Origin of the sequence: Colwellia sp. BRX9-1 (assembly GCF_014077195.1) — a bacterium.
Classification (GTDB): Bacteria; Pseudomonadota; Gammaproteobacteria; order Enterobacterales; family Alteromonadaceae; genus Colwellia_A.
In genome coordinates this window covers 115,344-173,014 of the sequence record NZ_JACGVM010000004.1, presented here as the reverse complement: position 1 = coordinate 173,014, position 57,671 = coordinate 115,344, and the positions used below count along the sequence as shown (strand labels likewise).

The window sequence follows — 57,671 nt, the reverse complement described above, 5'->3', positions numbered from 1 at the left end:
ATTTTTAAATGGCTTAACGATCGTTAAATAATCATTTATTCTAGAATACCGCTAAGAAGACCAGTCTAATAAGTATGAAAATAAAGATGCAAGACAATTAATTCACTACTATAGAAACAATAAGGTTCAAGTTACTCTGGTGTTGAGGCATTGCGAATTTCAAACTTTTCTAACATTTTTTCACTTAAAATCGGGCTGTAATAGTTAACGTTATTTCTACCTGAATTTTTAGCTGCATACATGGCAATATCGGCATTTTTAAGTAACGTTTTACTGTCATTTCCGTCATGAGGAAATTTGGCGACACCAATACTTGCTGAACTTTTAACCCGTTGATCATCAATATGATACAAAGCACTAATACTTTTGTGCATTCTTTCAACTATATGCGCAAGGCCATCATCATCAGGGGAGATAATAATGATAATGGCAAATTCGTCACCTCCTAAACGAGCTAAAAGGTCGTGAGCTCTTAAGCATGATTGCAATCGTTTACCTATTTGAATAATCAACTGATCACCTGCGTCGTGGCCCAAGGTATCGTTAACTTCTTTAAAATGGTCGATATCTACAAAGACAATGGCAAAATAACTGTCCTTTTTAGCAACTAATTCGTTTAATTTTTGGTTTAAATAATAGCGATTAGCCAATCCTGTTAAGGCGTCGTAGTTTGCTCGTTGATGCAGCTCTATCAACTTTTGTTTTTTAAACATGATATAACGAATTGAAACTGCAAGCGTAATAAGTGATAACACCATAAAGAGGTAGTACCAAATGGGCATGGCAACTTTGATCATCATTGTCGATTGATCTCGACTCCATACGCCATCACTGTTTGTTCCTTGGACAACAAACTGATAACTGCCCGGATCTAAATTAGTGTATTGAACAAAATTAGTATTCTCACTGTAAACCCAATCACTATCAAAACCTTTAAGCTGATATCGGTAATGGTTGTTTTTAGGTGCTGTATAATCAAGCGAAGCAAAATAAATTTGAATATTGGGGTTTTCACCATCGAGAACCAAGCTTTCAGAAAATGTTTTATCACTGACTATTACCGTGCTCTTATTGGCAACTAGGATCTCAGTTATTTGGATCGGGGGGTTAAAGTTATTTTGCGATAACTTATCTGTTTCAACACGAATTAAGCCTTTGTTGGTCCCTAATAGTAAGGTGTTATCAACGATGGCAATAGCCGCTTCAATGAAGTTAAAATTTTTGTCCAAGAGTAAAGACTTATACTGAGTTACTTGCTGAGTATAAATGTTATACATGTAGAGTTCATTGCTGGTAGTAAACCAAAGTCGACTCTCTCCTTGAGCGATAACTGATTTTAATTGACCGTTGAACAGGTCATTTTTTTTGGTCATTGTTTTAATATTAACAGTGCGTTTATCAGGCCCCGAAAAAGATAAACGAACCAGCCCACCGCCTTGTGTGCTTGCCCAAATATCTCCAGATGCTAGACGAATTATGCCACTGACCCTGACATTTGCGCCGTTAATACCAAGATTGTATTGGGTTGATGCGCCAGTGTTAAGGTCGACTTTAAATATACCGTCAGTGGTTCCCATCCACATAGCGCCATTATCGTCGATAAGCGTTTGATAGGTAAAATTCCCTTCATCGTAATATTTATTATTTTCGGTATTGAGAAATTGTTTATTGATGCCCTTTTCTTGATCAAACAATAGTAATCCAACGTTTATATAGCCTGTTATCCATATAGCCATCTCATTGTTTTTATCTTGGGTGAGTGTATAAAATTCGTTACTTGGAAAGCCTTGTGAATTGCCATTAGCATTATCAAAGTGATTTAATGTATTGGCTTGATGATTGAATAAGCTAATACCTTGATCAGATGATAACCACATGAGTTCATTATTTATGAGAGAAATATTCCAAATGCTATCATGAGAAAATTGATATTGAGTCAGGCCATCTAAATTTATATGGCTAATTTCACTGGTCTCTAAGTCGAGGGTATTAAGCCCTTGTCCGGTGGCTAACCATGCTATATTTTTATCGATGACTATGTGGTTAATTAAATTACTTGAAAGACCTTTGTTGTCAGCTTTTCTAGGGTATATATAGCTTGCGCTCGTATATGGACTATAGGTGGCTATACCATTGTCGGTTGAGATCCATGCCATGCCTGAACGATCAAAAAATATGTGGGTGATCATATTAGAAGGAAGGCTTGAAAGAGAAAAGGGTTGATTTTTAATATGTTGATAAGTATTCGTTTGTGGTGTAAATATTGTTATTCCTTTATAGGCATGGCCAATCCACAAATCACCTTGCTCGCTCAAAGACAAAGCATAAATGCTGTTATCGGCAAGGCTATTAATATTATTTGGCGTATGCTTAAAGTTTTTAACCGCTTTCGTCTTAGGGTTGTATGAAATAAGACCGTCTGCTTCACTACCCATCCAAAGTATGCCTTGGTTATCAGTAACGGCAGTCATCGTTACTTTACCAAGAAGTGTTGTGTGCTCGGCATTATCGGTCACTACTGCTTGTAAAATCATTTGCTCTCTATTTAATAAAGCGAGACCGTTAGATGTTATCGTATATATCTGTCCCAGTTTATCTTCTACCATAGCGTAAATAGTAACAAGGTACTTATTACCATTTGAAAAGTAAGGTATAAATTGAAAGTTATCCTTTATTTTATTGTATAGGTTTAGTCCGCTACCTGTGCCAATCCATAACTCGTTTTGATGATTAACATGCAGAGATACAGTCCAGTTTGAATATAAACTATTAGGATTTTTAGCATCTTGTAAGTAAATGACAACACTACCATCAGGACGAATTTTATTTAGCCCATGTTCGCTTGTTAACCAAATATTACCGTCATTGTCTTCTACTATGTTAGTAATAAAATTGTGGCTTATGTGCCGTGGGCTACCTGGAGAGAACTTGTAATGCTCAAATGCTTTACCATCAAAGCGACTAACTCCAGCATCTGTTGCCAGCCAAATAAAGCCATTGCTTTGCTGGAATGTTTGATTGATATTAAGTGAAGGAAGGCCATCTTGAACATTGAGTAACGTAAAACGATATTGTTGAGCGAGAGCAGGCAGTGAAACAAAAAAAATATTAGCCAATAAAATCAATAGAATGATTTTATTAATTAATTGTCCTAAAAATAACTTATAAATAGCAATAATACGTCTCGTTATCTATCATCAGAAATACTGGGTTATATTTACTTAATTACTACAGTAAAAGTGGCTAAGTACGAAATTACGTTGTCCCTGATAATAACAGGATTTTTCGGTCAAGCTTGTTACTATAGTTTTTAATCTGATGACTTATTTGTAGTAATAGGGTTAACAGCTTTTTTAACAAACAATGAGTTGCAGCGCACCTTAAGTTAATTCAATGGCACTACGAATAAACACCAAGAAAACCTTAGCAAATTTTCTATATATTGCAACTATGTACTATAACTTGCTTGATCTAAACAGTAATTTTACCTTTTTAACTGCCATATAGCGTTAGATCGTTATTTAGATAAAGGTATAGTTTCGCTAGTCGTTTCATTAATTGCACGTTACCCATTAGTTAATTTGTGTATAATTTAAAAAATTAATGTAAGTCTGTTTAAAATACGAGTATCAGAACTGTGCTAAAAAAAACGTTAAATAAAATTTCTTCAATAACACTCTTTTTTATTACAATTGCTACAACCGAGGTTGAAGCGTTAGAAACTATATTTAATGCAGATATTACTGTCGACAGTTCTTTTATTGATAATAATACTTTTTCTAAAAATGTAATACGCGGTCTGCTCAATGTTGGCTTTGAAACAAACCTAACTAACCTTATTGGCAAGCAAAGTTATATTTCAGTAGGGTATGCTGTACAACGTGGTGAACAAGGTTCTGATATTGCTATTGATATTCAAGGGTTTAGTAATATTGATGAACAAGACTTTAACCATGCATATGAAGTTATTTTTGCGGTAAAACTCAACAAAAAATTATTTATTAAGCTAGGACAGATGGACGCCAATAGTGATTTTGCCTTCACAGAATATGGTCTGGAATTTATTAACTCTTCTATGGGGGTGAGTCCAACAATTCAAGGTCTTCCCACCTATCCTCAGCCAAGTATAGGTATTTATAGCCAATATAAATTAAATTCAGCGATAACAACTCGACTTGGTTTTTACGAAAGTAGTGCTAAGTATAATCACTTTGATGATTTTTTCTCTATTGCCGAAGTGCAGTGGCACTATCAAGGTCATAGTTCGGTGAAATTGGGTGCTTGGAATCATTCATATCTTGAAAATGGCGATCGAATATCAGCAAGCTCAACAGATATCTATATCGTTGCTGATCATTATTTTAATGAAAAAGTTAGTGCTTTTATGCAATGGGGACAAGCAAAGAAAAAAGTCGTTGCTGTAGATCAGCATTTTAGTCTTGGTGTTAAATACCGAGGACTTTTCAGTGAAGAAGATACCTTGGGCCTAGGGTTCACCCAAGCGGATGTTGTTGGAGCGGATAGTGAGCAAGTTACTGAGTTATTTTATCTATTTCCAATAAATGACAAAATAAATATCAAACCTGATCTTCAATTTATTTCATCACCTTCTGGAGACAAATCAGTAAGTGATTTACTCATCTTTACTTTACGCTTAACCGCCCAATTTTAGGGGAGATAAATAACCACAAGAAATCGTTTATTTATCGACATGCTTTTTCTCTTACCAGTTAAACATCTTCTTAATATTTCAGACTTACCCTAAGGTTACTTTTGAATAATTTTAATCCTAGCGGACTTTGCTATAAATAAACTGTTGTTCTAATATTATATAGCTATTAATACCTTGATAGCGCTCAAATTTAATTATGTTTTAGCTGTCAAATCGACAGTTGACGTCTATTATAAAATAGAAGGAACTTTTGGATTTAGCTAAATATGATATCAAAAAATGTTAACACAATAGCGCCCCAACAATACGTGACTAATGATTCACTGCACCAATTATTTGATGCAGTGAATGTTGTTTCTGTGCAAGGATATGATGAAAATCGGCGGGTCATTTATTGGAATATAGGTAGTGAATTACTTTACGGTTTTACCCAGCAAGAAGCTCGCGGACAAAAATTAGAAGACTTAATTATCCCCGCCGCTATGCGTGATTCAGTTGTTGCGGCACACAATGATTGGATAAACAAAGATATAAAAATTCCTACTGCAGAGATCATCTTGTCTCATAAAAATGGCAATGATATTAATGTCCTTTCAAGTCATGTCATGTTTACTAATCAATATAATAAAAAACAAATGTACTGTATTGATGTCAATTTAGCTGATGTTAAGTATGCACAGTCGCAAGCGCTATTCAAAGACCATATGCTTAAAACCATTATTGATGCTATCCCTGATTTATTCTTCTTAATGGAAGTCGATGGGACCATTATCGATTATCGTGCAAGCGAACAAAAAAAACTTTACGTTTCACCCGCGCACTTTATTGGCCAACGTATGACTGATGTCTTACCTAGTGAGGTCGTTAAAAAATTTGAAACTCATTTGGCTAAAATACAACAGCAAGAAGAGATGATAACTTTCGAATATGAGCTAAATATGCCTTATGGATTAGCATATTTTGAAGCTAGAATGAGCTATTTGGCAAAATATAACCAAATAGTAACTATTATTCGGGATATTAGCGAACAGTACAAGTCTGCTGAAATAATTCGCAACCAAGCTTATTTTGATACCTTAACTTTATTACCTAACCGGTTTTTATCACTCGACCGTTTATCACAAATGCTGATTGAAGCCGAAAGAAATAATGAGCAAATAGCCGTCCTTTTTCTTGATTTAGACGATTTCAAGAAAGTTAATGACTCATTGGGTCATGAGATGGGGGATAAAATACTGATCAAATCGGCAAAGCGCTTAAATAACGTTGTTCGAAAAGAAGATACGGTTGGCCGCTTAGGAGGGGATGAATTTATTGTACTGTTACGCGGAATTACCTGCCATCATGATGCAACAATTATTGCTGAAAATTTACTCCAAGCCTTTAGAGAACCTTTTAATATTGATAGCAGAGAATTAATACTTACCTTAAGTATTGGTGTTGTTGTATACCCTGAAAATGGCTGTTCTAGCTCTGATCTACTGCGTAATGCTGACACGGCAATGTATGAAGCAAAATCTTTAGGTCGCAATACGTATTCATTTTTTACTAAAGAAATGAATATTGTGATGTTGCGCCGTTTTGAAATTGAAGAACAAATGCATGGCGCACTAGAACGTAATGAATTTGAGCTATATTATCAGCCTCAATTAGATGTCAAAAGTGGCCATGTTATTGGTGTTGAAGCACTGTTGCGATGGCATAATTCTGTTTTAGGTAATATCGCGCCAGTTGAATTTATTCCTATTGCCGAACACACCGGTCTTATTGTGCCGATTGGGCGGTTTGTTATTAAACAAGCATTAAGCTTTTTAAATGTATGGCAAAAACAAGATCATAAAACATACACTATGGCTGTGAATATATCGCCTCGGCAATTTAGAGATGTTGAGTTACTCACTTTGATTAAAAACTGTCTTGATGAGGAAGTGATTAATGCGAGCAGTTTGGAAATTGAAATTACTGAAGGGGTGTTAATGAGTGGTCAATCTTATATTCATGACGCCTTGATTGAAGTTGAAAGACTGGGTATAAAACTATCAATGGACGATTTCGGTACTGGGTATTCATCATTAAGTTATTTAAGAGAATATGCCTTTGATGTGCTCAAAATAGATAGAAGCTTTATTCAAGGGATCACAATAAATAAGGCTGATTGTCAGTTAGTTAAAACTATTATTGTTATGGCACATAGCTTAGGTATGACTGTTGTTGCCGAAGGCGTTGAAACTCAGTCACAGCTTGCTTTACTAGCAGAGTTAAATTGTGATTTAGTGCAAGGATATTATTTTAGCCGACCAAAACCAGCCGAGCAATTACTTGATTTTTCAGCTCACTTCAAACCCAAAGCGTAACATGATTGCTAACGTTTACAACTCTGTTATTAGCAGAGTGAACACCACCGTAACAGGCATTCTTTTGTGGGGCTATTTAGCAATACCGTTAACCAGTATCAATTAAGCACTTTAATTTTACGCTACTAATCTGTAATACTTCATTAATAGGCTAATATCTTAATGAAGTGCTCGCCACAAAGAAGCCTCAATTGATTAAAAATACCTACTGACTTGCCAAGAGGCAATTATAGCGATGACTAATCACTTGAGCGCTAGTATTATCATAAAAATTGACCTATAACTAAATATTAAAATGATTATTATCATTACGTTATAAATTGAGTTGGGGCTGTGTATATGCAAAGAATGGGTTCAATTACCAAGTATTTGGCATTTTTAAGTGGGATAATTTTTAGTTTAACGCTGATATTTTATAGCTACTCCTACATTTTAAAAAGTCAGCTTTTAGAGCAAGGAGAATATATACTTAGCGATTTAATGGATACCACAGCTTATGGATATGATGTTATTGAGTCATTAAATAACCAAAACTTTACTTATTGCTCTGATGAAAATTTATTAGCAATGCGAAAATCTCAATTTGAATCAAATGACATTAGGGACATAGGCTTCCTCGAAAATGGCGTATTGACCTGTACCACAGGAATTGGCATCTTAAAAACACCCATCAAGGGACCTAGCTATGACTTTATGCTGGACGGCCATGAATTCTGGTTTAACCATAAGTTGATCACTTTCGATAGAAAGGTACAAGGTATTGTTATTCGTAAGGACAATTATAATTTAGTCGCATCATTTCAAGGTGTTTTGTATGAACACAGAAAATTTAAAAACTATGAACTGCTAGCACTCAAAGGTGAAGAAATTATTCATCTTTTTGGTGAACCTGGAATATATCAAAAAAAATCAACAAGTAGTCAGCCTTATTTTAGCTCAGGATTACTATCGCACTCTTTTGAATTTTGTGGCCCTAAAGGATTAATCTGTGTGGCTATTGTGCAAAAAAACTTTTCAGAATTCCAACTTGCACCTGTTTTATTAATTTTAATGTTTATTTCTTTGATTTCAGGTGTGGCAACTTTACATGCTTATCAATCGATTTATAGTTACATTTATAGTACCAAAAGAAGAATAAAATTAGCCTTATCTTTTAAAAGTATTAAGCCACATTATCAGGCTATTGTTGAGTTACAAACGGGTAAGGTTATTGGCTGTGAATTACTGGCTCGATTTGAAGACCATATTGGTCCGCTTTACCCTGATCAATTTATTTCAGTGGTGGCTGAATTAGATATGTCTTGGTCGATGACGGAAGACCTTATCTTGCAAGCCATTGACGATTTTAAAGATATTAAGATTATCAATGAACCCTTTTATCTTTCCATTAATGTTTATCCTAAAGATATCAATAACGGTAATATCCTCAAAGGAGTCGAACTGTTTAAAAATATAACACCGAATCTTGAAGTTTGCTTTGAGGTAACAGAAGATGAAGAGTTACATTACAGTAAAGTGGGCAATACCTTAGAAGTACTGTCAAAAAGTCGTATTAAAATTTCTATTGATGATTTTGGCACCGGTTACTCTAATCTATCTCAATTAAAGCTGTTAGATATTGATACCTTAAAAGTTGATAAGTCATTTATTGATGAAGTTGAGACAGGCTCAATTAGATCAACCCTAATACCAAATATTGTTTCAATAGCGGATAAGTTAGGCGCGAGTATTATTGCAGAAGGTATTGAAAATAGATTACAAGTAGACGAATTACTGAAAATGGATATTAAATTTGGTCAAGGTTGGTATTACACAAAAGCTTTACCATTAGCAGAATTTAAACATTATTTGATCAATAATAGTGACTACAAATTTGATTAGTAAACCTAGGTGATTCTTGGTTTTATAACCGCTAATTTATAGTCTTATCGATTAAGCATATTGGCTGTTAATTTAACTAAAAACCCCTCAACAATTTTTGTTCAGGGGTTTTATAAGATTAATCTTTTATCAGTTGTTTAATTTTCGCCGCAGAGAAAAAATTATATAAAACAGGTAAGACAAATAAGGTTAAAAAAGTTGCGGTGACTAATCCGCCAACAATAACACTCGCGAGGGGGCGTTGTATTTCTGCACCCACGCCATTAGACATCATCATCGGGATCAACCCCAAAGCGGAAGTCATCGCGGTCATTAACACTGGACGTAGTCGCGATGTCGCACCGTCGAAAACTGCTTGTGACGTTGATAAGCCTTCTCTAATATGCTGGTTTATCCGCTCAACCATAACAACGCCATTGAGCACAGCAACACCAAACAACGTAATAAAACCAATAGAGCTCGGCACAGATAAATATTGTTCGCTAAGATAAAGCGAGAATACACCGCCAATAATCGCTAACGGTACATTAACCAAAATTAACATTGCCTGACCCAACGAGCCAAAAGCAAAATAAAGTAACAAAGCAATTAATGCCAATGAGAGTGGCACCACCAGTAATAGCCTCTGTTGCGCACGTTGTTGATTCTCAAATTGACCACCAATAACCACAGAATAACCTGAGGGTAAGTCTACTGTGCTGGCAATTATTTCACGAATATCAGCAACAACACTGCCCATATCTCTATCTTGTACATTTGCTTGAATAACGACTCGGCGTTGAACATTATCTCTACGTACCTGTGGCGGGCCTGACTCAAAGGTGATGGTGGCGATATCTCCTAAACGGACCCAAGCACCTGTTGGCGATTGTAAACGAAGGTCTGCAATGGCTTCTGGACTGTTACGATATTTTTCTTCTAATCTGACATAAATATCATAGCGCTCATTACCGTTAATTATCTGCCCAGCACTCACCCCGCCAATGCCATCTTTAATGACATCCATAACATCGCCAACCGACAAACCAAAACGAGAAAGTTGCTGTCTTTTTGGCTCTATGACTAATTGGGCTTCTCCTGCTATTTGCTCTAAGGCGACATCGCGCGCGCCTTTCACCTCTTTTATCGCCGCTGCAATTTCTTCGCCTTTACTGGCGAGTACGGACAATTCTGGACCGAATAATTTAATAGCCAGTTGCGCTTTGACCCCAGACAGTAATTCATCAACACGGGTCGCAATTGGCTGTGAAAAATTAAGCAGTAAGCCAGGAAATTGTTCAAGGTCCTCTGCCATTAACGTTTGCAATTCGATGCGACTTTTAGCACTATGCCATTGTGATATTGGCTTTAATCCTAGGTATATTTCAATGTTATTAACGGGCTCAGGATCGCCACCGATTTCAGCCCGGCCAATGCGGCTGAGTGCGTAGGTTACCTCAGGAAACGCCATTAACTTTTCTTCAAGAATAGGCGCTACTGCTAACGCTGTTTCCAAACTCGATGATGGCGCTAAAGTGACCCTTAAGTTAATGGTGCCTTCTTCAAGTTCAGGTACAAACTCTGTGCCTATTTGGGGGACCAATGATATAGCTGCAACCAGTAATGATATGCAAGTAAACACCACAAGCTTAGGGCGTTTCATCGCGGCTTTAAGACTTGTTCGATAGAGCTTATCTAAAGGCGTTAATATAAAACTTTCCCTTTCTTTTACACCTTTGTTAAACATAAACGTTGCTAGTGCCGGCACTACAAAAAGTGCTACTAGGATGGCAGATATTACGGCTAAAATAATGCTAATAGCCATAGGTTGAAAAAGTTTAGCTTCAACCCCTTCAAAACTAAAGAGTGGCGTAAAGACCACCAAAATAATGGCTGCGGCAAAAAATACCGGGCGAGCAACTTCTTTTCCTGCAGCCTTTAGCTGTAGTGGGATATCTTGTTGCTGGCTATTTTTATGGTTGGGATCGCTAGAGTGGTGTAAATGTTTAAAGATATTTTCAACCATCACCACCGAGCCATCAACTAACATACCTATTGCGACCGCAATCCCGCCTAATGACATTAAATTAGCTGATAACCCTAGCCAAGACATTACCATTAGCGCAATAGCGACCGAGATAGGTATCGAAATTAACACCAAAAATGTTGCGGTTAAATTCATTAAAAATAAGGCGAGTATCACCGCAATAAATATAAAAGCTAAGGCAAGTGCTTCAACAACAGTATTAACCGCTTGAGTAATTAAATCGGCTTGGTCATAGAAAGGCTCAAAGCGCACACCTTTGGGTAGGGCTTGATTAATCATGGGTATTCGAGCGTTAATTCCGTCAATGGTGGCCTTGGTATTTGCGCCAATACGCTTTAATACGATACCTGAAACGACTTCTCCCAAGCGTTCAACTTCGCCATTTTTGGTTCTGCGTGTCATGGTCGCCGCGCCTTGACGAATTTCACTCCCCAAAGTTACTTTGGCGAGATCTGCGATAGTGACTACCGTGCCAGACACGGTTTTCACTGGCACCTGCTTAATGTCTGCTAATCCCGCTTCACCACTATTAAACCAACCTGTGCCTCGTATAACTAATTGCTCTTGTCCTCTATTCATATACCAACCACCCACATTGGCATTGTTGTTTTCAAGTGCGGTAACTATGTCATCTTGGCTTAACTGATAAGAAAGTAATTTACTGGGTTCAATGTTGACTTGATATTGGCGAACACTACCACCAAAAGATAAAACATCAGTTACGCCATCTACTGGCATAACCAATAATTTCACTAGCCAATCATTTAAACTTCTTAAGGTCATTGAGTTATAACCCGCCTCTTTGTCAGCAATGAGTAAGTACTGAAAGACCTGACCTAAGCCTGAGGTATTAGGCCCCATTGCAGGTGAACCAACGCCTTGAGGGATTAGTGCTTTTGCCGCTTGTAGCCGCTCAAAAACTAATTGACGAGCAAAATATATATCGGTGCCTTCTTTGAAAACCACAGTAACGCCAGATAGTCCCGTTTTTGATATTGACCGTACTTGTTCAACATCAGGCAAGGCATACATCACCGCTTCAATCGGGTAGGTGATGAGTTGCTCTACTTCTTCAGCGGCTAAGCCAGGTGCTTCGGTATTTATCGCTACTTGAACATTAGTGACATCAGGAAATGCATCTAGATTTAAATTTGGAATGGCAATAATAGCGGCTGCCATAGTGGTGATGAGTGCAATAACCACCAGTAGCCGATTATCTATCGACCAATCAATCATTTTATTTAACATCGTGTTATTCCTCATTAGTGGCCGTGTGGATCAAATCCACTTTTCGCTATTTCTGAAGCCACAAAAAAGGCACCTTGGGTAACCACTCTTGTGTTGGCGGCAATACCGATGATTTGACGGTAATTGCCTAAAGGCTGACCTAATTCAACTTCAACAGCCTCAAATTCACCCGGATGGTCTTCAACAAAGACAGTCCAATCGCCATCAGCCCCACGCATTAACGCTGTTTCGGGCACTGCGATTACGGCAGTTTGCGTGTCAAATTGAAAGTTAACATCTACAAACATCCCTGAGTGTAATGAATCATCTTTATTTTCAACAGACAGCCTAACAATTCTAGTACGGGTTGTTGGGTCGATTGTATGGGCTTCTTGAATAACCAAGGCATGATAAGTTTGGCCAGCAAACTCTATTTCAGCCCTTGTCCCCGCGGGTAAGTTTAGTTTTTTGTTGGGTGAAACACGCGCCTCTACCCATAAGCTTTCTTCGTTAGCCAAAATCATAATTTGTTCACCGGGTGTGACTCGCTGTCCTTGTGAAAAATCATCACTTAATACCGCTCCTGCGCGCTGCGCTACTAAAGTATATTCACCTAAGTTTGATGAATTGTTTTTAACAATATCTTCAATAGCGTTTTTTGTTAGCCCAAATGCGGTCAAACGGCTAAAAGCGGCGATGTAATCAGTTTCACTTTTTAGTAAAAGACTCTCGCTTAACGTACCCTTAGTTAATTTTTTTGCCCGTTGCCATTCACTATACGTTACCCGATAATTAGCTTGTGCTGCAGCAACAGATTCACTAAATAACGTGACTAATGGTTGGTCTTTTTCAACATGTTCACCTAAGGTCGCATGACGACTTATGACCACTGACTCTGTGCGTGGTGAGACGATATAACTGGTGTAACCATTCGCTTTTATTTCTCCTGGGGCATAAACACGTCGTGCAAAAATCTTGGGTGTTAGCATCGATACTTTAATATTTGCTAGTGTTAATTGTGCCGTGGTAAAGCTAACCCCTGCTTTGTGCGTGTCTTCGGTTATTTCGACAGCAAGAGCAGGAATAGCTAAGGTGGTTAAACCATAAAATAAAACACTCAGTAGGTTTAGTGGCTTTGGCTTTTTATTGGTGTTGATCATTGTTATCTCTTAATTTAAAGGTAAACGTTGCAACAACACTAAATTCAATATTTAGTGTTAAGTAAACTTGTTGCGAAAAATTGTTATAAAATTAAATTAAGCGATGGGGGGGCGTATAAGTTGTTCTATAAAGTTGATGTTGATATCGATAAGATAAAAATATTGATTGGGAATTAATAGCTTAGTGACAGTCGAAGTTGATTTTTTTGTTAAAAACCATTGGCTGTGTGAACCTTGACAGTGCCCACAATGATGACAGTCTTTGACGTTATGCTCAGTATCAGAGGTTGCATTGAGTCGCGCTTGATTGTCAACTTCATGAGAATGTTCAGTTTGTAAATGTTGAGCGTCAAGCTGATGATTATTGTCTGAATTAGCCACAGCAACAAACGATTGCAAGGCAATCGATAGTACTATTAAAAAGCCAAGCCAAATGTTTTTCATTTTTACTGCATTCTTCAATTTACAAACAGAGACTGGCGGATGCTAAGCTAAATTATATTCTTAGTCAATAATTAGCGAATGGCTGGGAGGTGTTCAATCAGGTTTTATTATACCAAGGTATCAATATTTAGCGGCAATAGGGCTATTTTAAAATAAAAGCATAAATAGAAATATTATTGCGCAGTATCCTTTGGAGTTACAATTTTTATTGGGTTAGAATGTAAGCAACTTTGTTTGAGGTATTTTTATGTTCCAGTCAGAAAAAATAATAATAGCTGACGACCATCCCCTTTTTCGTCAAGCATTAACGTTGATGATTTCAGCTCATTTTAGCGATATTGATGTACTTGAAGCAGAAGATGTTCATGATTTAGAGCGATCCTTAGCAGAACATCAAGACGTTGGCTTATTATTACTCGATCTTAATATACCTGGAGCCCAAGGCTTTAATACGTTAATTACTATGCGTGAACGTTATCCTCAAATGGCTGTGGTAGTAGTCTCTGGTTATGAAGAAAAAGATATTATTACTAAAGCTATTGATCACGGCGCGGTTGGTTTTATCCCTAAATCAACTGATGTACCACAAATGCTTGCAGCACTGGAAATAATCTTGGCAGGAGGTCTTTGGACGCCAAACCTTGAAGAAAATAAAAATAATTTACCTATTTCAGAAATAGGTAAGAAAATCGCCAGTTTAACCAACCAACAAAACCGTATCTTGAAAATGTTTTCTGATGGTTTACTCAATAAACAAATTGCTGCACAGCTTTCACTTTCAGAAGCTACAGTAAAATCGCATGCCAGTTCAATTTTTTTGAAATTGGGTGTGAAAAGCCGGACTCAAGCAGTCATTATGCTCAATCAGAATAATCATCAGTCATTTTCAGCATCATTAGAATAATTTTGTTGTAATGCCTTGGTTAGAAGCGAACTCATTAAGGCTCTTAAGGCAATAGGTTTTATTAATTTTCTTAAGTAACTCATTCCTGCTGCTTGGCTTTTTTCTAAAACATCACTATCGGTGGTAGCTGTAATTAAAATGGCGGGCAGCGGATAGTTTTTTATTTTTTGTAATTGCTTAAACAAACTAATACCGTCTTCATTATTATCTAATTGGTAATCGACCAAAACAATGTCAATACTGCTTTGATATCTTTTAAAAATAACAGTAGCTTCTCTGGTGTTCTTTGCACAAAAAACATTGCATCTCCAAGCACTCAATAATTTATTCATTCCCTTAAGCACATCTGGATCATTATCAATACATAACACATTGACATCTTCTAATGACACTTGCTTAATAGGCGATTTTTTGGCATTACGCTGTTTTATTGCTGAAGCAATGGGAAATGATAAACTGAAATTACAGCCATGCTCGGGCTGAGAATTTAACTGCACGCGAGACGATAAAAGTTGAGTTAAACTTTGAGCAATATTAAGGCCTAAACCTAAACCTTTTACACCAACATGCTGGTTACTTTCGAGTTGAGTAAATTGTTCAAAAACAGTTTTCTGCTGCTTATAGGGAATACCTGGCCCATTATCAATAACTTGAATAATGATGTTTTTTCCCTTTCGTCTACAGCCCAATAGTACTTTTCCAGGGCTCGCGTAACGAAAAGCATTAGATAATAAATTTTGTAAAACTCTTCGTAATAATTTTGAATCACTATTAATCCACAAGGACGTTTGCACCCAATGAAACTCAATACTTTGTTTTTTAGCCAAGGGTGAAAACTCACTAGCAATACTCGTAAAGACATCATTAAGTGAAAGGTGGTTTATATTAGGAACAATATTGCCACTTTCTATTCGGGTTATTTCGTTAAGATCCTTTAAGAGATTATTGGCTGTTTTTAGTGAGTTATCGATATAGTTCACGCTTTCTTTTTCTTCTTTACTTAAATGAGAACTCATTGCTAAGGTTGATGAAAAAAGTCGTGCCGCAGATAAAGGTTGCATCAAATCATGGCTGCAAGCCTTAAGATACTGGCTTTTTTTTAAATGTGCTTGTTCAGCTTTTTGTCTTGCAATGGCAAGTTCTTTATTTCCTTGTTCCAATTTTTTATAAGCATCTTCTAATTTCTTGGTTCGCTCTAAGACTAAACTTTCTAAATCAAGATTTTCCTCTTTAAGTAACTGCTCTGCTTTTTTATAAACAGTGATGTCAGTAAATATCATCACAAAGCCACCATCAGGTATTGGGTTTCCTTCAATACGAATGATGTTGCCATTGGGTTGTATTCTTTCAACGCTGTGTTTACTGCCTTCTCTAAAAAACTGTAAGCGCTTTTCAACTTGCTGATTTAACGAATGGGCGTATTCAGGGCGACTTTTAAGATTAAAGTAAATTAGATCTTTGATAGGGCTACCGATATAAATAAGCTCTTCAGGGTAATTAAATAGTGCTAGATAAGGTTTATTCCAAGCGACCATATTCAATTTGCTATCAATAACGGAGATACCTTCGTTGGTATTTTCTATCGCACTCGATAACACGCTACGACTAAATTCAATACGGTGGCTTGACGCACCCTCAACAATTTTTGCCACTTCATCCAAAGCCATATCTTTACCGGTAATGGCAAAAGAGATCACTAGGCGCGCTGAAGCTGAGCCCATAACTTTAGCTAGGGTATTTTCAATATGAAAAATTAGTGCTTCGTTATATATTTGTTTATTTGTTTTAAGTGGATCATATTTTTTATTAAATTCAGTAAAACACTGCGCAGACTTTTCACTACCGACAAACCTTGTTAACAACAAAGCCAACTCTTTTTGGTTTATTTTTCCATGGCTAAAATGAAGCCTCTCATTGATGTTTGGTCGTTCAATAAAGTGTTCAATCTGAGATTGCTCTTGGATAGTCGCTCGGCTAATTTTAGAGACCAGTATCAGTACAATTACATTAATGGTTAACCCTAATAACGTGGCTAAGGTGGTACTCGATATTGACGCATCAGCAAAGGGATGAGCATAAAAGCCTAATTGGGGTAATAGGTTGAGGAAAAACCAAATCATAAACCCTGATGTTATTGCGAATAATACTGCCTGCAAACTCACTTTTCGCCAATAAAACGTGGCAAAAAGTGGTGGGCCTATTTGTGCAATTGCACCAAAAGATACTTCGCCTAAGGAGGCTAAAGTACCAGGAGGTGCAGCAACAAACATACCGTAGCAAAGTAAGATAATAAATAAGACCAATGCTTTACGTATCATTAGTAATTTATCTTTGAACTTTTTAAAGTCAGTTTGCTGAATGTTCGAGTGTTTGAATAATAAAGGGAAAACAACTTCATTACTGAGCATAGTGCTTAAGGCTATGGTCGAAATAATAACCATAGAACTGGCTGCTGAAACCGCGCCAAGGAATGAAAATAATGTCAACCATAATTGACCTTGATAAGCAGGTAAAAATAATACGTAAGCTTCTGCATCAAGAGAGTCTCCGTAGAGCAATCTTCCGGATAAGCCAATTGGAATAGCAAAGAGTGCAAAAATAGCTACGTAACTAGGAAATAGCCAGCGGCTGAGTTTAGTATGAGCTTGCTCTTTAAGTTCAACGACCATTACTTGAAATTGTCTTGGAAAACATAAAAAAGCAGACAGACCAATAACGAGTAGACCTAGCATAGAAACAAACTTTGAAAGCGTAAAGTGATGGGCTGGCTCAACGTTTTCTGTGGCTAGTGTCCAAATGGTAATCGGTGAGTCATAGAGGTAAAACGAAACAAAAAGGCCAATTGATAAAAAAGCAACCAGCTTAATAATAGACTCGAAAGCTATTGCCATCATCACCCCAGGGTGACGCTCAGTAACATCAATTGCTCTAATACCAAAAATAATAGTGAAGCCCGCTAAAATTAAGCTAACAATTAAGCCAAGTTGCCATAAAGATAAATATTGATCTTCTTGCAATATGGTATAGGAATGCACAATCGCTTTTAGCTGTAAGGCGATATAAGGTATGGTGCCAATTAAGGTAACAAACGTGACAAGTACGGCTAAACGTTGTGATTTTCCAAATCGAGAAGCGAGTAAATCAGCAATTGACGTGATATTTAATTGTAAGCTGACTTTAATCATCCGTTGAATAAAGGGCCAAGCAAATAAGAATAATAAAATCGGGGCGAGATAAACAGAAAGATAAGAAAACGAATAATTAGCGGTTTGTCCTGCAGTCCCCAAAAAACCCCAAGATGTACAATAAACCCCAAGCGATAGCGCATAAACAATCGTGTGATATTTCGTTGCTATTTTATGCCGATAACGATCCCCTAAAAAGGCAATAATAAAAAGTAAGCCAATATAACCAACACTTGTGATCACTAATTGCCAATTTGGAAACATACATCAATCTCATTAATTCTTCAGAAGTCATCTTATTTTGATGAGCTTGCAGATTTACAAATTATTCACGGTAAATCAATTGATTCCGACTTTTATTTAACTAATTCCACAGTAAATCAATTAAAGCTAAGATACTAATACCAAAGACTTAATACTAAAGTATTACAACTTTAGAGTTAATACTTATTGCCAATTGTGACTCGCTGTTTTTTTAGTGATATTTGTTTCAGACACATAACACTTATAAAAATTACTTGGGGAATTGGTCAATGAAAATTCAGAAGAATAAAAAACTATTACTCGCCACCTTATTGGGTTCATTGGCTGCAGGTTCAGCAAATGCAGCTTATGAATTTAAACTAACAGATACTGATAAAGTTACTCTGGGTGGCTATATTAAAGTTGATGCTCGCTATGTTGATGGTGATGTTGCGTATCGAGACTTTTGGGTTGGAGCTGGAGCGCCGCTTACCGATAGTCAATCTCAATTTAAAATGAATGCTAATGAATCTCGCTTTAATCTTAAATATTCACATGGTGATGTCACGGGCTTTCTTGAAATGGACTTTTTAGGGGGCGGGGGTGATCAACGTTGGTCAAACTCTTCTCATAATCGTCTTCGTCATGCTTTTATCAGTTATAAAAACGTATTAGCGGGTCAAACATGGTCAACGTTCATGAATACGAGTGCTTTGGCCGAAACCGCTGATTTTGCTGGTGCCACCATTGGTATAGTTTTCGTTCGTCAAACCCAAATACGTTATACCCAAGGTAACTTTCAAGTTTCTATAGAAAACCCTGAGTCGTGGGGGGGCGATGCTTCACAAGATGATAAACCTGATGTTGTTGCCCGATATAACCTAAAAGGTGATTGGGGTAACGTCTCTTTTTCAGGTTTGGCACGTAGCTTAACAACCTCTTTAGGTAACTCAGAAAGTGCTTTTGGCGTATCAATTGCCGGTCGTATTAAAACGGTTGGTAAAGATGATTTACGCTTTCAAGTTCACAAAGGTGAACTTGGGCGTTATGTCGGTTTAGCGTTTGCGCCAGATCTAAATAATGACAAGATAGAAGATACGACTTCTTATCTTGTGGCTTACCGTCATTTTTGGGATGAAAGTTTACGTTCAACAGCAATGTATGGGTATGCTGAAGCTGATGTGTCTGGTGCTGAACGTAGCCAATGGAGTGTTAACTTATTCACCAATTTCACTAAGGAATTAGCGGTAGGTGTTGAAGTTGGAAACTTCTCTATGGACGAAATCAATAAAGACTCAGACTACCTGCAGTTATCATTCAAATACACCTTGTAAAAAGTAATAACGTTATAGCTAACTCGTTATGAAGCGGTTAGCTAGTTTTACGCAAGTCTATTGAAAATAGGATCTTTATTTTGCTCAGTGCTAAATACCAGATCACCTTTTATTTTAGTGGTTACTCTTTCATTATTTTTGAAAAAACGGCTAAAGACAAAAATTATCTATCAGGAGTGTGAGTATGTCTGAACCAATACTCAAAATTGATCAAATATCGTTAGCTTTCGGTGGTGTTAAAGCACTTACTGATGTCAGCTTCGAAGTTTCACGAGGCGCTATCTTTTCTATTATCGGCCCAAATGGGGCGGGTAAAACCTCAATGCTAAATTGTATCTCAGGGCGCTACCGTCCAAACAGTGGTTCTATTGCTTTAAATAATCAAGAAGTTACTCACTTACGTCCTAATGACCGTGCTGATTTAGGTATGGGACGTACTTTTCAAAATTTAGCCTTATTTGGGCATATGTCTGTGTTAGACAATATTATGGTGGGTCGCCATCATTTGTTGAAAAATAACTGGATCACGGGCCCTCTTTATTGGGCATCTAAAGCACAAAAAGAAGAACTAGAACATCGACGTTATGTTGAAGAGATTATTGATTTTTTAGAAATATCACATATCAGAAAATCAGTCGCGGGCACTTTATCTTATGGCCTTAGAAAACGGGTAGAACTTGCTCGAGCGATGGCGCTGAACCCGCAACTCATTTTACTTGATGAGCCTATGGCGGGCATGAACTTAGAAGAGAAAGAAGATATGGCGCGCTATATCTTAGATCTTAACGAAGAGTTTGGCATTACAGTTGTGATGATAGAGCACGACATGGGTGTGGTTATGGATATTTCACATGAAGTGATGGTACTCGACTTTGGTAAAAAATTGATGTGCGGTTTACCCGAAGAAGTGATGGCGAACGAACATGTAAAACGTGCTTATTTAGGCGTTGAAGATGATGAACTCGAAGACTTGCAAGGAGTTGGATAATGAGTATAACCAATGATTTTGATATGGGTGCACTCGATACTTTCCCAAAGATACTTCGAGAAAATGCAAAAAATTGGCCCAATGATATCGCCATGCGAGAAAAAGAGTTTGGGATCTGGAATGAATTTAGTTGGGTTGATTACCAAAATCGTGTGAAGTGGTTAGCGATCGCTTTGGGTGAACGTGGTATTAAAGCCGGTGACGCGATTGCTTTGCTGGGTGACAACCGCCCTGAATGGGTTTGGGGTGAAATCGCTGCACACGCAATGAGTTGTTATTCCATTGGTATTTTCCAAGACTCGCTTCATGAAGAAGTAATTTATCTGCTCAATAAAAGTAATGCGACCGTTGTTATCGCTGAAGATGAAGAGCAATGCGATAAGCTTTTAGAGCTTGGTGATGGCATACCTGATGTGAAATGCATTGTTTATTGTGATCCGCGAGGTATGCGTAAATATAATGATCCTCGGTTAGTCAGTATTGAAGACATCTACAAACAAGGTCAGACAATAGACCAAGCATCACCAGATAAATATGAAGCACTCGTTAACGCCACGAAAGCTGAAAACACCGCGATTTATTGCACAACTTCTGGTACTACGTCTAAGCCTAAAATTGCTTTGTTGGCGGGTGGTAATTTTGTCAAACATTGTTCATCGTATTTACGTGCTGACCCTCGTCAGCCTGGTGATAACTATGTTTCAGTACTGCCTTTACCTTGGATCATGGAGCAGGTTTATGCGGTAGGTCAGGCATTAATTGCTCGCCAAATTGTTAATTTTGTTGAGCAGCAAGAAACATTAATGGCAGACCTTCGCGAAATAGGCCCAAGCTTTGTTTTACTGGCGCCTAGAGTTTGGGAAGGTATTTTAGCGGACGTGACTTCAAGAATGATGGACTCTACACCGCTAAAACAAAAAATCTTTAATTACGCGATGAAGTTAGCCGAAAGCGCGCAAGCAAAAGGAGAAAAGTCTTGGTTGGCTGACGTACTATTAATGAAAGCACTCCGTGATCGTTTAGGTTTTACCTTCTTAAAATCTGCCGCAACAGGTGGCGCTGCTATGGGACCTGATACCTTTAGATTTTTCCAAACGATTGGGGTGCCGCTTCGTCAACTTTATGGACAAACTGAATTGTGTGGTGCTTATACGGTACATCAAGAAAATGACATTGATTATGACAGCGTCGGTGTTGCTTTTGATTGCGCCGATGTAAAAATAATTAATGAAGATACTCAAGGTATTGGCGAAGTCCTTGGCAAAACAATTGGTATGTTTACGGGGTACATTGATAATCAAAAAGCATACGACGATGACGTAAAAGATGGTTGGATGCACACGGGTGATGCTGGCTATTTTAAACCATCAGGCCACCTGGTTATTATTGACCGTATTAAAGATTTAGCCAAAACCAGTAATGGCGACCAATACTCTCCGCAATATATTGAAAACAAATTGAAATTCTCATCTTTTATTGGCGAAGCGGTTATTTTGGGTAAAGACAAACCTTACCTGTCGGCGATGATTTGTATACGTTTTAGTATCGTTTCTAAGTGGGCTGAGCAACAAGGTTTATCCTTTACCAACTACACCAGTTTGTCTGCGTTACCGGAAGTTTATCAAAAGCTAACTGAAGAAGTTTCAAAGGTTAATGAGACACTACCCGATGCACAAAAAATCAATAAATTCTTATTACTTTACAAAGAACTTGATGCAGACGATGGCGAGTTAACACGTACTCGAAAAGTTAGGCGTTCAGTCATTGCTGACAAGTATGGCGACATCATTAGCTCTATCTATGATGACCAAGAATATGTTGATGTTGATACGGTGATCACCTTCCAAGATGGCGGTAAAACGCGTATCCAAACTCAATTAAAGGTCGCAACATTATCTAATAAAAACAATGTCTGCGCCCCATCTGCACATGAACAGAGGAAAGCATCATGAATTTTGAACTTCTATTTCAGTTAATTACTAATGGCCTGATTGTCGGTTTGTTATATGGCGTTGTCGCGATGTGTTTTGTGCTGGTTTATAAATCAACACAAATAGTTAACTTTGCTCAAGGTGAATTTTTACTGATTGGTGCTTGGGTGTGTTGGGCATTCTTAATTTACATGGAACTGCCCTTTATCGTTGGGTTCTTCTTAACGTTATTTTTTATGGCAGGTTTTGGTGTGTTGCTGCAAATGATTGTGCTTAGACCGATGATCGGCGAGCCCATTATCTCAGTCATTATGATCACGATAGGTTTGTCCATGTTCTTTCAAGCGTTAATGAAGTGGATTTTTGGCTTAAACCCACAAAGTTACCCACAGGTCTTTGAAAAGCAAAGTATCGAAATATTTGGTTTAAATGTTGAAGTGGCTTATTTGCTGAGTACCGGTATTGCTTTATTTGTGATGTTGGCTTTCTTCTTTTTCTTCAAATATTCAAAACATGGTTTAGCGATGCGAGCGACTGCCTTTGATCAACAAGTAGCTCAAAGTTTGGGTATATCGGTAAAAAGCGTCTTTGCGATGAGCTGGGGAATTGCTGCTACGGTGTCAGCAACTGCCGGTATTGTTATTGGCTTAGTCAACGGTGTTTCAGATTCGTTATCTATTATGGGTATTAAGGTTTTTCCAGCGGTAATTCTTGGTGGGCTTGACTCTATTGTTGGTGCCATCGTTGGTGGATTGTTTATTGGTGTTTTAGAAAATGTTGCTGAGTTCTTTGACAGTCAATACTTCCATATTGGCAACATGTACGACATCGCTCCTTTTTATGTGTTGTTAATTATCTTGTGGTTTAAACCTTACGGTTTATTCGGCACAAAAGATATTGAACGCATATAGCCATTGATAGGATTATTCATTAATGAGTTGTTGCTAGCAGTTAAATAGAACACTCATTTAGCAAACCAGTTTAAGGAGTAAATTATGTCGAGTTTAACGATGCGCCCGTGCGGAGATTTTCGCACTAGTTATAAACAAGATAATACTATTTTCGAAACAAAAAACATTAGAATTATGGCAATTATCGCTGTCGCGTTTTTAATTACAGTACCGCTATTTTTTGATGGTTATATTCTAAGTTTACTGATTCAAATGTCGTACTTAGGCATTGCAGCACTCGGACTAAATATTTTGGTTGGTTATACCGGGCAAATATCTTTAGGCCATGGTGCGTTCTTTGGTTTTGGTGCATTTGCATCAGCCTGGCTAAATATGTCAATGGAGATCCCCGTGTTTCTCTGTATACCTTTAGCTGGGTTTTTAACGATGGCTGTGGGCATGATGTTTGGTATGCCTGCAGCAAGAATTAAAGGTTTATATCTTGCGATAGCAACGCTGTCTGCTCAGTTTATTCTTCAAGATTTCTTTGCTCGAGCTGATTGGTTTTCTGGAGGGTCTTCAGGTTCAATGGCAGAGCCTGTTAATTTATTTGGTTACGCTTTTGATACAGACCAAAGCTTTTACTACATCGCTTTATTTGCTTTTGTCTTTATGTTTATTTGGGGCTGTAATTTAATAAGAAGTCGAGATGGTCGAGCTTTTGTTGCGGTACGCGACCATTATTTATCAGCTGAAATAATGGGCGTTAAATTAAATAAATATCGTTTGTTGTCATTTGGTATATCGTCTTTTTATGCGGGTATTGGTGGTGCGTTATATGCGCACTATTTAGGTTATGTGTCGGCTGAAGGCTTCACTATTTTTCTTTCCATTCAATTTTTAGCGATGATTATTATCGGCGGCTTAGGTTCAGTGAAAGGCACCATGATGGGGGTGATTTTTATGGTGTTATTACCTGAATTTCTTGCTGGTGGGGTTGGCATGATGAAAGAAACCACTTGGGGAAATATTCCTATGGTGATTGATGGTTTAGCTTTCATTAAAGAAATGGCCATTGGTTTAGTGATTATCTTGTTCTTAATCTTCGAGCCTGAAGGTTTAGCGCATCGCTGGGCTCAAATTAAAAATTACTGGAAATTTTACCCTTTTGCTTATTAAAGCTTAAGTATCAGGGAGAATAAAAAGCCAGTGAGATTTACTTGCTGGCTCAATAAACTAAAAAATAATAATGGCAACTACAGTAATTGTATTAGCCAATCACATTACAAAAGGATTATTACCATGCAGAAAAAACTATTAGTGCGTTCAATTATTACGTGTGCGGTATTAGGATCAAGTGGACAAGCAATGTCAGAAGATTCAGTATTTGTGGGGCATTTGGCTGATATGTCTGGACCAACCGCTTTTGTAGGTAAAGTATATGCTGACGGCGTACGTGATTCATTAGCCTATATTAATGAGCATGGCGGCATAAAAGGGACCAAGCTTGAATTTGAAACTGTTGATTATGCTTATAAAGTGCCACAAGCCATTTCTAATTATAAAAAGTGGAAGTCACGTAAACAAATGGTCGCGATGCAAGGTTGGGGTACTGCTGACACCGAAGCGTTAATTTCTTTTGTTGCTAAAGACAAAGTCCCTGTTTTTTCAGCTTCCTACTCTGGGCATTTAACTGACCCAACAGGCAAAAACCCAGAGACTAAAAAACCAGCACCTTATAATTTTTTCTATGGCGCCTCATACTCAGACGCTTGTCGGGGATTAGTGCAATGGGCAGCACAAGATTGGAAAACAAAAGGTAGCTCAGGCAAACCTAAATTTACCCATATTGGTGCTAATCACCCTTACCCTAATGCACCCAAAGCCGCTTGTGCAGAATATGCGATAGAGCTCGGTTTTGATGTGCAACCACCGGTTGTTGTTTCAATGAAGCCCGGTGACTTTAAAGCACAGTGTCTGAGTTTAAAAAGCTCAGAATCTAATTATGGTTACATAGGTAACTTAGGGGGGTCAGTTCAATCCTTGATTAAATCATGTAATACCATAGGCACAGATATTCAATTTATGTCGAATATCTGGGGAGGCGATAAACAAGTTTTCCAAGCGGCAGGACCAGGTATTAAAGATTATATCTTCCCCACCATGACACCTTTTTGGACAGACGACGTCCCAGGTATGAAATTAGTACGCGAAATTTCAAAAATGTCTGATGAATCAGGAAATGAATCACGTTCACATCACTATATGCGCGGTGTTTGCTCTGCTTACTTTATGAAAGAAGCGATGGAGTGGGCGAAAGACAATGGCGGCATTACCGGCGAAAATATTAAAAAGGGTATGTACGCAAATACTGACTGGGTTCCAAAAGGTTTAGAGGGCGTTTGTTTAGCCGCTAACTGGACTAATGAAGACCACCGAGGCGTTAACCAAGTAAACATCTATAAAGGTAATTATAACGACGGTGATATAAAAATTGAAAAAGTGACGTCGGTTACTTTAGATCGTCGTGATGATTGGTTAGGTTACTAATTTTCATTAGTTTTTATTTATTTTAGCCTCATAAAGGCAGGAAATAATTAAGCGTCTGTCTTTATGAAGTTTTACGGAGTATTTATGTCACAACCTGCAGTTAAAATAGCAACAGCTAAACCGCTATTGTCAGTGAATAATATTGAAGTTGTTTACGATGACGTCATTCAAGTTTTACGCGGAGTTTCGTTAGATGTTCCTGAGGGGGATGTCGTCACTTTATTGGGGCCAAATGGTGCTGGTAAATCGACCACTTTAAAAGCGATTTCAGGTTTGTTGAAAAGTGAAAAAGGTGAAGTTACTCGCGGCGACATTACCTTTATGGGGGAGCGTATTGACAGTAAAAATGCTGAAGACGTAGTGCGCAGTGGTCTATTTCAGGTAATGGAAGGCCGACGTATTATTGAAGATATGACGTCACTTGAAAACCTAAAATTAGGCGCATATACCCGCAATGACAAAAAAATTAATCAAGATATCGAAATGGTCTATAACTATTTTCCTCGCTTAAAAGAACGTACCGGATTAGCAGGTTATTTGTCAGGAGGAGAGCAACAAATGTTAGCGATAGGTCGAGCATTAATGGCGCGCCCTAAAATGATCTGTCTTGATGAACCTTCCATGGGCTTGTCACCACTTTTAGTGAAAGAAGTGTTCGATATTATTGGAAAAATCAATCGTGACCAAGGTATTACTATGCTGCTGGTTGAGCAAAATGCCAATTACGCGATCAAAGCAGCAGACTATGGCTACATTATGGAGTCAGGAAAAATAGTGCTTGATGGCACGCAAGATCAATTGCTAAATAATGAAGATGTAAAAGAATTCTACTTAGGCGGTGGTAATGAAAACCGCAAAAGCTTTAAGAATCTTAAGTCTTATAAGCGTCGTAAACGTTGGTTGTGATTTTTTCAATAATAAGACCCGCAAATAATATTAAGGAATGAACAACGATATGAATAGCTTCTATGATGACAAAGAACACCAAAGTGAACTGCAGCGAGAAAACACATTATTTGGGCAATTACCCGCGCAACTTCTGTTTGCTCAAAGCCAATGCCCGTATTACCAAGATAAGCTGGCTGATATTACCCTTGAAAAAATAAGCTCTAGAGCTTTACTTGCTTCATTGCCGATAATGCATAAATCAGACTTAATTGCTTTGCAACAAGCACAACCTATTTTTGCGGGTCTAGATGCTAAGTCAGCTAATATTGGGCGAATTTTTCAATCACCAGGGCCGATAAACGACCCAGAAGGTGATGGTAATGATTGGTGGCGAATGGGTCGTGCCTTTTATGCGGCTGGTTTTCGCGCAGGAGACCGTATACAAAATTGCTTGTCTTATCATCTTACGCCGGGCGGTTTTATTATGGACTCGGGCGCGAAAGCTTGTGGTTGTGCTGTTATACCCGCGGGGCCAGGACAAACGGAACAGCAACTTGAGATAATTGAAAATTTAAAGCCCTCAGGCTATTGCGGCACACCCTCATTCTTGAAAATATTATTAGATAAAGCTCAACAACAAAATAGAGACATCTCTAGTATCTCTAAAGCTTTAGTAACGGGTGAGGCTTTACCCGAGGGCTTGCGAGGTGAATTACAAGCACGAGGGGTTGAAACTTTGCAAGCCTATGCCTCAGCAGATGTGGGTTTAATTGCTTATGAAAGTGCGCAGTCTGATGGGTTAATTATTGCTGAAGATATTATTGTTGAGATTGTCAGGCCGGGCACAACAGAGCCCTTGCCTGATGGTGAAGTAGGTGAAGTGGTCATCACTAATTTTAATAAAGATTACCCACTAATTCGTTTTGCAACCGGTGATTTATCAGCCATAAAAGTAGGAGTAAGTGCCTGTGGTCGCACCAATAAACGTATTAAAGGCTGGTTAGGTCGTGCTGATCAAACCGCTAAAATAAAAGGGATGTTTGTACATCCTATTCAAATTGAACGAGTACGCCAAGCCCATACTGAAATTGCTAAGGTTCGTTTGTTGATCACCAGTGAAAACTTTAATGACAGTATGCTTTTACAATGTGAAATTAACCATGAAAACTATTCGATTGAGCAAGAAGCCGCGCTGGTATTAGCTATTTCGTTAAGCCTAAAGTCTATTACCAAATTATCAGGTAATGTGGAATTATTACCACTAAAGCAATTAAAAGATGATGGCAAAGTTATTGATGATTTGAGAACGCTCTCTTAATTTAAGGAATAAATATGAACAGCAAAGCATTTCAAGCGTGTTACCCAGACGATTTAAGTCATTGTTATGGTTGTGGCACCAATAACCCCGAGGGGCATCAGTTAAAAAGTTATTGGTCTGGTGAGAAAACAATTGCTCATTTTACCCCTGAGCCTTACCACACAGCGATCCCTGGTTTTGTTTATGGTGGTCTAATTGCGTCATTAATTGATTGTCACGGCACAGGAAGTGCCTCTGCCATGGCGTATCAGTGTGAAGATCGAGAAATGGGCAGCTCTCCTGCGCTACGTTTTGTTACTGCTGCGCTGAATATTAATTATCTAGCGCCAACGCCTCAGGCGGTTGAACTTGAACTAATAGGCACATTTGTTGAAGTAAAAGAACGAAAAATAATCGTAGAAGTTACTGTCTCAGCTAAGGGGGTTACTTGTGCAAAAGGGACGGTGATCGCTGTAAAAATGCCCGCAACTATGGTGGTAAAGTGATGAGTAACTCAGCACAGCCCTATGTTTTATCTCGGATGTCAGGTCGAGTGCTATGGCTAACATTAAATAGACCTGAAGCAAGAAATCCACTTTCTTCAGCCATGATCTCGGCACTGAAATCGTCAATAACCTTAGCGAACAATGACCGTGAAGTAAAAGTTATTGTGATCACCGGCTCTGGTAAAGTATTTTCGGCAGGTCATGACTTAAAAGAAATGAGTGGTAGAACGTTAGATGACCCGTTAACGCGCGAACAGCGTGTTAACGACGTTTTAAATAGTTGTGCAGACATGATGATGTCATTAGTAAAATCACCCAAAGCAATTATTGCTTGTGTGCAAGCCACTGCAACAGCAGCTGGATGTCAGTTAGTGTCAATGTGTGACTTAGCGATTGCCAGTGAAAATGCTAAGTTTTGTACCCCTGGCGTTAATATCGGTACTTTTTGTAGTACACCTTTGGTAGGCATTGGAAGAAATATTCACCGCAAACATGCTATGGAATTAGCGTTAACAGGCGATCTTTTTTCAGCAGCAGACGCGGTACGTTTTGGTTTAATTAATCGTGCAGTACCTACTGATTTTCTATTGGAAGAAACAGAAAAGCTGGCACAAAAAATTGCCAGTAAATCTGCCATCGGTATAAAAGCGGGTAAAGAAGCCTTTTATCAGCAACTAGAAATGCCAATTGAAACTGCTTTTGCTCATGCTGGCGCAAGCATGGTTGCAGCGATGCTTTCAGAGGAATGTGAGGAAGGTGTTTGTGCTTTTTTTGATAAACGTGAAGCGAAATGGGGAGAGATTTGAAACCAGTTTGTAAGCTTTATTAGGAAATCACTTAATATTTTATGTTGTTTTTTTCCAAAATTATTAATTGAATATATTAATAATTTAAATCTTTGATATTTAAAGAATAGGGCATTGAATGACGTTCGTCAATCAATGCCCTATTTCTGTTTATCAATGTCTACTTTCTAAATTACACTCAACTCTGTTTAAGAGATAATTGACTTATTGAAAGCATGTGATTTGATTTCACACTTTACACTAGTTTTATATTTTGTCTTTTTATCGGATTTTACCTAATTGTTATTTTTTTGTTAAAAGTACGAGGATGTTATTTTTAAGTGTGAAGTTTAGTGGGGTTTTAACTCTAATATCCATAATTTCATTGCTTTTACAATCGTTGAAGTTGATTTTTATGTGGTATTTTTTCAGTTGTTTAATAAAAATTTATTATTTTTATTAAACAACTACGTCTAAATATTTATTAGCTTGTTGTTAATAAAGGTGAATTTTAACTTTTTAATCTAGATGCTAATAAAATTGTATAGCGGTAATCAAAGTTATCCTAATGCCAACAGTATCAGAGTATTCTGCTGAGTACTTTCTACAGCTTTTTTCGTACTATGCTTGTAAAGTCACTTTGTTTGGGTAAGAATGCAATAAAGTGTTACTTTTTTGTAACATTTTTGGTTTGTTCAAATAATAATTATTAAATACTGGAGATAAACATAATAATGAAAAATTCAAATATAAAGCGAAGCTTTAATCGCTCGTTAGCTGCTATCGCAGTTGGGGCATGTTTAGCTGCGTCTCCGATGACTTTTGCCGATAATGTTAGTGGCTCTATTTACGGTAAAGCCATTCAGGGTAAAAGTGTAACAATTAAGAACCCAGCGACAGGTTTTAAACGCGTTGTTGTTGTTGGTGAAGATGGCCGTTTTAACTTTTCTAAGTTGCCGACAGGCAAATATACTGTCGACAATGGTGTAGATACTCGAAACATCTTAGTCGCTATTGGTAAGGGCAGTAATGTTGATTTTACAGAAGTTTCTGAAATTATCTCTATTGTGGGTAATTCTTTAGTTAGTATCGATACCACATCGGTAGAATCGACTTCAGTCTTTACTGCTGAGCAAATAGACTTATTACCGGTAGCAAGAGATTTGACATCAGTTGCTTTGTTAGCTCCTGGAGCAACAGCAGGTGATTCTGGTTTAGGAAATGGTAATACTGCCTCTTTTGGTGGTTCGTCAATTGCTGAAAATGGTTATTTTATTAATGGTTTCGATGTTACTAATATTCGTAACTTCACCTCTTTTGCTGACCTTCCTTATGATGCTGTTTCACAGCAACAAGTTCGCACTGGTGGTTATGGCGCAGAATACGGTCGTTCATTAGGTGGCGTTGTTAGTTTAGTAACTAAACGTGGTTCAAATGAATGGAAATTTGGTGGCTCAATTGAATCTACGCCAGCAAGTTTTAGAGAAGATGGCAAAGATGTTACTTCTCGCGATCCTGATTTAGAATACTCTAACCGTTATTCTTCATTCCGCTCAGCTAATGAATTTGACTCTTTATCCTATAATGCCTATGCATCAGGCGCTATTGTTGAAGATAAACTATTCTTTTTTGGCTTATTTGAAGGCCAAGATGATGAAAGCAATACCTTTGGCAAACAAACAAGTGAGACAATGAAAGACGACTCACCAATGTACTTGTTAAAGCTTGATTGGAATATCTCAGACGACCATTTATTAGAGATGACTTACATCGATAATGAAGAAACACAAGAATTTACCTCATACAGTAACCCTGAAGGTATGTATTACACTGGGACTCATGGTGAAGCTGCTGACCCTTATGAGATCACCAAAGGTGGTGATGTTACTATCGTTAACTATACCGGATTTTTAACTGATGATTTCTCAGTAAGTGTTCTTTGGGGCAACATGACCAATGAACTAGAAACGCGTAACCCTGATATCGGCCCTGGCGCTGAATGTGAGTTAGTATTCGATCGCCGTGAAACACCTTCAAGTTCACAAAGCATTGGTTGTTGGGGTATTGCTCAAGGCCAAAGTACTGTGCCTGAAGCTGGGATCGCTTCTGATACTGATGAACGCGACTCTTTACGTTTAGGCGCAGAATGGATTCTAGGTGAACATACACTTCGTGTCGGTTATGACCAAGAGAAATTTACCTCGACTAAACGTGGCACTACCTTTACAGGTGGCGAATACTGGCGCTGGCATGTAGCTCAAGATGTTGACGGAGCAGGCGGACAAAGTGTTAATGGTGCTTTTGTAACAGCAGGTGAAGAATATATTCGCCATAGAGAAAGTAATACGGGTTCTGCTTCTTATGAAGTTGAAAACACAGCATTTTATATAGAAGACACTTGGCAAGTTACTGATGAGTGGATGGTATACTTAGGTTTGCGTTCAGAAGGCTTTGAAAACCGCAACGGTGATGGCGATTCATTTGTTAAATCTGACAGTGAATTGGCGCCGCGTTTGGGCTTCTCTTGGGATATGGATGGCGATGGTAACAAAAAACTTTTCGGTACTGCCGGGCGTTACTTTATGCCAATCGCGGCTAATACAAATATTCGTGCTGCAGGTACTGAATGGAGCTATGAAGAGTACTTTTATGTAGACAGTGCTGATGAAAATCCAATCACTGCTGCTCCTGATAAAGTGGGCGACGCTATTGGTACAAGAAACTCTAACGGTGATGAGAAAGCGCCTGATTCAAGAACCGTAGCGGCAACAAACTTAAAACCTATGCATCAAGATGAATTTATTCTTGGCTATCAACAGCAGGTTGATGACTGGATTTTAGGTGCCAAGGCTATTTACCGTGAAGTTAAAGATGGCATGGATGATTACTGTTCTCATCAGCCATTTATCGATTATGCAACAGAGAATGGTTATAATGATTTCGATTATAAATCAATGGCTGGCTGTATGATGATGAACCCAGGTAATGATTTTTCTATTGCGCTGGATCTTAACAATGACGGTAATTACGAGGTAGAAAGTGTTCCTGAAGAATACTTCGGCCTAGAAAAATACAAACGTACTTATAAAGCTTTAGAATTCACTTTCGAGAAGCCTTTTGCTGACGGTTGGTTCTTGCAGGGCTCTTATACTTTAGCTAAAAGTGAAGGTAACTCAGAAGGTTATGTTAACTCGACTCTAGAGCAAGAGGATGCAGGTTTAACACAAGACATTGATAATGCATTATTTCAGCATGGTGCCTATGGTGCTTTACCCAATGATCGTCGTCACACCTTTAAAGCTTTTGGTGCATACCAAGTTAATGATGAGATTTCAGTATCTGTTAATTTCAGTTTACAATCTGGTCGTCCAAGAAACTGTGTTGGTTTTATCCCACTTGACGAACTTAGAGATGAGTTAGGTGTTGATGCTGGCGGTTTAGCTAATTACGGTGCTTCATCGTTTTACTGTGGTGGTGTATTAGGTAATCGTGGCGATCAAGGCCGTACTCCATGGGTTAAAAATGTTGATCTAGGTTTAACGTATAAGCCGGAATATGTTGATGGCTTAACCGTGAAAGTCAATGTTAGAAATGCCTTTAACTTTCAAGAAGTCACTGAATACAATGAAACAGGTGACGTAGGCTCGGCTTCATCGAGACTGCCTAACCCTAACTATACGACACCCGTAAACTACCAAGCTCCACGTAGAATTACACTGACTGCTCGTTATAGTTTCTAATTAAATAGTAAAGTTAAACATATTTAAATTAGCCAAGCCGTTCAGATAAACTGAGCGGCTTTTTTATAGATGAATTTAGGCACTTTTTGCTATTACATTAAAGCATTAAGAGAGAAGCCCCCGGACCGCCTTGGTTTTCAACAGTATCAAAAGAACAAAACGAATTAGCAGGTATTTTACCTTTAAATCTAGGGTCCTATTATGATGGAAATGAGGGATTAAAACGTGCGTTTTTTCCGTAAACGTGAGGCTAAATGGCGAGGTAGTTAAGTGCTCATTTTGCTAAAGTGAACAACATTGACGCGCATGCTGTCGCTTATAAGTGCACGGCTATTTGTCATAGTACTTACGCAATATTGAATTTAAGGTTACGCTATGCTTTTTTACACTATATATATTAAGAGGTAATGCTTTGCTACAGCGGACTTTATATTTATTACGCCATGGTGAAATTGCTACACCGGGTATTTTAGCCGGTAAAACAGATGTCGCACTTTCTGAAAATGGCTTGCAACAGCTGTGGGACGTTAGCCAAAAATTACCAGAGATATCCTTTTGTATCAGTTCACCTTTGCAACGTTGTCAGGTGTTTGCCAAAGCATACTCATTAAAATACAGCATTAATCTCCAATTAAGCGATAACCTTAAAGAAATGAATTTTGGTGATTGGGATGGAAAAACCTATCAAGCCTTGTGGCAGATAAAAGCCAGTGCTGTGCAGCCTTCACTGGGTGATTTTTGGCAAAACCCTTGGCAGCATACTGTGCCTAATGGTGAAGCTATGGCTGATTTTGTCAAGCGTGTCGATACTTGGTGGCAAGAATGGCTTGCAGACGCACCCGAAGGAAATACCTTGGTGGTTGCGCATGGTGGTGTTATCAAACACTTAATTGCGCGTGTACTTAATTTGCCTATGCCGGGCACGGTTCACATGAGTCATATTGATATTCCTTATGCGGGGCTAGTTAAAGTTAATATTTATACTGATGATAGTGGCGTTGATTGGCCAAAAATAGTGTGGTGATAAGTTACCTCGATAAGTCAATGAATTCGGTGTTATTGGCAATTAAACCTTGCTATTTTTAGTGAGCAGACGATAATCTCCAAACAAAATTATATAACTCATTTTTAATGTGGGAATGTGGTGAAAAACCGCAACTGTACCCGCAACTGTAAAAGCCTTTTAGTGGTATTTAATAACCATAAAGCTTAAGTCAGGATACCCATTAATTTAGAGTCATTTGCCTATCAAAATGACAGGCAAAACCAACAAAGTCGAGCGGGTTTACTCGAACATTGTATTGTCGACTCTTGAGTTTTCATATACTAAGAGATTGATTGTGCTCTGTTTGATGCTCCTTAAGTGTCAATAGTATGTGAGTAGCAATTTTTGAATAGTAGCCAGGATCAATCCTCATCAATAAATACCGCTAATACCGCATTGCTTTCAGTGCAGCATCTTTCTTGGCATGCCGACAGCCAACTTATTTTAGATGATATTTCTTTCACCATTAAAAAAGGCAGTTTTACTGGTATTTTAGGGCCTAATGGTGCCGGAAAGTCTAGCTTACTTCGCTGCTTATATCGTTACGTAAAACCTGATTCTGGTTTGGTGGAATTTAATCAAAAAGATATTTGGAAAAAGTATGACGCCTATCAATATGCGCAAGATATCGCTGTAGTTTTACAAGAAACACCCACCCATTTTAACTTAACTGTTCATGACGTTGTTGCGCTGGGTTTACTGCCACACAAAGGTCTATTTACCCGTGATCAAGCCAGCGACCGACTCAAGATAGACCGTGCTATTAAGCAGGTTGGCTTAGTGGATAAAAACTTACAAAATTTTGAACATTTATCCGGTGGAGAAAAACAACGCGCACTTATAGCTCGTGCTATCGTGCAAACGCCCAGCTTACTTATTATGGACGAGCCAACCAGTCATCTTGATGTTCGCTATCAAATTCAGGTTATTGAATTAGCTAAATCGCTAGGCATCACGGTTATTGCGTCTTTTCATGATTTAAACCTTGCCAGTGCGATGTGCGATCAACTGCTGGTGTTAGATAAAGGTAAACTGGTTAAGCAAGGGTCACCACAAGCGGTGATCACCTCTGAAATGTTATCAAATGTATTTGGTGTCTGCGCGCAAGTTTCTCTTCATCCACAACATAAGGTTCCTCATATTTCTTATTTCTATGGCTACGATACTCAAGAAAAAACGGCAGAAAGTAGAGCGTTACCTCATGTTTAAGGTCAATCATTCGGGGATTATTTTTCTGACCTTAGCTTTCGGTGTTATCAGCTTTATTGCGTCGTTATCTTTAGGTGCGGCAGATATCAGTTTTAGCGATGTTACTTCGAGTCTACTGGCTAGTTTATCCGCAGATAAAGACGCTAGTGAGGTGATTTTTTATGAGCGTATTATTTGGGAGTTACGCATGCCGCGCGCCATTTTAGCTTTTTTAGCGGGTTGTGGCTTAGCGGTTTCTGGGCTGATTTTACAAACGGTAACGCGAAATCCATTAGCTGACCCTTATCTTTTTGGTATTTCTTCAGGGGCTTCTTTAGGAGTCGTTATATCTATTGTTTTATTGGGCAGCACTATTTCTGTTGTAACACCTGTCGCGGCTTTTGCGGGCAGTTTAGTGGCGATGCTAATGTTGCTAATGATCTCTGGTCGTCGGCAAAGTCAACAAGTTGAATCTATGCTATTGGCTGGCGTAGCGTTATCGTTTTTGTTCAGCTCGTTTACTAGCTTGTTACTTTATCATACCGATCCACAAGCGGTTACGGCGATATTATTTTGGACTATGGGCAGTTTTTCACGTGCGCAATGGTCAATTTTATGGTTTCCCGCGGTCGTTATTATTAGCTGTGTCATTATGATGTTAGCGTATCGACGCCAACTGAATGCAATGTTGTTAGGCGATGAAAGTGCTACAACCTTAGGTATTAATGTTAACCGCTTTCGCTTAGTGATGTTGGTACTGAGTTCACTGATCACCGCAACGTTAGTCTCTTTGTGCGGCGGTATAGGCTTTGTTGGCTTGATGATACCCCATATTGTACGATTTTTTGTTTCTCAAGGCACTGTTTTTGGCATTATGTTAACCGCTTTAGTCGGTGGTATTTTTATGATTTGGGTGGATGTATTATCGAGAGTTGTACTAGAAAACCAAGAGCTACCCGTAGGTGTTATCACTTCTGCTTTGGGGAGCTTATTCTTTTTATCCTTGTTGTACTTTCGCAAAAATAAAGCTTAAAGGAGCTATTGATGAACTTTGCTATTAAAAAAGTAACTGATGTGTTTAATCAACAGATCCAGTCGACTATCGATGGAAAAACTAAACCACTCGGCGCATTAGGCCAACTAGAAGATACCGCTAAAATTATTGCCGCTGTGCAGTTATCAATAGTAAATACTGACCAACAATCATTGAGTATTAAACATCCTAGTTTATTTATATTTGCCGGTGATCACGGTGTCGCAGCGCAAGGTGTTTCTATTGCACCTAGTGAAGTGACCTCACAAATGGTGGCTAATTTTGCCAGCGGTGGCGCGGCGATTAATGTCTTTTGTAAGCAGCTTGGTTGGCAGTTAAGTGTGGTAGATGCGGGTATTTTATCGCCAATTGATAATTGTTCAGGCGTTATCAATCAACGTTTAGGCAATATCACCGCACCATTAAATATCGCACCAGCGATGAGTCTAGCGCAAGTTGAACTCGGTTTTGAAAAAGCGACTGCTTTGGTCAAATCAGTTCATGAAAAAGGCTGTAACTTAATCGCTTTTGGTGAAATGGGAATTGGTAACACTACTTCTGCCGCCGCTATTATGGCGGCTGTTATGGGTATTCCAGCCAGCGAATGTGTTGGACGAGGTACTGGCGTTAGTGATGAAATAGTAAAAATCAAACAACAGGTCATTGAGCAAGCATTAGTGCTTCATCAAGGAAGTCTCAACAGCCCTAAAGAAATTTTAGCGTCTTTAGGTGGTTTTGAAATCGTACAAATTACCGCAGCTATGTTAGCGGCGGCCGAACAAGAAATGCTTGTTGTTGTTGACGGTTTTATTTGTACTGCCGCCGCTATGCTCGCTATCAGTATTAATAAAAATGTTAAAGATTATATGATTTTTGCCCATTGCTCGGGTGAGCAAGGTCATCAAAAAATGCTTAGCCATTTGCAGGTTAAGCCGCTATTAAATTTAGGTTTACGCTTAGGGGAAGGCACAGGCGCTGCATTAGCACTGCCATTAATTCAGGCGGCTGTGGCTTTTTATAATGATATGGCAAGCTTTACTCAGGCGCAAGTGACCGATGTTACTGGTGCTAACACTAACAAAGCTGAAGATTAAATGACTAAGCAATCACGCTGGCAACAATGCCAACAACAATACTATTTGTTGTTACTTGCTTTAAGTTTTTTTACTCGTATACCGGTGCGTTTACCTGAGGTGGTAAAACCTGAAATGCTTCATCAAGCGAGCCGATATTTTGCCTTAATTGGTTTGTTTATTGGTGTGATCACCGCCTCTATTTTAGTGTTGTTGGCGAGCTTTTTACCCATTTCTTTAGCGGTACTTATTTCTATGGCGGCGAGCTTATTGCTTACCGGCGCTTTTCACGAAGATGGTTGGGCTGATGTTTGGGATGGCTTTGGTGGTGGTTGGACCGTTGAACAAAAGCTAAACATTATGAAAGATAGCCGTTTAGGGACTTATGGCGCAGCCAGCTTATTTTTCATTTTAATGATCAAATATCAGAGTTTAGTGTTATTAAGTAGCCATAGCAGCAATCCTTTATTAGCACTTTTTGTGGCATTGATTATAGCGCATACCTTAAGCCGAGCCGTCAGTACCAGTTTAATCTTTAGCATGGCTTATGTCAGCGAAGATGCACAATCAAAGGTTAAACCTTTAGCGCAGCATTTATCTCTAAAAGGCTTGTTAATCTTATTAATTACCTCAGCGGTGGTGATGTTTAGCTTATTACCAGCCGTGCATTGTTTAGTACTAATAGCGGGCTTATGGCTAATGCGTCTTTTATTAATATTTTGGTTTAATCGTCAATTAGGTGGTTTTACTGGTGATTGTTTAGGAGCTGCGCAACAAATTTTAGAAGTGGCGGTTTATACTATTTTACTGGTCTTAGCATCTCCAGCGACAACATTTTTGACGGAGGCAGGCCTATGAAAATTAGTGATGCTAATACACTTCATCTAATTTTAGGCGGAGCACGCTCAGGAAAGTCGAGCCTCGCCGAAAATATTGCCAAACAGGCTGAATCAGCAGGGCTAACGATATGTTATCTCGCTACGGCGCAAGCCCATGATGCAGAAATGAGCGCACGTATTTTACAGCATCAAGGCGAACGTCCTCAACATTGGCAACTGCTTGAATCGCCGTTGTATTTAGCTGAGGCACTTCAACAAGCATTACAAAGCAGTGATTGTGTGCTGGTTGATTGCTTAACACTTTGGCTAAGTAATTGTTTATGCCATCAAGATAGCGAGTTTTATCGCCAGCAAAAGTCACTGTTTATCGAATTTATAACGCTATTTATTAGCGATACCAACGCCTATCAATCAAAAAAGCTTATTTTTGTTAGTAATGAGGTCGGGCATGGGATTGTGCCTATGGGCGAGCTGTCGCGACAATTTGTCGACCAAGCAGGTTGGCTGCATCAAGAACTGGCTACATTAGCCAAGCAAGTCGATTTTGTTATCGCTGGATTACCACTGACATTAAAAAGTGACGCGTTGATAAATAAAATATCGGAACAACAAAATTAATGAAAACATTAATGGTGCAGGGCACCACCTCTGACGCCGGAAAGAGTACCTTGGTGGCTGGTTTATGCCGAGTATTTGTAAATTTAGGTTATAAAGTAGCACCGTTTAAGCCACAAAATATGGCTTTAAATAGTGCTGTTACTAGTGATGGTGGTGAAATTGGTCGGGCGCAAGCACTACAAGCAGTGGCCGCAAAGATTGCACCACGTGTTGATTTTAATCCGATATTACTTAAACCCAATAGCGATACGGGGGCACAAGTGATTGTTCATGGTCGAGCCATATCAAATATGGAGGCGACCAGCTACCACGACTATAAAAAAGTAGCGATGGACGCTGTCCTCGAATCACATCACCGTTTAGCGAAAGAGTTTCAGCTGCTAATGGTTGAAGGGGCAGGTAGCCCCGCAGAGATAAATTTACGCGCTAATGATATTGCTAATATGGGCTATGCCGAAGCGGTAGATTGTCCTGTGATCCTCGTTGCTGATATCGACCGGGGGGGTGTTTTTGCTCACTTAGTGGGGACACTCGAGCTATTATCACCTTCAGAGCAAAACCGCGTGAAAGGTTTTATAATTAATCGCTTTCGTGGAGACATTAACTTATTAACGTCTGGACTTGATTGGTTAGAAGAGAAAACGGGTAAGCCAGTATTAGGGGTATTACCTTATTTACACGACTTAGCACTTGACGCCGAAGATGCCGTTGCGATTGAAAACAAGGTTGAACAAGCCAAAATAAATATTGTTGTACCGTTATTACCGCACATAAGTAACCATACCGACTTTGATACGTTACGTTTAAACCCTGAAATAAATTTACGTTATGTCAAAATGGGCGAGCGGATAAACAATTGTGACTTAGTGATTTTACCCGGCAGTAAAAATGTTATTTTTGATCTGCAATTTCTTAAAGAACAAGATTGGCAAAGCGATATAGAACGTCATTTGCGCTACGGCGGTAAAGTGTTTGGTATTTGCGGTGGCTATCAAATGCTTGGGCAAACTATCAGCGATCCTGAAGGTATTGAGTCAACGATTGAGGCGATAACGGGTTTAGGTTTACTCGAACTTACCACTGAATTAACCGCAGAAAAAAAATTAGCACAAGTCTCTGCCACTATGACCTTGGGCAGTAAAAGTTGTCAGGTTAAAGGTTATGAAATTCATTGTGGTGTTTCTACCATGACGGCTATTGATAATAAAACGCCTGTGCCTCTGTTGTTCAATAAAAGTGACAATCAGACCAGCGATGGTTGTGTTTCAAATGATAATCAAATAGCGGGTACTTACCTACATGGTATTTTTGATGAAGGGGCTGCGACACAATTATTAGTTGACTGGTTAGACAGTAACAATGACATCCAGCGGACGATTAATCTTGATGAACACCGAGAGCAACAGCTTGAACGTTTGGCTAATGTTTGCCAGCAATACCTAAAAATATCAGCGATTGAAGATATTATTAACAACAGCAAAACGACCACACCCTAGTGCTTGAAAAGCGCCTCTTAAAAAGTAAAAGGCTTAATAAAATGACAAAAAGATTTATATCCTTCGCCGTAATAAGCTTATTGCTGATAGTCATACCCAGTAAAAGTTTTGCTGAGCAATCGGCAAAGCGCATCGTTGCCTTAGCGCCACATATTGTTGAAATGTTATTTGATATTGGTGCTGGCGATAAAATAGTCGGTGCGGTTGCCTATTCCGATTACCCTAAAGCGGCGCTAGATATTCCGCGTGTTGGCAGCTATCACGGCATGCAAATAGAAAAATTATTGGCATTGAATCCTGATTTAGTTATTGTTTGGAAGTCAGGCAACTCGCAAAGTGACATTGATAAAATGAAACGCTTAGGACTAAAAATTGTTTTTAGTAATCCAGTAGATATTGCAGATGTTGCCACTGAATTACGTTATTTTGGCGGTTTAACCGGACATCAACAGCAAGCAGAAAGTGTCGCGTTAGCTTATGAACAACGTTTAAAAAAATTACGGCTCGATAATAAAACTAAGCAAGCCATCCCCGTTTTTTATCAACTGTGGTCAGAGCCAATGATGACCATTAATGGCACAACCTGGATAAATCAGTTAATTGAAGTGTGCCAGGGAGTGAACGTTTTTAAGGATAACCCGACGCCTTATCCAAAGATAAGCACGGAAAACGTTATTGTTGCCCAGCCGCACTTAATGATTTTACCGGATGAAAACTCCGATAAACCACAACCCATTATTGACTGGCAAAAATGGCCAGAAATACCCGCGGTGAAAAACAATAAGTTTATTCACGTTGATGCAGATTTATTACATAGATTCAGTACCAGAATGTTAAGTGGTGTTGCAGATATGTGTGAAAAAATTGATCAGCAAAGATAGCGGTTCAATTTACTGAGCTGATTGATGATTTATCTATCAGCTCAGTAAATTAAAGGCTAAGCTAATGATAATTTTGCGCAGCCCCTGCCATGGTAATTAGCAGGGAAAGTAATGCTTATTACTGACCTTAATTTAAGTCCACTATGCTGTCTTACACGACCAGGCCTTGATAAATTACACTTTTCATATTCATCGAGCTACCGATTAATAGCACCGCAGGTTATTCATCTTAAATGGCACAGTGATACAACAAAAAATACCTGCTGAGTTTCGCTACTGCATTAGTTCTGCAGACGTGATTGCTATGACTGTATTATAAGATTCAACAAGTTATTGGCCGGCTAACAGCAAGTGACACTTGATATGACGTCCAATAAGGTCGTTCTCGAACTCAGACAGATGAATGCAATTAAACCCTTTAATATTGTGCGTTAACTAAACTTAATATAGCACTGAGTAAAAATAAAAAAGGGCACATAAATATGTGCCCTAAATCAAATTATTTTTTAATGTCTTACCTTTAAGATAATCTTATTCAATAAAGGCAATTGCAGATGGGTTTAATTCTGTTGCAAGTCTTGGAAATACTTTAAGGTTAGTTTCAGTATTTATAACATCAACGCCTGGCTTCTCTGGATTGCTTACGCTAAGCCAAAGAAAGTTGGCAGCATCTAAAGCAATATAGCTAATTTGTTCGGTGCCAGTAGCCGCTACCTTTTCATTAGCAATAACACCCGTTGTCGGGTTAAAGGTATATACCGTTGAAAGCTCATAATAACTTGGCGTAAAAAATGTTTCACTGGCAACAAAATAGCCTTTTGTTTCGGATACAACGACGCTTGAACCAATATAAGCACCGGTATTATTTTCAATATCTGCAGCAGACAAAACACTGCTCAAGTTATAATCACTTGTCGCTATCGCTTCGATGCGACTAGAGGTTAAGTCAGCACTGCTATATGAGTTACGTGTTGTAACATATACCGTATCGCCTTGACTCACTATACTATGACCCAGTGGGTTTAAGCCTTGAAGCGGAATACCTTTAAGATTATCATTTTCATCAGCATTTGTTTCAATCTCTTGGTCTGTCGCTGTATCAAAAACGGCTACATAAGCTGTGTTTGGTGAAAAAGAGTCTGATAAACGTTGCATAGCAATAAACAGTTTACCGTCGGCAATTGTCGCTGAGGCAGGGTTTGGTGTGCCATTACTATTGTTATCAGCGATGTAGCTAGATAGATCTAATTGACCCAATTTGAAATCTTCAAATTGTGTTGCCTGAGGATTAACAATCCAAACTTTGTCTGAACCGTAACGTAAAAGATAAGCTTTGCTTTCATTGACCGACACTAAGTCATAGGGATTACGAGTATTTGAATCGCCGGTATCTTGGGTTGTATATGACCAAACTTCTGTATCAAGGGCATCAGCATTATATTTTGAAATAGAATCAATGTTATAACGGCCAATGTGAAAAACGTCTTTATTGTAGCTACGAACAGTATAGTCAGAGGCATCTTTAATATAATAGCCTTTGGTGACTTGCTCTGTAATTGGGTCTAAGGTCACAACTTCAGAGCCTGAAAAATCAGGTGCAACTGTTTGAACAACCGCGAATGATGGTGTGTCTTTCACATCACCGACACTCACTTGAATAGCCAATTCACCGGTTAAGTTCTTTTTACTGTCATCCGTTGCAACAATTGTGACAGCGAAAGGACCGACTTCACCGCTGTCAAAATCAGGAGCATCTATAAAGCTTAATTCACCACTTTGTGTGATGCTAAATAAATCACTTGAATTACCCGTAAGTGAAAGTACGATAGCGTCTCCATCGGCATCAGTAGCATTATAGGTGCCAACTGATGTTGTGTTTTCTTCTATCGTTGGGCTACTTGCGCCGGTAACTATTGGTGCGACATTACTTTTTGAACTTCCGCCACAGCCTGCAAGAGCAACAGTGCTCAGTACTAAACTTAATGGTAATATGTGTTTTTTAAAGCTAGTTAACATTTAAAATCCCTTAATTGTGTATTTTATTTTTAAGCTGCGACCCTGCGATGTTCTATTCGCAAGATCTTGGTATTTATCGTTAAATAAATTATTGGCGGCAAAAGATATTCTATGTTTGCCTTTTTTCCAGTTGACTGAAAAATCTGATACGGTGCGGTTGGCTGGATTACCATTACCTACATGACCGTTATTATTTTGAATTCTGTTAATGAGATTGAAGTACAAGTCTTTATCTTTACTTACTTTAAATGACATATTCCATGCGGAATTTACCTTGTATTTCAACGCTACGCTGTACTGTTGATGATATATACCAGGTAGTTTCTTCTTATTAAATGCGACAAATTTTGATGTGGTTTCACTGTCTATAATATTGGCTTGTAGTGCGAAAGATAATTGTGTTAATAATTGATAATTTGTTTGAATTTCAATGCCTAACAAGTCTGCATTACTGACATTTCTATAGCTACCGACATTACTTGAGTTAAAAATTGCGACAATTGAATTTTCTAATTTTTGTTGGTAAATAGATGAAGATATAGACAGACTTTTGTAAAGGTACTGCCCACCCATTGAGAGTGTTTTTGCTTCTTCTGGCAATAAATTATCATTACCCTTAAAGGAGCCTCTATCACCAAATAATTCGTATAATGTCGGTGTTCTCACACCATTACTTAAGTTACTGGTAACTTTTAAATTACCTTGCTTAAAGCTTAACCCGACTTCAGTTGTTTGATAATTATCATTGGCTACAAACTTAGCTGCACTGGATTGATTAATCGCTATGTTTGAATTTTTCTCTTGTAGGTTACTCAACAATGCATACACTTCTATGGGGAGTGACTCGGGTTGCCACTCAATGCGAGAGCCTATGTTGAGTTGTTCTTTTTTTGCTGAAATATCACATGACGCTATACCATTACATTGTGTTGGTTTTCCGTTGTGTTCGCTAACAGAGCTGAAATTTTGTTTATTAAAACTGACAAATGGCATTAGATTAAACTCGTTCCATGTAAGGTAAGGTTTAAAGCCGATATGTTTTTTTGTTGTTTCATAATCATTGATATCAAGTTTTATCGAGTCGGGACTTGAAATATAACGCTCATCTTTATTTTCAGCGTAGGCTTCAAATTCAATTGAATTTAGCCAAGGGGATTTGCTTAACCATTGATGTTGATAGCTATAGCGTAAGTTGTCAGAGTTTAACGTCGAATTGTTTTCAGGGGAGTTGTTTTGGTAATTAGGCAGGGCTTTTTCTTGATCGTTATATTGTACATTGACCCTGATCTGATGTTGATTAAATTGGAATATGTCGTTTATAAAAAAAGACTTCTTTGTAAACTCATTATTTCTTAATGCTTGTCTGTCAGACGTATCACTACTACTAAAGCCCGCAGGAACGATAAAATCGTAATCGTTGTCACTGTTAATATAATGACCACCAAAAGACAGACTGTGAGTTTTAAATGCTTTATTATAAAGCGCATTAACTTCTTGATAGCCAAATGAGCCCGTGGCCAAGGTTAATTTACTGGAGTCTTCAGTGGGGTTGTAAGTGTTAATGCGAATAACACCACCTATAGGGGTAGCGCCGGTACCAATCGCTTGATTTTTACTGATTTCAATACTTTCAATTTGTTCTGTGGGTATCTGGTTTAAATCAAAACCACCAAATTGGCTATCGTTAATAAGTTGACCATCAATATAAAGTTGGACCTGCTTACTACTCGACCCTCTAATTGAAACAGAGACAGGATTACCAATTCCACTTATTTGGCGAATTTGAATGCCATTTATCGACTGTAAAATATCGGCAAGCGTTTGCGATGAGTATATAAAGCTTTCGCGATGTAATACTTGATAATTAGGTGTATTAAATGACTGATCATTAACAACTTCAATGACTTCTATATCGTCAGTTGACACGTCTCCTACTTGCGCAAATACAGGCATCGCTATGAGTAAAAGAACAAAGATATTTCGTAAATAAGAAAAAATAATAACCTCAAAAAATTTTGAGGGAGGTACGGAAGGATCATGACAACTAGCTATTGCTAATGTCATTAAATTCCGTAGCGCCCACCGCACTGCAAGTCATTCGATATCATTTAGGCCGGTCTCCGGGCTTAACTTTACATAGCGTAAAGTATTACCGTTGCGGGGGCAGCGTTAGAATTATGCATAGCATGTACTAACTTCCCGATTATCTCTAATTCATACCTTGTTAAAGTATAAATATTGAGCACCTAATCAATTATGGTCGTTATTTTGAGACTATTAATATAGCTTGTCAACAGTTAGAGTATTAAATCTATAGTTCATGGCTAGTTAGCTTTAATCGTTTGACGGGTTTAACGCAACGTCATTTACTCTTTATTTTGACTCAGCCCTTTGAGTTCAGAGGTAAAACATGTCGTATTATCAGAAAAACTTTGTTGCCAGACTATTTTATCTGATGGTATTAACGATGATCTGGTGAGGCATTTTTTGAAGTTACTGACACTTTAGTGACGGCAATTTCTTCTTTTTAATTAATAATGAATCGTTCAATAACAGCCGATAAAACCTAAGCTCTACGGTAGGTATTTATTGTCTGCCAATTTCACCTAGGCTGTTTAATGGTGAGTTTGGTCAGTCATTATCAGCGACAATTGTCATTGTTATTGATTCGCTATATCCACTGATTTTAAAGTTAATTTTTCAATAATATTAGCTAGCTGATTTTTTTCTTCAGCACTTAATACCGATAATAGTTCTTGCTCACGAGCTAGCACCATAGGTATTAACTGTTGATATATAGCCAAACCTTGCGTGGTTAGTTTTAATAGCGAAGAGCGTTTATCGGATTTATCTGTGTTTTTAACCAATAATCCCTGAGCTTGCATCCTTGTTATTGCGCGGCTCGCCGGCATTTTTTCTAAGTTAGTTTGTTCACCTATCTGCTTTGCGGATAATAACTCTCCGTTACCTAAGCTGGCTAGCACTCGCCATTCTTGACGAGAAAGCTCAAATCTTCCTGTGTAAATGTCAGCAATGTTATCACTCACTTTTACTTGCAGTTGCGTCAGCTGATAAGGAAAAAAGTTGGTTAAGTGTAAGCTTTTCATCGTTTAGTTATGCTCGGCTATGCTTGTGAAATCATGTTGTTGTCTAGTCTAAATGATTCGGCATTTAAGTGATGCTTTTTCAATAGTTTATAGAATTCTGTTCGGTTTCGCTGCGCTATTTTTGCGGCTTGTGAAACATTACCTTCGGTGGTTTTTAGTAATTTTGCTAAGTAGTCACGCTCGAATTGCTCTCTCGCTTCTTGAAAAGAAGGCAGCTGTGCACTTTCATTACGTAAAGCATTATTAATTAAACTCTCACTAATTAATGGCTCGGTAGATAAAGCGACGCATTGCTCAACAACATTTTGTAATTGTCTAATATTACCGGGCCATTCAGCCCTAATTAAAATCTCCATCGCGGCTTGGCTAAAGCCGTTTATTTTATGACTGGTACTTTTAATCGCGACTGTTAAAAAGTGCTGGGCAAGCAAAGGAATATCTTCACGTCGTTCAGACAGGGCTGGTAAAGTGAGTTCCACAACATTTAAGCGGTAGTAAAGATCTTCACGAAAGCTTTTATCTATGATCGCTTGTTGTAAGTTTTTATGGGTAGCGGCAATAATACGGACATCGACTTTTACTGACTGGGCACTGCCGACTGGGCGCACCTCTTTTTCTTGTAAGGCGCGTAATAATTTAACTTGAAAGCTCATCGGCATGTCGCCGACTTCATCAAGAAATAAGGTACCACCATGGGTTGATTGGAAAAGCCCTTGATGATTTTTATCTGCGCCAGTAAAAGCACCTTTACAGTGTCCAAATAACTCTGACTCGAGTAATTGTTCAGGTATTGCCGCACAATTAATCGCCGTAAATTTTTTATCATGACGCTTACTTGCTAAATGCACGGCTTTTGCCAGGAGTTCTTTACCTGTACCACTGGGACTATGGATCAATAAACTAAAGTCACTTTGGGCAACTTGATAAGTTTGCTGTAACAACGAAGACATAACGGCACTTCGGCTAATTATTTTCTTGCGCCAAATATCGGCTTTTTTGTCGGTATTATGAGCGCTACTTTGTGGTTGTAAGCGAATGGCTTCTTGCACAGTAGAGAGTAATTCTTGGCTTTCAAAAGGTTTGGTTAAAAAACTAAATACGCCTTGCTTAGTCGCACTAATAGCATCGGGTATCGTGCCGTGTGCGGTCATAATGATGACGGGCAAATTAGGCTGTTGCTGACGGATTTTTTCAAATAATGCCATACCGTCCATACCTTCCATACGTAAATCGCTGATCACTAATTGCGGATGAAATGTTTCTAAAATACCTAAAGCCATTTTAGCACTGTTTGCTGACTCTATTTGATAACCCGCAGCAGATAAGCGGATACCAAGTAATCTTAATAAACTGGGATCGTCATCAACAAGTAGTATTTTTTCACTTTTTTGCTGATCGAATTTTTTGCTGTTTGTTGAAACCATCATTTTTACTGCCCATGCTCATTAATATTATGTTCTATTTTTCTCAGCTGATTTATTTGCTGCTTTAACACTTCTAATTGTTGTTGTTGATCTTGATAGGCTTGCTTAATGAGCTGTCGCGCCTTTTTTTCTTGCGATAGTTCATTCAGTTGTAATATCTGCTGGTTGAGTTGTGTTTTTAACATACTAAAAAAGGCAAAGTCGCTTTGGCTTAGATTGTTTTTACTCAGGGTAATAAGCGACAGCTGATTTAATTTACTTTTTGCGGTAAACGGATTGTGAACCGGTGAATGAGGTAGAGCAAAAAATAGTGCTGATTTTAATTGCCATTCAATAGTTTCAGCACTGTTATTTTTATCTTGTTTGATTAACATGCTCTCGGCTAACGAAACTAATTGATGTTGGTGTATTTTATCGGCAATTTGTGCTTGGTTTAACTCGACTAAAGACAAATAATATTCTGTATAATCAAGGGGGCCACTGTTAATGTGATGGCTTTTATTGTCGCTGTTTAGTAACTGACAACCCGTTAACACGGGCAGTAATAACAGTAAAAAACTAACAGTGAGTATTCTATAAAATAAATATAACATTACACTGATACTCCACTCATTTTTTTTGTTAGAAAAGCATTAGGCAAGGTTATTGTCATGGCAGTGCCACTATTTTTACCTGTGTTACTGGTTATATTAATGGTGCCATTTAAGCGCATCAGTAACTCCTTTACTATGGTTAAACCTAAACCACTACCTTTTATTTTGGCATTCTTTGCCGGTGTTCCTTGATAAAAAGCATCAAATATTTTTTCTTTTTGGCTACTGGCTATTCCGCGACCTTGGTCAATAACGGTTATCGACAACAGACTATTATCAAGTGAACAGTTAATGTTAATAACATTATTGTCGTGCGAGTATTTTATCGCATTGGATAAGAGGTTATCTAAAATAACACTTAATTGTTTGGCATTGACCTTGAGTTGTATTGCGTGGTTTTTATAGTCAATGGTTAAGTTTTTCTGTTTAATATCTAAAGTTCTTTGCTGTAATACCTGAGTAACTAACAATGATAAATCAACAATTTCAGTATCTTGTAAACTGGTCGAGTCGAGCACAATATTAAAGTCAAGTAAGTCTTCAATTAAACGTTGCAAGCGGGTAACACTGCTACGGATAATGTTAGATATTTCTTGCTGCTCGGGGTTTAACTCACCAACACTGTTATCGTACAGTAATTCTGTTCCCTCTCTAATGGCGGCAAGTGGCGTTTTTAGTTCATGGGAAATATGACGAATAAAACTCGATTTTTGTAACTCCAGAGCATGCAAGCGCTTGCGCATCACTTCCAAGGCGTCAGCAATTTCTGTCATCTCAGGTGAGCCATGTAAAGTGACCTTTTTTTCAAAGTCTCCTAATGCTAAATGATGTATTTTACTGAGTAATTGCTTGAGCGGTTTAGTGATTAAATAGATAAAAATTGCGGCGATAAGCAAAGTAAAGGGAATGATAAGTAAGCTTTTCAGCATATCGTGTCTAACACCGTTGGCTGAATCTTTAACCTGTTCTACTTGTAAAACAAGTAAGTTATTACTTTCTTCGGCTATTGTTTTTCGTATCGAAACTAGTTGGGTAAATTGTTCTTGTAACAATGTTAATGACGATTCTTCTAGAGGGTGCCGCGTTAAGTAGCTATGCAGGTACTCAATCGCTTGAGAAAACTCTGTGCTGAGCAAGCGTAAGCTTGGGTTGCTTTTAAAGAGGTTATTACTTGCCATTGCTTTTAAGATAACTTGTTCGTCTTTTAAATAAGCACTCAATAAATCTTGATCTTTTAGAATGATAAATTGCCCAGCACTGCGTTCCATTTTAGCTAAGGTAAAGTTAATTTCACGGTTTGTTTTAACGAGTTCAGCAACATTAAAGATAGCCGATGTACTTTGTTGGGAAAGCTCAGTGACTTGATTTGCGCTATAAATTAACGCTATGACTAGCGGAAATGCAACAAAAGTAAAACCTAAAATGCTTAGTTTTCTAATCGAATACAAATTTATTGCAAAAAGTTCGGACAAGCTAAATTTTTTCATAGATATCACAAGTATTAATCAGGAGTGTATTTTAGTTTTATTAAGATAAAAAACAAGCGTGTCGCTTATTTGAGACAGTACTTTAGATGATACTAGAATGTTTTTTGTTATGACTTTTATAAGTTAGTCACTGTTTTACATCGGTTATTTTCTGAATTATTAACGATTTTGTTTTTTTTCTTTTTTTCGGGCTGTTTTATCTGTTGCTTAATGGCGACACTTTAGGCGGCTTAGTTATTTTGATTTTATCATTAATTGAATTAAATCAGTGCTTTATACTTTTGGTTCGATTCCTGCAGTGTCGTTAATGATATTATTACAATCATTAAAATAACCCGATGAACTCTATAAATAAAGGAATTAAAATGAATTCTATTAGCTTAACAAAAGTGACTCTACTTGTTGGTACTTGTGCCTTAGCTTCGTATTTTGTCAACGCAGGAGATAAAGTTGCAAGCCTAGATATTCCTATTGCTGATCAAGCAGCAATTAAACCTGTGGCAACTAAAATGTTGTCGGTAGACAATGTAGCAAAAAGTACACCGGCCATACTGACTCAGTTCGATGAAGATAAAAATGGTTTGCTTAATGAAGCAGAAGTTATTGCGAGCAAAGATGAAAAATTAGTTAAGCATTTTAAAGACATCGATAAAAATGCCGACGCTGAAATCAGTGCTAGCGAGCTAAAAACCTACCTTGCGGCTGTAAAAATTAACAATTAATGGTTGAAAAATAAGCCATATCTCTCTAGAATTATAGTCCCTAATTTCCAACTGTAGATAATAAACAGTTGGAATTTTTATTAGTTAATACGCAGTCGAAAACTATTATGAGCAATAAACCCACTGACGGTATCCCTATAGAATCAATGCCTCGATTTGTACAAGTTGATGATTGGATTTTTGAAATAAAAACCGTACGAGCAATACGTGTTGATGAATATGGTAAACCCTACACGGCGATCGCCAATTTAACAGTAAATGGAGATAACGCCTACATAGATGGTTTGTTAACAAGAGAGAATGAAAAATTTAATCGAAAAGATTACGCAGCTTTTCATCAATTTTGTCATCAAATGCAAGTTAAGCAAGCTCATTTCGATCGCTTTAAAAATAACAAACTCATTGCTGAACGTGTTGATATTAAACCGATTAAAGTTGAAGCTGAAGCGGTTAAGCAGACAACAATACTTAAACTGGTTCGTTAACTTATCTACAGGTTTGCGCTATTTTTTGAATCAAAAGCGGCTAAAATATCAATAATTCTAATCCCCAGATAAAATGAATGCCTATTTATGTCATTAAGTACTGCTCGTCTCGACCGTTTCATTAGTGAAAATTGCAGCGTTAGTCGCAGAGCTGTGCGCTTAATGTTAGCGAAAAAGCGTATAGCGGTAGATACTATTATTGCAGATGATATTGGCCAACGAATTGATAAGTTCTCAAAAATCACTCTAGATGGTCACATTTTACAAGATAATCGTGCGCTCTATATAATGCTTAATAAACCTATTGGTGTAGTCAGTGCAACGATAGATAAACAACACAAAACGGTCATAGACCTACTTGTCGAGCAAAACTTATTTAGCGACAGTGGTAACGAAGAAAAAGACAACTTACATATTGTTGGTCGACTCGATTTAAATACTTCCGGGTTACTGTTACTGACCAACGACAGTCGTTGGTCTGAACGACTTATGTCCCCAGAGCATAAAGTAGAAAAGTGCTATCAAGTCACTTTACAAAACCCGTTAACAGATGACTATCAGTCAGCTTTTGCACAAGGGATGTATTTTGAATTTGAAAATATCACCACTAAGCCAGCAAAATTAACAATTATCAGTAATACTGTAGGCCAACAAACTAATCAATATATTGCTGAAGTTAAGTTAATTGAAGGGCGTTATCATCAAATTAAGCGGATGTTTGGTCGGTTTCGTAATCCCGTTATAGGCTTGCATCGACAAGCCATCGGAAACTTATTCTTGGATGAAAATCTACCTGTAGGTCAAAGTCGATTTCTAACGGATGATGAAGTACTTGGTATTTTTACAACGACTGTTACTAACTGATAAGAATAGATTAATCTAACTCATCAGCATCACTAATTCGCTCTAATCGTTCCTGTTCTTCAGCAAATGCTGCTTTTATTTCTTCTAATATTGTATCAACATCAGCCGATTTTGTGTCTTCTTTAAATAGGCCCGTTAACTCGGTTTCTGGTGATAATTCTGCTTTCTCATATAAGACCCACATTTCTTGAGCATATTTACTTTTTGCTAATTCTGGGGCAAATTGAGCATAATAATCAGTAATATTTTCAACATCGCGCAGTAACATGCTTTTGGCATTATTGTTGGCTGAGGCATCTACAGCCTGTGGTAAGTCAATAATAACAGGACCGTATTCGTCAACTAGGACATTAAATTCTGATAAATCACCATGAATGATACCCTCGCAAAGCATGATCTTTACATAATTCATCATGATAAGGTGGTCTTCAATGGCGTGTTCACGTGGCAATATTATGTCATTTAAGCGCGGTGCAACGTCGCCTTCACCGTCGGTGATCAGTTCCATTAACAGCACACTTTCAAAACAACCAAATGGCTGAGGCACTCGTACACCAGCAGCAGCTAACGTATAAAGGGCTTCAACTTCGGCATTCTGCCAAGCATCTTCTTGTTGTTTTCTGCCATACTTTGAGCCTTTTTCCATCGCGCGTGCGCGACGGCTATTACGGCTTTTTCGACCTTCTTGGTATTGAGCGGCTTTTTTGAAACTGCGTTTATTGGCTTCTTTATATACTTTGGCACAGCGAATATCATCGCCACAACGTACCATATATACAGTTGCTTCTTTGCCACTCATTAATTGACTGATTACTTCGTCAACCAGTCCATCGTCAACCAGGGGTTGTAGTCTTTTAGGTATTTTCATTATTTAATTAAATCGGCTTTGAAGTTATTCTTCGTCAAGTTCGTCGAAGTCTTCGTCTTCACCAAGCGGTTTTACTGAACGGAAACCTTCTTTTACGACGATCTCTACATAGAATGAAGTTAAGCCAAGCTTTTCAGCTTCGTCGATATGTTTATTAAGTGCAGATAAGTGTACAACTTCTGCGTCTGCTTCGGTGATACCATATTTAGAGTCAAAATCCCAAAAATCAACGCCAGCAGGCAGCTTTTTGTTTCTTTCTCTTTTTATGTATTTTTTCACATCATGTTTTACACCTTCAAATAAGCGAGCAACTTTAATTTTTGGGTGAGTGATGTTGAATGTTTTTTTCATGACGTTCCTAAATGATATTGTTAAGAGAATTTGTTACATATGATCTGCATTTTACGTTAATTTTTCCTTGGGTGCGACAGTTAGTATTTGCTAAAGTGAACTTGGTTATATTTTTCGATGTTTTATTCAATTTTTTATAAGGTTTTTCTGTTATGTCATCCGTTATTAAACGTTTCTCCCAGTTAGTTTTTGTTTCATTAACAACATTGCCCTTAGTAGTGAATGCTTCGGGTAATAACAATTTTACTCAATGTATCAATAATTTGCAGGTCAAGGCCGAATCTGCTGGTTATTCAGGCTATATTGTTAATGATATTATTCCAGCGCTTGCGCCGATAAAACGCGTGATTGAGCTCGATCAACGCCAACCTGAATTTAGTCAAAGCTTTGCTGATTATTTAAAATTACGCTTAACTAATTATCACATCCAAACCGGTAGAAAGAAATTAGCTGAGCATAAAGAGCTGTTTGACAAATTGTCTAAAAAATACGGCATTCCTGCACAGTACTTAGTGTCTTTTTGGGGCTTAGAAACTAACTTTGGTAGAAACAAAGGGAAAATGTCGGTGTTAAACTCTTTAGCCACATTGGCCTGTGATGAGCGACGTAGTGAATACTTTACCGCTGAATTATTTGATCTGTTTCATTTGATCGATAATAAAACGGTCACCACCAAGCAACTCGCTGGTTCTTGGGCCGGAGCCATGGGGCATATGCAGTTTATGCCTTCAGCATTGAGAAAGTATGCATTAGACGGCGATGATGACGGTAAAGTAGATGTTTGGCAAAGTGAAGCCGATGCGTTAACGAGTGCGGCTAATTACTTAAATAGCATTGGCTGGATAGAAAAAGAGCGTTGGGGTCGTCAAGTACAGCTGCCAAAAAACTTTGCTTTTCAACAAGTCGAGTTTGATCAGTTCTATCCCTTAGCAACCTTTAAAGCTTTAGGCGTAACACGTGCTAATGGTACTGCTTTATCTGATTATAAAATTGATGCTGAGTTAGTCTTACCTGCTGGCGCTGGTGGACCTGCATTTTTAGTCTACCCTAATTTTAATGTTATTATGAAATGGAATTTGTCTGAGAATTATGCGCTTTCTGTTGGCTTGTTAGCTAACCGTATTCAAGGGGCTAGCGGCTTAAAGGTCAGTGCTCAAAATAAGGAGGTATTATATAAGCCTGCTGAACTACAAGCGCTTCAGGAAAAGCTTAATACGTTAGGTTTTGACGTTGGAAAACCTGATGGTATTTGGGGACCAAAAAGTCGAAAAGCCATTCGTTTATATCAATTACAACATGATTTAATCGCCGACGGTTTCCCCAATAGTGCGGTATTAATAAAAGCAGGTATTCAAGGATAACTCTATTTATCTCTTAGTTAAGATATTTATGCTTATGCAATTGAGTGACTACATACTCATTAAGTCTTATTAAGACGCTTATATACGCCAATTGAAAAGATGGCGCCGAAGAAAAGGGAAGTGCAAGTAAGTTGATATTACTGAGTCTGTCTATGCTCAGTAATGTCTTTTGCGTTACCCTAATGTTTAATCTTCAGCTAAGTGCCTACTCAAAATTAAGTGCGTTAATACTAGTTTTACATCGGCACGATTTTTAATGTTTTTGACGTTTTATGCAAAACACTCGGCCAGTTTTGCGGTAATCTTTCGCCCAGTCACATGCTAAGTCATAACATCCCTTTTATCGCTATATCAATAAAAAACTCCAGTATATTGTCGTTTGATAGCGTTTTCCTGTAATGACCATCATTCAAAGAACAAAGAGATGAATTGCATTTTATGTTAAATAAACATCCTTATTTATCTCAAAACATGATGTAGATCTAATTTTTAACAAATAGCCTTTCCAGCCAACCATTGTGTATGTATGTATTGTTTAAGATCATCATTTTTCTTTTTCGTTAATTTATAATCGCCACATTACTCATATGAAGTGCTGGAATTTTCAAAATAATGTACTTGGCAGTTGAATTATTTTATTTGCATTGGGATAAAATACACAAATTTTGCTGATGAATTATTAAAGCACTTTTACTACTTTATGGTCATACAGGAAGTTAACATGTATAAAAAGTCATTAATTAATATAGCGTTAACAGCTATTTTATTACCGTCACATTTTGCTATAGCAAACAACAACGATGTTATTCATCAAGGCATTGATGAAAAAACTGAAGTTCTCGTTATTATTGGGAAAACACCACGAAAAATTCAAGACGTTGTCGGTGCTGTTTCAGTCATTAATAGCGAGACAATCGATAAACAATTAGTGCACGATATCGCTGATCTTGTTCGTTATCAAGCGGGTATCAATGTTATTAATTCTGGCAGTCGGTTCGGTGATTCAAATATTGCGATTCGTGGCATTTCCGGTAATCGTATTGCAACAGAAATAGATGGAGTACCGGTTGCAGAACAATTTAATGTCGGTAGCTATTCAAACTCAGGCAGAAACATGATCGACCCTGATTTGATAAAACAAGTTGAAATTCTACGAGGACCTGCGTCAAGTATATATGGCAGTGATGCGATAGGTGGGGTGATTTCTTATGTGACTAAAAAACCATCTGATTTACTCAGCCAAACAGACAAAGATGTCTATTTGGGGTTAAAAACAGGTTATTACTCAATTGATGACAGTAAGGCTATTTCTTTAAATACAGCTTTTGCTTATGGTAAGTCTAGTGCGCTATTTTCAGGGTCTTTGCGCAAAGGCCATGAGTTTGATCACAACACATCAACAGATTTAGCTAAAGATATTCAAGATAACGAAACTCAGTCTTTTCTTGCTAAGTACTATTATGAAATATCAGACAACCAAGAAATCAGTTTTAGTTATGATTACTTTTCACGTGATAGCCAAAGTGATATGCGTGCAATTTTGGGGTTAGGGCGTTTTGAGTCAACTCATTTATTACTAGGTGATGATGAAACTGTTCGCGAAAATTTTTTAGTAACTTATGATTTTGTTTTAGAAAATGATTGGTTAGAAGGTGGTTATATTCGACTTTATGATCAAAATACTGAAACACAACAACTCACTGATGAAAGCAGGGTATCTAGGGGTAAAGAGTACCTTTATGACAGAGACTTTTTTTATGAACAAGAAGTGCAAGGATTAAGGTTTAATTTTTATACTAATATTGATACTCGTGGTACCACTCAGCATATTGGTTATGGCTTAGAGTTAAGTAAGAGTAAAACTAAAGAAATGCGAAACGGTGTACAAACTAATATAGCCACAGGTGTGTCAACAAATAACATTTTATCTGAGGTATTTCCTGTAAGAGACTTTCCTATTTCAGAGGTTAAAGAGTTAGGTATTTATATTAATGATGAAATTGCCATAGAGGGTACTAATTTCACCATTATTCCGGCGATTCGTTATGATCGTTATAAATTAACACCTAAACCTGATGTTATGTATTTAGAAGATAATCCTGCTACTGAAATTGTTTATATCAGTGAAGATAGTTTTTCACCTAAATTGAGTGTTGTTTATCAAATAAATAATAACAGCAAAGTCTATCTTCAATACGTTAAAGGTTTTCGAGCTCCCCCTTTTGAAGACGCTAATATTGGTTTAGACATTCCAATGTTTAAAATGCGAGCCATTCCAAACGCCGATTTAAAATCTGAAAAAACTCATGGCTATGAAATAGGTTATAGCGTTGATATTGAACAACATACATTTAACTTGGTTGGCTTTTTAAATGATTATAAAGACTTTATTCAAACAAAAGTTAACTTAGGGTTTGATCCAGCAGTGCAACGATTAATATTTCAATCTCAAAATATTGATAATGCAGAAATCTATGGCGTTGAACTTAGCTACAAAGGTAAATTTGATAATGTTTTTAATAGCAATAATAGTATAACTGCCTATGGTAATTTATTTTGGAGCGATGGTGAAAATAAAGATACAGAGCAACCATTAAATGAAATACAACCCAATCATGCTCTACTTGGTGTGCAATGGTTAAGTGCTGATGAAAATGCATCTATTGCATTTAATGCCAGCTTAGTTGATGGAAAATCAGATATTGATGATCCCGACAATAAGTTAGCTACAACGTCTGGCTATACAACGTTTGACTTGGTGGTTAATTACAGTTTTAGCGATAAAATAACTTTAGCTGCAGCAATATATAATATAACGGACAAAAAATACGCTCATTGGTCTGACGTAAACGGATTTGAAGCGAATGATCCACTATTAGATACCTTAGCTGCGGCGGGCATTAATGGCTCAGTACAAATCAAGTATGCTTGGTAGCTTAAGTTAGAAAAATATTAACACAAGAACTTAAGATGAATAAAAAGCCTATTATGAATAGGCTTTTATGTTCATGATGGCTATTTTTAGACAGCCTATCTTTCAAGGGATGAGTGTATCTTTGTTCGTCAACGATCAGTTTTGATTCTGATAAAAAACTGAATAGCTACATCAAGGTACGAAATAGTGCAGTGGCGTGCCTGCATTATCATTCTCTGCATCGATGTTATCGACACTTCTGTTTATATCGATGCAGTAGGAGAGTCAGGCAGCAGTGTTA

41 protein-coding genes and 2 riboswitches are annotated in these 57,671 nt (G+C 37.9%); of the genes, 28 read left to right on the top strand and 13 right to left on the bottom strand.

The annotated features are described in order from the left end of the window. Positions 1-131: 131 nt before the first annotated feature. A complete protein-coding gene (locus tag H4J76_RS06330; RefSeq protein WP_182230277.1) occupies positions 132-3,116 on the bottom strand; it encodes a diguanylate cyclase domain-containing protein in 2,985 nt (994 codons plus the stop codon). 521 nt (positions 3,117-3,637) lie between these two features. Between H4J76_RS06330 and H4J76_RS06325 the strand changes: the two genes are divergently transcribed. The 3 genes from H4J76_RS06325 to H4J76_RS06315 all read left to right on the top strand — a co-directional run bounded on the left by H4J76_RS06325 (position 3,638) and on the right by H4J76_RS06315 (position 8,907). After that, the gene (locus H4J76_RS06325; protein WP_182230276.1) at positions 3,638-4,672 is read left to right on the top strand and encodes a carbohydrate porin; all 1,035 of its coding nucleotides are present in this window, start codon (positions 3,638-3,640) and stop codon (positions 4,670-4,672) included. A gap of 266 nt (positions 4,673-4,938) precedes the next feature. After that, the gene (locus H4J76_RS06320; RefSeq protein WP_182230275.1) at positions 4,939-7,026 is read left to right on the top strand and encodes an EAL domain-containing protein; all 2,088 of its coding nucleotides are present in this window, start codon (positions 4,939-4,941) and stop codon (positions 7,024-7,026) included. A 480-nt stretch (positions 7,027-7,506) separates the two neighbouring features. Then, a complete protein-coding gene (locus H4J76_RS06315; RefSeq protein WP_182230274.1) occupies positions 7,507-8,907 on the top strand; it encodes an EAL domain-containing protein in 1,401 nt (466 codons plus the stop codon). Positions 8,908-9,025: 118 nt separating this feature from the next. Here H4J76_RS06315 and H4J76_RS06310 read toward each other — a convergent pair whose 3' ends face one another. The 3 genes from H4J76_RS06310 to H4J76_RS06300 all read right to left on the bottom strand — a co-directional run bounded on the left by H4J76_RS06310 (position 9,026) and on the right by H4J76_RS06300 (position 13,764). Continuing rightward, positions 9,026-12,181 carry an efflux RND transporter permease subunit gene (locus H4J76_RS06310; RefSeq protein WP_182216616.1) on the bottom strand — a complete coding sequence of 1,052 codons (3,156 nt, stop codon included), beginning with the start codon at positions 12,179-12,181 and terminating at the stop codon, positions 9,026-9,028. 14 nt (positions 12,182-12,195) lie between these two features. Further along, positions 12,196-13,320, bottom strand: coding sequence for an efflux RND transporter periplasmic adaptor subunit (locus H4J76_RS06305; protein ID WP_182216618.1), 1,125 nt, complete (start codon positions 13,318-13,320; stop codon positions 12,196-12,198). A 96-nt stretch (positions 13,321-13,416) separates the two neighbouring features. Beyond that, positions 13,417-13,764, bottom strand: a complete 348-nt coding sequence (locus H4J76_RS06300) for a DUF2946 domain-containing protein (protein WP_182216620.1) — start codon at positions 13,762-13,764, stop codon at positions 13,417-13,419. A gap of 247 nt (positions 13,765-14,011) precedes the next feature. Between H4J76_RS06300 and H4J76_RS06295 the strand changes: the two genes are divergently transcribed. Then, positions 14,012-14,668, top strand: coding sequence for a response regulator transcription factor (locus tag H4J76_RS06295; protein WP_182216621.1), 657 nt, complete (start codon positions 14,012-14,014; stop codon positions 14,666-14,668). Here H4J76_RS06295 and H4J76_RS06290 read toward each other — a convergent pair. Next, positions 14,641-18,117: a PAS-domain containing protein gene (locus H4J76_RS06290; protein ID WP_182216623.1), complete on the bottom strand. Its 3,477-nt coding sequence runs from the start codon at positions 18,115-18,117 to the stop codon at positions 14,641-14,643. The two genes, H4J76_RS06295 and H4J76_RS06290, sit on opposite strands and share 28 nt — an antisense overlap. Before the next feature lie 269 nt (positions 18,118-18,386). Here H4J76_RS06290 and H4J76_RS06285 point away from each other — a divergent pair, with 269 nt between their 5' ends. The 19 genes from H4J76_RS06285 to H4J76_RS06195 all read left to right on the top strand — a co-directional run bounded on the left by H4J76_RS06285 (position 18,387) and on the right by H4J76_RS06195 (position 41,178). Then, entirely contained in the window at positions 18,387-19,430 is a 1,044-nt protein-coding gene (locus tag H4J76_RS06285) for a DcaP family trimeric outer membrane transporter (RefSeq protein ID WP_182216625.1), read from the top strand. Between the two features lie 184 nt (positions 19,431-19,614). Then, positions 19,615-20,418: an ABC transporter ATP-binding protein gene (locus H4J76_RS06280; RefSeq protein ID WP_182216626.1), complete on the top strand. Its 804-nt coding sequence runs from the start codon at positions 19,615-19,617 to the stop codon at positions 20,416-20,418. Beyond that, positions 20,418-22,370, top strand: coding sequence for a long-chain fatty acid--CoA ligase (locus H4J76_RS06275; RefSeq protein ID WP_182216628.1), 1,953 nt, complete (start codon positions 20,418-20,420; stop codon positions 22,368-22,370). Before H4J76_RS06280 ends, H4J76_RS06275 begins: the two co-directional genes overlap by 1 nt. Next, positions 22,367-23,260 (top strand): branched-chain amino acid ABC transporter permease, encoded by an 894-nt coding sequence (locus H4J76_RS06270; protein WP_182216630.1) that lies wholly within the window; start codon positions 22,367-22,369, stop codon positions 23,258-23,260. The genes H4J76_RS06275 and H4J76_RS06270 overlap by 4 nt, the downstream gene beginning before the upstream one ends. Positions 23,261-23,344: 84 nt before the next feature. After that, positions 23,345-24,418: a branched-chain amino acid ABC transporter permease gene (locus H4J76_RS06265; RefSeq protein WP_182216632.1), complete on the top strand. Its 1,074-nt coding sequence runs from the start codon at positions 23,345-23,347 to the stop codon at positions 24,416-24,418. 123 nt (positions 24,419-24,541) lie between these two features. Next, complete coding sequence (locus tag H4J76_RS06260) at positions 24,542-25,789, top strand: ABC transporter substrate-binding protein (protein ID WP_182216634.1); 1,248 nt, start codon at positions 24,542-24,544, stop codon at positions 25,787-25,789. 84 nt (positions 25,790-25,873) lie between these two features. Continuing rightward, positions 25,874-26,695 (top strand): ABC transporter ATP-binding protein, encoded by an 822-nt coding sequence (locus H4J76_RS06255; RefSeq protein WP_182216636.1) that lies wholly within the window; start codon positions 25,874-25,876, stop codon positions 26,693-26,695. Positions 26,696-26,744: 49 nt separating this feature from the next. Then, the gene (locus tag H4J76_RS06250; protein WP_182216638.1) at positions 26,745-27,995 is read left to right on the top strand and encodes a phenylacetate--CoA ligase family protein; all 1,251 of its coding nucleotides are present in this window, start codon (positions 26,745-26,747) and stop codon (positions 27,993-27,995) included. Positions 27,996-28,009: 14 nt separating this feature from the next. Further along, positions 28,010-28,480, top strand: a complete 471-nt coding sequence (locus H4J76_RS06245) for a PaaI family thioesterase (RefSeq protein WP_182216640.1) — start codon at positions 28,010-28,012, stop codon at positions 28,478-28,480. Next, positions 28,480-29,286, top strand: coding sequence for an enoyl-CoA hydratase (locus tag H4J76_RS06240; RefSeq protein ID WP_182216641.1), 807 nt, complete (start codon positions 28,480-28,482; stop codon positions 29,284-29,286). Before H4J76_RS06245 ends, H4J76_RS06240 begins: the two co-directional genes overlap by 1 nt. 713 nt (positions 29,287-29,999) lie before the next feature. Further along, on the top strand, positions 30,000-33,005 hold the full coding sequence (locus H4J76_RS06235) for a TonB-dependent receptor (RefSeq protein ID WP_182230273.1): 3,006 nt from the start codon (positions 30,000-30,002) through the stop codon (positions 33,003-33,005). Positions 33,006-33,417: 412 nt separating this feature from the next. Further along, positions 33,418-34,029: a histidine phosphatase family protein gene (locus H4J76_RS06230; RefSeq protein ID WP_182221874.1), complete on the top strand. Its 612-nt coding sequence runs from the start codon at positions 33,418-33,420 to the stop codon at positions 34,027-34,029. Between the two features lie 72 nt (positions 34,030-34,101). Further along, positions 34,102-34,251, top strand: a riboswitch (cobalamin riboswitch). A 144-nt stretch (positions 34,252-34,395) separates the two neighbouring features. Beyond that, positions 34,396-35,259, top strand: a complete 864-nt coding sequence (locus H4J76_RS06225; RefSeq protein ID WP_220465270.1) for an ABC transporter ATP-binding protein — start codon at positions 34,396-34,398, stop codon at positions 35,257-35,259. Continuing rightward, positions 35,252-36,271, top strand: coding sequence for an iron ABC transporter permease (locus tag H4J76_RS06220; protein WP_182230272.1), 1,020 nt, complete (start codon positions 35,252-35,254; stop codon positions 36,269-36,271). The genes H4J76_RS06225 and H4J76_RS06220 overlap by 8 nt, the downstream gene beginning before the upstream one ends. Positions 36,272-36,282: 11 nt before the next feature. Continuing rightward, entirely contained in the window at positions 36,283-37,365 is a 1,083-nt protein-coding gene (cobT, locus tag H4J76_RS06215; protein ID WP_182230271.1) for a nicotinate-nucleotide--dimethylbenzimidazole phosphoribosyltransferase, read from the top strand. After that, the gene (locus tag H4J76_RS06210; RefSeq protein ID WP_182230270.1) at positions 37,366-38,202 is read left to right on the top strand and encodes an adenosylcobinamide-GDP ribazoletransferase; all 837 of its coding nucleotides are present in this window, start codon (positions 37,366-37,368) and stop codon (positions 38,200-38,202) included. Beyond that, positions 38,199-38,801: a bifunctional adenosylcobinamide kinase/adenosylcobinamide-phosphate guanylyltransferase gene (gene cobU, locus H4J76_RS06205; RefSeq protein WP_182230269.1), complete on the top strand. Its 603-nt coding sequence runs from the start codon at positions 38,199-38,201 to the stop codon at positions 38,799-38,801. The genes H4J76_RS06210 and cobU overlap by 4 nt, the downstream gene beginning before the upstream one ends. Further along, on the top strand, positions 38,801-40,297 hold the full coding sequence (locus H4J76_RS06200; protein WP_182230268.1) for a cobyric acid synthase: 1,497 nt from the start codon (positions 38,801-38,803) through the stop codon (positions 40,295-40,297). The genes cobU and H4J76_RS06200 overlap by 1 nt, the downstream gene beginning before the upstream one ends. Positions 40,298-40,338: 41 nt before the next feature. Next, on the top strand, positions 40,339-41,178 hold the full coding sequence (locus tag H4J76_RS06195) for a cobalamin-binding protein (RefSeq protein WP_070375906.1): 840 nt from the start codon (positions 40,339-40,341) through the stop codon (positions 41,176-41,178). Between the two features lie 531 nt (positions 41,179-41,709). Here H4J76_RS06195 and H4J76_RS06190 read toward each other — a convergent pair. The 6 genes from H4J76_RS06190 to H4J76_RS06165 form a co-directional block, all read right to left on the bottom strand. Next, positions 41,710-43,194, bottom strand: coding sequence for a cadherin repeat domain-containing protein (locus H4J76_RS06190; RefSeq protein WP_182230267.1), 1,485 nt, complete (start codon positions 43,192-43,194; stop codon positions 41,710-41,712). Beyond that, complete coding sequence (locus tag H4J76_RS06185) at positions 43,195-45,258, bottom strand: TonB-dependent receptor (protein ID WP_259377121.1); 2,064 nt, start codon at positions 45,256-45,258, stop codon at positions 43,195-43,197. Positions 45,259-45,287: 29 nt separating this feature from the next. Next, a riboswitch (cobalamin riboswitch) is annotated at positions 45,288-45,459 on the bottom strand. 395 nt (positions 45,460-45,854) lie between these two features. Then, positions 45,855-46,301, bottom strand: a complete 447-nt coding sequence (locus tag H4J76_RS06180) for a MarR family winged helix-turn-helix transcriptional regulator (RefSeq protein ID WP_070375908.1) — start codon at positions 46,299-46,301, stop codon at positions 45,855-45,857. Between the two features lie 17 nt (positions 46,302-46,318). Continuing rightward, positions 46,319-47,728 carry a sigma 54-interacting transcriptional regulator gene (locus tag H4J76_RS06175; protein ID WP_269447154.1) on the bottom strand — a complete coding sequence of 470 codons (1,410 nt, stop codon included), beginning with the start codon at positions 47,726-47,728 and terminating at the stop codon, positions 46,319-46,321. A gap of 2 nt (positions 47,729-47,730) precedes the next feature. Then, positions 47,731-48,318, bottom strand: a complete 588-nt coding sequence (locus H4J76_RS06170) for a hypothetical protein (RefSeq protein ID WP_182216664.1) — start codon at positions 48,316-48,318, stop codon at positions 47,731-47,733. Next, positions 48,318-49,805, bottom strand: coding sequence for a cell wall metabolism sensor histidine kinase WalK (locus H4J76_RS06165; protein ID WP_182216666.1), 1,488 nt, complete (start codon positions 49,803-49,805; stop codon positions 48,318-48,320). Before H4J76_RS06165 ends, H4J76_RS06170 begins: the two co-directional genes overlap by 1 nt. 365 nt (positions 49,806-50,170) lie before the next feature. Here H4J76_RS06165 and H4J76_RS06160 point away from each other — a divergent pair, with 365 nt between their 5' ends. From H4J76_RS06160 to H4J76_RS06150, 3 genes are all read left to right on the top strand, one after another. After that, on the top strand, positions 50,171-50,527 hold the full coding sequence (locus H4J76_RS06160) for a hypothetical protein (protein WP_182216667.1): 357 nt from the start codon (positions 50,171-50,173) through the stop codon (positions 50,525-50,527). Positions 50,528-50,634: 107 nt separating this feature from the next. Further along, entirely contained in the window at positions 50,635-51,012 is a 378-nt protein-coding gene (locus H4J76_RS06155; RefSeq protein WP_259364990.1) for a hypothetical protein, read from the top strand. An 87-nt stretch (positions 51,013-51,099) separates the two neighbouring features. Further along, positions 51,100-51,876 (top strand): pseudouridine synthase, encoded by a 777-nt coding sequence (locus tag H4J76_RS06150; RefSeq protein ID WP_182216669.1) that lies wholly within the window; start codon positions 51,100-51,102, stop codon positions 51,874-51,876. A 10-nt stretch (positions 51,877-51,886) separates the two neighbouring features. Here the strand turns inward: H4J76_RS06150 and H4J76_RS06145 are convergent, their stop codons facing one another. Together H4J76_RS06145 and H4J76_RS06140 are read right to left on the bottom strand one after the other, a co-directional pair. Then, positions 51,887-52,744 (bottom strand): PA4780 family RIO1-like protein kinase, encoded by an 858-nt coding sequence (locus H4J76_RS06145; RefSeq protein ID WP_182216671.1) that lies wholly within the window; start codon positions 52,742-52,744, stop codon positions 51,887-51,889. Positions 52,745-52,768: 24 nt separating this feature from the next. Beyond that, positions 52,769-53,095 carry a DUF6172 family protein gene (locus H4J76_RS06140; RefSeq protein WP_070375914.1) on the bottom strand — a complete coding sequence of 109 codons (327 nt, stop codon included), beginning with the start codon at positions 53,093-53,095 and terminating at the stop codon, positions 52,769-52,771. A 152-nt stretch (positions 53,096-53,247) separates the two neighbouring features. Between H4J76_RS06140 and H4J76_RS06135 the strand changes: the two genes are divergently transcribed. Beyond that, positions 53,248-54,456 (top strand): lytic murein transglycosylase, encoded by a 1,209-nt coding sequence (locus H4J76_RS06135; protein ID WP_182230266.1) that lies wholly within the window; start codon positions 53,248-53,250, stop codon positions 54,454-54,456. Positions 54,457-55,177: 721 nt separating this feature from the next. Further along, positions 55,178-57,391: a TonB-dependent hemoglobin/transferrin/lactoferrin family receptor gene (locus H4J76_RS06130; protein WP_182230265.1), complete on the top strand. Its 2,214-nt coding sequence runs from the start codon at positions 55,178-55,180 to the stop codon at positions 57,389-57,391. Positions 57,392-57,671 lie beyond the last annotated feature (280 nt).

What these genes read in the sequence shown, in the direction of transcription:
- H4J76_RS06320 (WP_182230275.1), top strand. Translation starts at nt 4,939, where the DNA reads ATGATATCAAAAAATGTTAACACAATAGCGCCCCAACAATACGTGACT.
- H4J76_RS06315 (WP_182230274.1), top strand. Translation starts at nt 7,507, where the DNA reads ATGGATACCACAGCTTATGGATATGATGTTATTGAGTCATTAAATAAC.
- H4J76_RS06310 (WP_182216616.1), bottom strand. Translation starts at nt 12,181, where the DNA reads ATGTTAAATAAAATGATTGATTGGTCGATAGATAATCGGCTACTGGTG.
- H4J76_RS06305 (WP_182216618.1), bottom strand. Translation starts at nt 13,320, where the DNA reads ATGATCAACACCAATAAAAAGCCAAAGCCACTAAACCTACTGAGTGTT.
- H4J76_RS06300 (WP_182216620.1), bottom strand. Translation starts at nt 13,764, where the DNA reads ATGAAAAACATTTGGCTTGGCTTTTTAATAGTACTATCGATTGCCTTG.
- H4J76_RS06295 (WP_182216621.1), top strand. Translation starts at nt 14,012, where the DNA reads ATGTTCCAGTCAGAAAAAATAATAATAGCTGACGACCATCCCCTTTTT.
- H4J76_RS06290 (WP_182216623.1), bottom strand. Translation starts at nt 18,117, where the DNA reads ATGTTTCCAAATTGGCAATTAGTGATCACAAGTGTTGGTTATATTGGC.
- H4J76_RS06285 (WP_182216625.1), top strand. Translation starts at nt 18,387, where the DNA reads ATGAAAATTCAGAAGAATAAAAAACTATTACTCGCCACCTTATTGGGT.
- H4J76_RS06280 (WP_182216626.1), top strand. Translation starts at nt 19,615, where the DNA reads ATGTCTGAACCAATACTCAAAATTGATCAAATATCGTTAGCTTTCGGT.
- H4J76_RS06275 (WP_182216628.1), top strand. Translation starts at nt 20,418, where the DNA reads ATGAGTATAACCAATGATTTTGATATGGGTGCACTCGATACTTTCCCA.
- H4J76_RS06270 (WP_182216630.1), top strand. Translation starts at nt 22,367, where the DNA reads ATGAATTTTGAACTTCTATTTCAGTTAATTACTAATGGCCTGATTGTC.
- H4J76_RS06265 (WP_182216632.1), top strand. Translation starts at nt 23,345, where the DNA reads ATGTCGAGTTTAACGATGCGCCCGTGCGGAGATTTTCGCACTAGTTAT.
- H4J76_RS06260 (WP_182216634.1), top strand. Translation starts at nt 24,542, where the DNA reads ATGCAGAAAAAACTATTAGTGCGTTCAATTATTACGTGTGCGGTATTA.
- H4J76_RS06255 (WP_182216636.1), top strand. Translation starts at nt 25,874, where the DNA reads ATGTCACAACCTGCAGTTAAAATAGCAACAGCTAAACCGCTATTGTCA.
- H4J76_RS06250 (WP_182216638.1), top strand. Translation starts at nt 26,745, where the DNA reads ATGAATAGCTTCTATGATGACAAAGAACACCAAAGTGAACTGCAGCGA.
- H4J76_RS06245 (WP_182216640.1), top strand. Translation starts at nt 28,010, where the DNA reads ATGAACAGCAAAGCATTTCAAGCGTGTTACCCAGACGATTTAAGTCAT.
- H4J76_RS06240 (WP_182216641.1), top strand. Translation starts at nt 28,480, where the DNA reads ATGAGTAACTCAGCACAGCCCTATGTTTTATCTCGGATGTCAGGTCGA.
- H4J76_RS06235 (WP_182230273.1), top strand. Translation starts at nt 30,000, where the DNA reads ATGAAAAATTCAAATATAAAGCGAAGCTTTAATCGCTCGTTAGCTGCT.
- H4J76_RS06220 (WP_182230272.1), top strand. Translation starts at nt 35,252, where the DNA reads ATGTTTAAGGTCAATCATTCGGGGATTATTTTTCTGACCTTAGCTTTC.
- cobT (WP_182230271.1), top strand. Translation starts at nt 36,283, where the DNA reads ATGAACTTTGCTATTAAAAAAGTAACTGATGTGTTTAATCAACAGATC.
- H4J76_RS06210 (WP_182230270.1), top strand. Translation starts at nt 37,366, where the DNA reads ATGACTAAGCAATCACGCTGGCAACAATGCCAACAACAATACTATTTG.
- cobU (WP_182230269.1), top strand. Translation starts at nt 38,199, where the DNA reads ATGAAAATTAGTGATGCTAATACACTTCATCTAATTTTAGGCGGAGCA.
- H4J76_RS06200 (WP_182230268.1), top strand. Translation starts at nt 38,801, where the DNA reads ATGAAAACATTAATGGTGCAGGGCACCACCTCTGACGCCGGAAAGAGT.
- H4J76_RS06195 (WP_070375906.1), top strand. Translation starts at nt 40,339, where the DNA reads ATGACAAAAAGATTTATATCCTTCGCCGTAATAAGCTTATTGCTGATA.
- H4J76_RS06190 (WP_182230267.1), bottom strand. Translation starts at nt 43,194, where the DNA reads ATGTTAACTAGCTTTAAAAAACACATATTACCATTAAGTTTAGTACTG.
- H4J76_RS06185 (WP_259377121.1), bottom strand. Translation starts at nt 45,258, where the DNA reads ATGACATTAGCAATAGCTAGTTGTCATGATCCTTCCGTACCTCCCTCA.
- H4J76_RS06180 (WP_070375908.1), bottom strand. Translation starts at nt 46,301, where the DNA reads ATGAAAAGCTTACACTTAACCAACTTTTTTCCTTATCAGCTGACGCAA.
- H4J76_RS06175 (WP_269447154.1), bottom strand. Translation starts at nt 47,728, where the DNA reads ATGATGGTTTCAACAAACAGCAAAAAATTCGATCAGCAAAAAAGTGAA.
- H4J76_RS06170 (WP_182216664.1), bottom strand. Translation starts at nt 48,318, where the DNA reads ATGTTATATTTATTTTATAGAATACTCACTGTTAGTTTTTTACTGTTA.
- H4J76_RS06165 (WP_182216666.1), bottom strand. Translation starts at nt 49,805, where the DNA reads ATGAAAAAATTTAGCTTGTCCGAACTTTTTGCAATAAATTTGTATTCG.
- H4J76_RS06160 (WP_182216667.1), top strand. Translation starts at nt 50,171, where the DNA reads ATGAATTCTATTAGCTTAACAAAAGTGACTCTACTTGTTGGTACTTGT.
- H4J76_RS06155 (WP_259364990.1), top strand. Translation starts at nt 50,635, where the DNA reads ATGAGCAATAAACCCACTGACGGTATCCCTATAGAATCAATGCCTCGA.
- H4J76_RS06150 (WP_182216669.1), top strand. Translation starts at nt 51,100, where the DNA reads ATGTCATTAAGTACTGCTCGTCTCGACCGTTTCATTAGTGAAAATTGC.
- H4J76_RS06145 (WP_182216671.1), bottom strand. Translation starts at nt 52,744, where the DNA reads ATGAAAATACCTAAAAGACTACAACCCCTGGTTGACGATGGACTGGTT.
- H4J76_RS06140 (WP_070375914.1), bottom strand. Translation starts at nt 53,095, where the DNA reads ATGAAAAAAACATTCAACATCACTCACCCAAAAATTAAAGTTGCTCGC.
- H4J76_RS06135 (WP_182230266.1), top strand. Translation starts at nt 53,248, where the DNA reads ATGTCATCCGTTATTAAACGTTTCTCCCAGTTAGTTTTTGTTTCATTA.
- H4J76_RS06130 (WP_182230265.1), top strand. Translation starts at nt 55,178, where the DNA reads ATGTATAAAAAGTCATTAATTAATATAGCGTTAACAGCTATTTTATTA.